A 57,671-nucleotide genomic window follows, 5' to 3' on the forward strand; every position below is an offset into this window, starting at 1 on the left:
GAATGCACCGGTCTTGAAAACCGGCAGGGGTTTGTAGCCCCTCTAGGGTTCAAATCCCTATCTCTCCACCATTATTTAAAAAAACCGCCTACAGGGCGGTTTTTTGCTATCTGGAGATAAATAATGTCAGCAAGCACACCTTCTACACCTATAAGAATGATAAAGCATGTTTTACTTTGGTGTATCTTCTCTTATTTTTATCATAGTGGCATTAATGTACTTGTTGCTATGGCTCATGATGCACAACCAGATTACGGGTTGTTATCCTCAATTGCGTATGGCATTGGTTTCAATGTACTCGTAGGTCATTTAATTGGTAAGTACGATAAACATTGGCCTGTTATTGCGGCAATATTTATCGCTGTAGTTGGGCTTGTTGTAGTGCCTTTAATATTAATGGGGCAGGCGAGTTTAAAAGATACATATTTTATTTTGGCTATGGTGATAAGTTTACCGGTTGCAACATTAGTCATTGAGAAAATAAAGCAACGAATTAGTTTAAACACTGAGCAAACGCAATAAACTAAGCGATATTCGTTGTTTTTTTATGTTAGTATGGGCACGTCTTTTAACTAAATAAACGTGAATTTAAACATGTCAGATAATTTTACAACAGACGCTGAAAAAGCAAGTTACGGTATTGGTTTACAAATGGGTGAGCAATTAAAAGCAAACCCTTTTGAAGGTTTAAACTTAAACTCTGTATTTGAAGGTATGAAAGACGCATACACTGGTAACGATTTCCAAGTTGAAATCCCAGCAATTCAAGCTGCCTTTGAAAAGATCAATGCTGAAATCCAAGCTCGCCGCGAAGAAGAAGCTAAAGTACTTGCTGCTGAAGGTATTGCCTTCTTAGAAGAAAATGCAAAACGTCCTGAAGTAACAGTAACTGAGTCAGGTCTTCAATACGAAGTACTTACTGAAGGCAATGGTGAGAAACCAACTGTAGATTCAACAATTCGTGCGCATTACCATGGTACACTTATCAATGGTACGGTATTTGATAGCTCTTATGAGCGTGGTCAACCAGCCGAATTCCCAGTGGGTGGCGTTATCAAAGGTTGGACTGAAGCAGTACAAATGATGGGTACTGGTTCAAAATGGCGTTTATACGTACCGCATGAGCTTGCTTATGGTGAGCGTGGTGCTGGTGCTGCAATCGCACCTTTCTCAACACTAATCTTTGATGTTGAGCTATTAGAAATCATCTAATTGATTTTAATAGGTATAAAAAAACCTGCTCTAAGCAGGTTTTTTTATGTCTGAAATAAACAGCTAACTAGCTATTTGACTCAGCGTATTCTTTACACTTAACTTTGTCCTCACACTCACCATAAAGGTAAAGAGAGTGGTTAGTTAATTTAATGCCATTTTCTGTAGCAATCTCTTCTTGACGACGTTCGATTAAATCATCTTCAAATTCAACAACCTTGCCGCATTTAAGACAAACGAGGTGGTCATGGTGAGTGCTACCTGATAATTCAAATACTGACTTGCCGCCTTCGAAGTGGTGGCGAGATACAATACCTGCATCATCAAATTGGTTAAGTACACGGTAGACAGTTGCAAGACCAATCTCTTCGCCTTTGTCTAATAGAATTTTATAGACATCTTCAGCGCTGATGTGTTGATTGTCTGGAGATTGTAGAATCTCTAAAATTTTAATACGCGGCAAAGTTACTTTTAACCCTGCTTTTTTTAGTTCCAAGTTGTGATCAGTCATTCAATCTGTCTCAATTTATTTAGTTATACTAGGCATCATTAAGATGCACACGACACATTAGCAACTGTTAGAATAACGTGCCTAGTTACTAAGTGCAAAGAACAATTCGTTTGATTGCTGTTTTTTTAGACGAAAACGAACTGGTTGTGCATCTTTACATCAGCTAGTAAATGCGAGTAGTACTTGTTATTAATCAGCAAGTTCCGCTAAACACATCTCTTCATAAACTTGAGCGCACCAGTCTTTTACACGTTGCTCTGTCAGTTCAGGTTGACGATCTTCGTCAATCCCTAAGCCAACAAACGTTTTGTCATCAATTAATGCTTTTGATGCTTCGAAGTCATAGCCATCAGTTGACCAGTGACCTACTACAATCGCGCCACGCTCAGTAACGATGTCATTGATCATACCCATTGCATCTAAAAAGTATTCAGCATAGTCTTCTTGGTCACCACAACCGAAAATTGCAACCAGTTTACCTTCGAAGTCTACTTCTTCTAATTCAGGGAAAAAATCATCCCAGTCACATTGCGCTTCACCGTAGTACCAAGTTGGAATACCGAATAACAATAAATCGAATTCAGCAATCTCTTCTTTAGAACTTTTTGCAATGTCATGAACCGCGACTAGCTTTTTACCTAATTCTTTTTGAATCATTTTAGCTACGTGTTCAGTATTACCTGTGTCGCTTCCGAAAAAAATACCTACGCTTGACATGGATTTAAAACCTTCTATCTATCAATAGCCAATCTTTCTTGTAAAATTGTTTCAATCAACGCGCTACGGCTAATATTCTGCGCATCTGCCATATCGCTTAATGCCTGATATAACTGTGATGAAACCTTAAATTCTACACGCTTTAAACCACGTGCTTTATCTCGCTTTATTTGATTACGTTTATTTACTTTTAATTGCATGTCGCGAGGTAGGGGATTTGTTTTAGGTCTACCTGGACGTTTCTCGTATTCAAATAAATCGGGTGTTGTTCTATCTGTTTCTGATTTTGCCATATCTAGCCCACACCTGCGCCTTGCCAAAAGACTTGAATAAGACCTTTAGCTATAAACCCAGAACAGCCTAAGAATAGCACTAACCAAACGATGTATCGGCCAAATTTTGGTACATCACCTTTTTTAAGGACGTCTTGAATTGCCATTCCAATAAAAAAGAAAATGCCGGCTAAGCCAAAATACAACCCTAAGGTATCAAATTCGTTAATTAACTGACTGACCATCAACGTATAAACCTTCAAAATAAACGGCGCGTACTATACCACACAAATTCATAATAATTTAGTGCGCACGATCAAAAACAGCGAAATTTATCTGTCTTTTATGTGGCTAAAAAATCGCTAATTGCTTTATTTACGGCAAGCGGTTTTTGTGCGTGTAACCAATGACCAGCGCCATGAATTATTTTTGCTTTAGCATTAGGAAATAACGCCATAATTGCAGGGCGGTGCTCAGCTAAGATGTAGTCTGAATCATTACCTTTGATGAATAAAGTATCACATAAACAAGAATCATTTTCATCAACTTGAGCTAAAATATTTTCATATTGCTGATATATAACCGCTAAATTAAAGCGCCATTGGTAGTGGCCTTGATCGTTCTTAGCAAAGCTCTTTAATAAAAACTGGCGTACACCGACTTCATCTATGTGCTTTGCAAGGACTTCATCAGCGGCTTTCCTGTCAACAACATTCGACTCGGCTACCTCATTCAGGCCTGCAAAAATAGCACTATGACGAGGGTTATTAGCAACAGGAGAGATATCTAACACCACTAGTTTATTGATTAGCGCTGGGTGATTAAGGGCTAATTGCATAGCAACTTTACCGCCCATTGAATGACCAATGATGTGAGCTATATTAATGTTCAAGTGTTCAAGTAACTCACTGACATCTTGAGCCATAGCATGGTAATTCATGGTATCGCTGTGGAATGATTTACCATGATTTCGTAAATCGATATTCGTTACGCGGTAATTTTCAGCTAAGGCTTTTGCGATTACATTGAGGTTTTCTAGCGAGCCAAACAAACCATGGATCAACACAACGTCTGAACCTTGACCCATTTGTTGGTAGTTTAATAGCATTTTCAACTCCTAATTTTAATGGCAGTATTTTGCCTAGCGAAATAACAAATTGCAAAACATAGAGAATTACTGCGAGCTTAGGTATAATCAATGAGAACTTTTAAAATGTGACCCGTAAAGACAGGAATAACATGAAAAAAATCGACATAGACGACGAGTTATATCAATACATTGCAAGCAACACGCAAAGTATTGGTGAAAGTGCATCAACCATTTTGCGTCGTTTATTAAACCTCTCTGATGGCGCCAATGCCCCAGTTGAAACAACTACTAAAACTGAACAAGAAACCCCAGTTGTTGAAGTACAAGAACAAGCAGAAAAAGAAACAAGCCCTGAACCAAGCGACGAAAATGTTGAAGAGGCTGCACAAACTGTCACAACAGCGCAACAAGTCAAAGGTAATGTGTTTAATGTGTTAAACAAAGAAGAACTGGCAATGCAAAAAGGTGTTGTTGGTCGTTTCTTATTTATCTTGGCAGCGCTTTACAGAACACACAAAGCAGATTTTGCGAATGTTCTAGAAATTAAAGGCCGTGACCGCGTCTATTTTGCAACGAGTAAAGAGGCGTTGCTTGAAAGTGGCAGTAGTATGAATCCAAAAAATATCACCGATACAGAGTATTGGGTGATGACTAACTCAAATACAACCAGAAAAAAAATGATGCTTCATGAAGTGGCCTTAAGCCTAGGCTATAGTGCGGACGAAGCAGAAAAAATTCGTGATTACTTATAATAGGTAAGGAAATAATATGGCGATTCATCCAGAGGCAGGGAAACCTGCGCCACAACAGAGCTTAGTAAATGTTCCAAAACTAATCTCTGCTTATTACTTAAATGAACCTGATCTTGAACAAAACCCAGAGCATTGCGTTGCTTTTGGTACGTCTGGTCACCGCGGTTGTTCATTCGATGTAAAGTTTAATGAATCGCATATATTAGCGATCACTCAAGCAATTTGTGATTATCGTAAAGAAAATAACATTTTTGGACCTCTGTTTCTTGGCAAAGATACGCATGCTTTAAGTGAAGCTGCTTTTAATTCAGCAATTGAAGTGTTGGTTGCGAATGAAGTGCAAGTTATTACTCAAGAGAATGACGACTATACGCCAACCCCAGTGATCAGCCACGCAGTTGTTTGTCATAATAAAGAAAATCCAAATGAATTGGCCGATGGTATCGTTGTAACTCCGTCACACAACCCGCCTGAAGATGGTGGTTTTAAATATAATCCACCGAATGGCGGACCTGCTGATACTGACGTTACTAAATGGATCGAAGATAGAGCAAATCAATTACTGCTTGAAGATTTAGTTGCTGTAGAGTTATTTCCGTTTGCTAAAGCATCACGTTCTGGCTTTATCAAATACCAAGATTTAATAACACCTTATGTCGATGACTTAGCAAACATCGTTAATTTAAAAGCTATTAGCGATGCAAAAATCAAAATTGGTGTGGATCCACTCGGTGGCTCTGGTATCAACTTTTGGCCAGTGATTGCCGAAAAATATAATTTAGACTTAACAGTCGTAAATAAGTCTGTTGATCCAACATTCTCGTTCATGCCTTTGGATAAAGACGGTAAAATCCGTATGGACTGCTCATCTCCTTATGCAATGACTAATCTTATTGCTCTAAAAGATGACTACGATATTGGTATCGGTAACGACCCTGATTATGACCGTCATGGTATTGTTACACCTGACGGCTTAATGAACCCAAATCACTTTTTAGCGGTTGCAATTGACTACTTACTAAATAACCGTGAATGGTCAAAAGATGTTGCAATTGGTAAAACGCTCGTATCTAGCGGCATGATTGATAAAGTGGTTGCACGTAATAACCGTGAAGTAAAAGAAGTACCAGTAGGCTTTAAATGGTTTGTTGAAGGCTTGAGCAAGGGGACACTTGCTTTTGGTGGTGAAGAAAGTGCAGGGGCGTCATTCTTGCGTTTCGATGGTACGGTGTGGAACACCGATAAAGACGGTTTTATCTTGGGTTTACTAGCTGCTGAGATATTAGCAGTAACGGGTAAAACACCTTCACAGCTATATAAAGAACTTGAGCAAGAGTTTGGTGCACCTATCTATAAACGTATTGATGCCTCAGCTAATGCACAGCAAAAAGCGCGTCTAAAAGCGTTATCAGCAGATGATGTAACTGCCAGTACCTTAGCGGGTGATGATATTACACAAAAACTAACTCATGCACCTGGCAATAATGCTGCTATTGGTGGTTTAAAGGTTGTTACCGAAAATGGTTGGTTTGCAGCTCGTCCATCAGGCACAGAAGATATCTATAAAATTTACCTAGAATCATTCAAAGGTGAAGAGCATCTAGCATTACTAGAAAAAGAAGCGAAAAAACTGGTTGATTCAGTAATTAGCTAATTTCATTTTTATCTTTTAAAACGGCTGAGATTCTCAGCCGTTTTTGTATTCTACTCTCACGTATTTTTAGGATAGGACAATGAGCTATTCAATTCCTTCATATCTTGACGAATTAAAAAGCAATGGCGACTTTTTAACCTTAACCCGTAACAATGAATTTTCACTTGAGCCTTGTGCATTCACCCTTGAAAATGGCACTGATGTGACAGTTCATGATACGGGCATCATTGAATTTCAACCAAATCAGCAAACAAACAAAGATATTGTTCTTTCAAGTGCGATACATGGTAACGAAACGGCGCCAATTGAAATTTGTGACCAATTAATTAGAGCAATTATTAAAGAAGAACTACCGCTTAAGCAGCGTGTACTGTTTATTTTTGGTAATCCAAAGTCGATTAATATCGGTAAGCGCTTTGTAGATGAAAACCTAAACCGCCTGTTTAACGGTCACCATACCGTAGAAGGTATTGCTTCAAACCCTGAGCGAGTTCGTGCAAAGCAGCTTGAGGATGTTGTTTCTGATTTTTTCCAAAGAGGCAACCACAACAGTGAGCGTTTTCATTATGACCTTCATACTGCAATTCGTGGCTCTAAAAATGAAAAGTTTGCTGTTTACCCATTCTTACATGGAAAACCGTGGAAAAAATCACAGCTGCAATTTTTACTCAGCTGTGGTGTAAACACAGTATTAATGATGAAATCAGCGGCAACAACGTTTAGTTACTACTCGTCGTTTGTACATGGTGCTGATTCATTTACGGTAGAGCTTGGTCAAGTTAAGCCATTTGGTGAAAATGACATGAGCCGCTTCGAGAAAACCAAACAAACTTTAACTGCATTAATTAGTCAAGAAAAGGTAGATTATAAAGAATTTAATGCAGATGATTTTGAGTTGTTTTCAGTTTATAGAACAATAAACCGTACGTGTGAAGACTTTAGCTTCCCATTTGCTGATGATGTAGAAAACTTCACCGGTTTCGCAAAGGGTGAATTATTGGCAATTGATGGTCAGACCAGATATGAAGCGGAGGTAGAGGGTGAAGCTATTATCTTCCCAAACGCTGATGTAGCCTTAGGTCAGCGTGCTTTGCTTACCGTTATCCCAATGCAAGTTGATAGCAACTTTATTTAAAATCTCTGCATTAACACCCATCTATATTAAGTTAACTATATGACTATAAAGAGTTTATTTTGTTGTATAGTTAACTTTCCATGCGTTTTTAGCCATTTCTCATCTATTCGTCTATGATTAGTTGAATAACAACTTACGTTAACGTAAAGTGACGGCAGTTTAATTTAATTAGATTGAATATTGCGCAAACTTTATCCTTACAGCAAATGCTGATAATAAACACAAATAAGGGCAGTGGCGTAGGTTTCTGACAACGAAAGAAGGTAGGTTATGAGTAATCCAAATAACGTATCGCTAAACATTAATCATGATCTGTCATTTATTGATGGTCACGCATTAACGATCCCTACATTAAGTATTCTTAATGAGGAAGGCGACATTCATGAAGGTGCCACCGCACCCGATATCGACAAAGCAACCGCAATCCGTTTATACGAGACAATGCGTTTTATTCGAGCACTTGATGAACGTATGCAAGCAGCACAGCGTCAGGGTCGTGTAAGCTTTTACATGCAATGTTTAGGTGAAGAAGCGGCTGTAACCGCATCGGCAGCAGCGCTTGACCAAAACGATATGATCATGGCCCAATACCGTGAACAAGCCGCTTTGCGATACCGAGGTTTTACACTTGACCAATTCATGAACCAAATGTTTTCAAACGAAAAAGATTTGGGTAAAGGTCGCCAAATGCCAATTCACTATGGCTCACGCGAACTTAACTACATGACAATTTCATCACCACTTGGTACGCAAATTCCGCAAGCAACAGGTTATGCGTATGGTCAAAAAGTTCGCCATATTGACCCACAAACAGGTGAGTTAAACAGCACAATTGATAACATCACCATTTGTTATTTTGGTGAGGGTGCAGCCTCAGAAGGTGATTTTCATGCGGGCTTGAATATGGCTGCTGTTCACCAAGCGCCAGTTATCTTTTTTGCTCGCAATAATGGCTATGCGATTTCAACCCCTGCTGATGAGCAATTTAAAGGGGATGGTATTGCTTCTCGTGGTGTCGGTTATGGTATTAAAACAATCCGTGTTGACGGTGCTGATGCCCTTGCAGTTTATGCTGCAACTAAAAAAGCACGTGAAATTGCCACTAAACATGGTGAGCCAGTTTTGATTGAATCAATCGCTTATCGTTTAGGCGCTCACTCAACCAGTGATGACCCAAGCGGCTACCGCAGCAAAGACGAAGAAGCTAAACACAAAGGCTGTCCAATCGAACGTTTCCGTAACTGGTTACTAAAACAAGGTTGGTTAGACGAAGCGCAAGACGCAAAAGATAAAGAAACAATTCGTGAAGAAATTTTAGCAGCGCTTAAGCGTGCTGAAAAAGTAGCAAAACCAGCATTAGAAGATCTTATTTCTGATGTTTATGATAAGCCAATCCCATCACTGCAAAAACAATACGAACAATTAAAAGAGCACATTTTGCAGCACCCTGATGCTTATCCAACAACTGCTGGGAGATTAAAGTAATGGCTAAAATGAACATGCTTCATGCAATTAACTCTGCCCTTGATATCACCATGGCAGAGCATCCAAATGCATGTATTTTTGGTGAAGACGTTGGTTATTTTGGTGGTGTATTCCGTGCAACATCGGGGTTACAAGAAAAATATGGTAAGCACCGTGTGTTTAATACACCGTTAACTGAGCAAGGTATTTTAGGTTTTGCTAATGGTTTAGCGGCGTTTGGTGCACCTGCTTTAGCTGAAATTCAATTTGCTGATTATATTTTCCCTGCATTTGACCAAATCGTGAATGAATCAGCTAAATTCCGTTACCGCAGTGGTAATGAATTTAATGTAGGCAATCTAACAATTCGTACTCCCTATGGTGGTGGTATCGCAGGTGGTTTATATCACTCACAATCACCAGAAGCCTATTTTGCTCATACACCGGGTTTGAAGTTAGTTGTGCCACGTAATCCTTATCAAGCAAAAGGCTTACTTCGTGCATCAATTAAAGATGATAACCCTGTTATTTTCTTTGAGCCAAAACGTTTATACCGTGCATCAACGGGCGAAGTACCAGAAGAAGATTACAGCATCGAACTTGGCAAAGCTGAAGTTGTGCAAGAAGGCACTGATGTCACTTTGCTTGCTTGGGGCGCACAGATGGAAATCGTTGAAGATGCGGCTAAAAAAGCTGCAGAGCAAGGTATTAGTTGTGAAGTTATCGACTTACGTACTATTTTACCTTGGGATGTTGAGACAATCGCTAAATCAGTGACTAAAACAGGTCGTTTAGTCGTTAGCCACGAGGCACCAATCACGAATGGTTTTGGTGCAGAAATCGTTGCAACAATTCAACAAGAGTGTTTCTTACACCTTGAATCGCCAATTGCTCGCGTGTGTGGCTTAGATACGCCATACCCATTAGCACTTGAAAAAGAATATGTGCCGGATGCACTTAAAGTGCTTGCTGCGATTAAGCAATCAGTTGAGTTTTAGGAGTCAGTATGTCTAAAGATTTTATCTTGCCAGATATCGGCGAAGGCATCGTAGAGTGTGAAATTGTTGAATGGTTAGTTGCAGAGGGCGATGCTGTAAAAGAAGACCAGCCTATTTGTGATGTGATGACCGACAAAGCGCTTGTGCAAATTCCAGCTGTCCATGATGGTGTAATCAGCAAGCTATATTATGCAAAAGGTGATATTGCGAAAGTCCATGCGCCATTATTTGCAATGGATGTTGATGGCGAAGCACCAACACAAAGCGAAGAAGCTCAAGCTCCTGCGGCTACTGAAGCACCATCTGAGACTGGTGAGCACTTAGAAGATTTCATTTTGCCAGATATCGGTGAAGGTATCGTTGAGTGTGAAATTGTTGAGTGGTTAGTGAGTGAAGGCGATGAAATCGTTGAAGACCAAGCTGTGTGTGATGTAATGACAGACAAAGCATTGGTGCAAATTCCGGCTAAATACACAGGTAAAGTGAAAAAGCTTTATTACCAAAAAGGTGATATTGCAGCGGTTCATAGCCCATTATTTCAATTGAGCATTGCGGGCCAAAGTGCAGAACCTGATGTAAGCTCTGCGGTAGTTAAAGCACAAACAAATGCAGTGACTAAATCTGCAGAAAAGTCAGCACCTGCATCTAGCGCAACTAAACAACTTAACAAAAAAGCAGTTGCTTCACCTGCTGTTCGTCGTAAAGCCCGCGAACTAGATGTTGATTTAACGCAAGTACCAGGCTCTGGTAAAAATGGCCGGATTTATAAACAAGATATCGAAGATTTCTTAAACGAAACACCAAGCCAAGAAACACAACAACAAGCTGCGCCAAAAGCGGCAGAACCAGCGGCAACTGTAACAGCAGTGTCTGGTGGTAGTCGTGTTGAGCCAATTAAAGGCATTAAAGCCGCAATGGCTAAGCAAATGGTTGCCTCAGTTTCGACAATTCCTCACTTTACATTCTGTGATGAAATCGACCTGACTAAACTAATTGCAATGCGCAGCGAGTTAAAAGAGCAGTATAAGCAACAGGGCGTTAAGCTCACTATGATGCCGTTCTTTATCAAAGCGCTGTCATTAGCTATTAAGCAATTCCCAGTACTTAACTCACAAGTTAATGATGATTGCAGTGAGCTGACTTACTTTGATGATCATAACATCGGTATGGCGGTTGATTCTAAGATTGGTTTACTCGTGCCAAACATTAAATCATGTCAGTCAAAGAGCATTGTAGATGTTGCAAATGAGGTTACTCGTTTAACTGAAGCGGCACGTGATGGTCGTGTTTCACCAGATGATTTGAAAGGCGGCACTATTAGCATTTCTAACATCGGTGCGATTGGCGGCACAATTGCAACTCCGATCATCAATAAACCTGAAGTAGCGATTGTTGCTTTAGGTAAACTGCAGCATTTACCTCGTTTTGATGCACAAGGTAATGTAATTTCAGCTGCTATTATGCAAGTAAGTTGGTCTGGCGACCACCGCGTGATTGATGGCGGAACGATTGCCCGCTTCAACAATTTGTGGAAGTCATACTTAGAAGATCCTGCAAAAATGATGATGGCGATGAGCTAACATTAACAAGCATTAAAAAACCAGCCACGGCTGGTTTTTTATTATCTAAAGCAAAAATTATATTCCGTAAAAGTACAAGCCATAACCGAATAACAGTGCAGGTATTGTTGAATACACAGTTGCCATTAACGCTGCTTTTGGTGCTAATGCGATTGCTGGGAATAGGGCGTCGCCATCATTCGAAATTGCATTTGCTGCCATAGCACTAAATGGAATAATACCTTGAATATAGAGTGTCATTACGACAATTTGCGGCCCACAACCAGGTAATAAACCAATGGCTACAGCCACCAGCGGTGCTAAATATGCGTAGTCAGAAAACCATGCGCTCAAATTTATACCAGCCAGATTAACTAAAATTTCAAAAAGCATAAAACTGGCGACAACCCAGGCCGTAACAAAGTGGGTGTCCATTAAAACCTTTGTTAGTTTTGAAGGTGGAGTACAAGGAGCCTCTTCACTGGTTACTTGTTTATAACTGCTGCCTTTAGATGAAAGTGCCCATACAACTACAGTGAATAACGCCATAATCGAGCCAAATAGGGTGATACCTTGATTAACGCTATTACCGAATACGCTAAGGTCGGTATTGGTGGCGATAACAAAGGCAACTATCAAGCTTGGTACTAGGGTCAATTTCCAAATAGGGCGGCTAAATTTCAAAGCGCTTGGTTGGCACTGCGGCGGTTCTGTGTATTCGCTTGCCTCATCAGGTTGAAATTTATCAGCTTTATGAAATGTATTAACTAACTGACCGCTAATAACGCCCACAGCAACACCGATTAACATCATTAATATGCCATCAAGTGGGCGAGTGGCTAATAGCAAAAAAGCAGCATCCCCCATGGTTGCGGTTAAGACTGCAACAACAGAACCAAAACTAGCTTGTTTTTTGGTAAATTGGGTTACCACAATAATGGCACCCCCACAGCCAGGTAAAGCACCTAAGATTGAAGCAAAACTCACTTCTAGAATGCCTGATTTAGCACGTAAATAGCTAAGCTGTAACTGAGGAAGGCGATCAATAAGGTAGTAATAGATTAATAAGGTGGCTGCAACAAATACTGATACTTGAAAAAAAGCATCACTTAAAGCTTGAAGGGTAAATTCACGCGTTGTTGGTACTACTAATGCAACAAGCAAAAGAAGGGGTAAAAACAAGCGTTTATTATCCGTAATATAACACCTCACTTTTTTAGGAATGAAACTCGATGTTTGTGATAATGAGAGCATACAGTGCAACCTAAAAATTAATCAGGTTACACTGTAAATTAGATTTTAATGAAAATCAATCTCATTTGCATCTATTGGCGTTGGAACTCTGAAGTAGCATTCCATTTAGGCCATTCTTTACGCTCAGAGATATCAAAACCTACTTGATAGAATAACTGAAGATCCTGAACGGCACCTGATAAATCCCATTCATCACGGTAACGATCACATGGTTGATGGTAACAACCACGAAGCACTAAACTCATACGCTTACGGTAATTTGCTGTTTCTTCATCAAGGGCTTCACTACCGCCACCGGCATACATTGCTGGTACACCCATGTTTGCAAACGCAAAGTGATCAGAGCGATAGTAACCACCTGAAGACGGTTTAGGGTCGCCAGATACTGTACGGCCTTGTGCTTTTGCAGCTGTTTCTAGCAGACTATCCATTTCTGATTTGCCAATACCAACAACACTGATATCTTTCACTTTACCTAATAAGTTCAAGCTATCCATATTGATGTTTGCAACAGTTTGAGAAGCTGGGATCACAGGGTTTGCAGCATAATATTTAGAGCCAAGTAAACCTTGCTCTTCAGCCGTGACAGCTAAGAATGTCATTGAGCGGCTAGGGTGCTCAGGTAAACTTGCAAACGCTTCTGCCACTTCAATTAAACCTGCAGTACCAGTCGCATTATCGTGGGCACCATTATAGATTTGGTCGCCTTTACGGGTTTTATCTGTACCAAGGTGGTCCCAATGAGCAGAATAAATGATGTGCTCATCTGGCTTTTCACTACCCGGTAAAGTCGCGATAAAGTTGTACGAAATTGACTTTTTAATCGTATTGTTTACTTCAACGCTGGCTGTTAGGTCGCCCATATCAACATGGTAAGCACCTTTTGCAGCATTTGCTTTCATGGTGTCGAAATCTAAACCGGCTTTCGAGAACAACTCTTTAGCAACGTCTGTGGTTACCCAGCCTTCAACAGCAACACGATCCATGTTGTTGTTTTCTTTTTGGAAACCAAACTGTTCGCCGCTCCAAGAGTTTTCAACAACAGACCAAGGGTAAGAAGCTGGTGCTGTTTCGTGAATGATAATTGCACCTGCTGCACCTTGACGGCTCGCTTCTTCGTATTTGTATGTCCAACGACCATAGTAGGTCATGGCATCACCGGTGAATAAATCAGGGTTTTTAGTCGCAAAACCAGGATCGTTTACCAGCATGACAACTGTTTTGCCTTTTACGTCCAGGCCTTCGTAGTCGTTCCAGTTGTATTCAGGTGCATTGACACCATAACCAACAAACACAAGTTCTGAGTCTTTAATACTTTCTTTTGCACTTATGCGGCTACTGCCCATAACCATGTCTTTTTTGTATTGGTAATCTTTGCCACCAATAGTCAGTACCATGTTTGAATCTGCTTCAAGTGAAACAAGCGGTACTTCTTGTAAGAAACTATCACCGTTACCCGGCTCAAAACCTAATGCTTTGAATTGTTCAGTTAAATAGGCAAGGGTAAGCTCTTCACCTTTTGATGATGGTGCACGGCCGCCAAACTCATCTGATGCCAACACTTTAATATGCTCAGCTAATTGCTCTGAGTTAATGCTTTGATAGGCTTTTTCTACATCATTTGAAGTGATACTTGTTGAAGCACAGCCTGCAATGATAGCACTTGCAAGGAGTGTCACTGGAAAATAGCGTTTCATAATAGCTCTTTTTTTGTTTTATGGTGGCATTAGTATATGAGGTTCTATTAATGAGAACCAGTTTTTGCGGTAAACTAGTCACAATACATCAAGAAGTTAATATATTACGCAATGAAACGATTTACCGCACCCGAGCAGTGGTCTACACAATACTTAACAACCGGTGCTTTTGCTGATTTAGCAACACTATTTAATATAGATAAGCTATCAGATTGGCCTTCATGTCACTGGTTTAGTCAGTATCTGAATGCACAAACATCACAAGGCACCGCTATTAGTTTTGTTGAAGATGAAAAATTTGCTGACGAAACTCGCTATTACGAACAAATTATCTTTGAAACTGGGCAAGTACCAACAAGACAACAAAATTGGCACGACCTTTTTGGCGGATTTATTTGGTGTTTATTCCCAAAAACCAAAGCGCTGATCAATCATCAACATATAGAAGAAATTAAACTACAGGGTCTAAAAGATCGGAGCAAACATAGAAACGCACTGACTTTATTTGATGAATGTGGTGTCGTGCTTGCAATTACAGAACAAAGTTGGCAACAGCTGTTACGCGACCACCAATGGCAACAGGCGTTTGTTGAGCAGCGACAACAATGGGGGCAAAGTATTAGGCCATATATGTTTGGTCACGCTAATTACGAAATGCTGACTCAGCCTTATATAGGCCTAACAGGTAAGGCTTTGTTTGTTGTTGTTCCTGATGACATATTTTGTAAAGATTTAAGCGAGCAATATGCGTATCTAGATCAACGTCTTTATGAGATGATAAAAAATGATGATTGCTTGCGGGACAATAAAAATTTATCGCCGCTGCCATTGTTAGGTGTGCCGGGTTGGTGGACTGACAATGAAAATCCAGATTTTTATAGTAATACCGATTACTTTAGACCGAAACGAAGGAAACGCACATGATTGAAGTCGCAGGGCTTAAGAAAAAGTTTAAGCTAACGAAAGATCATAAAAAAAATAAAACGGACAATATAGATCCCCGTGAAGATAAAGAGTTTTTTCATTCTGTAAGAGACGTTAGCTTTCAATGTAATAAAGGCGAAGTGTTAGGGTTGTTAGGTCCAAATGGTGCTGGCAAAACGACCACTTTAAGAATGATTTCAACAGCTTTAAAACCAGATGAAGGTAGTATTACTATCTCTGGGCACGATATTGTTAAAAAGCCATTAGTTGGCCGTAAATCAATTGGATTTCTGTCTGGCAGTACTGGCTTATACGGACGTTTGACGGTTAAAGAAAACATAGAATATTTTGCCCGTTTACATGGCATGAGTAAAAAAGCGGTCGCTGCTCGTTGTGATGAGCTATTCACTTTGCTTGATATGCACAACTTTATTGATAAACGCGCCGAAAACCTTTCAACGGGTATGAAACAAAAAGCTAATATTGCTCGCGCTGTTGTTCATCACCCTGACGTGGTTATTCTTGATGAGCCAACGACTGGCTTAGACATTATGACAACGCAAACTGTTATTAACTTTATTCGTGGCCTTAAAGAGCAGGGTACACCGGTTATTTTCTCAACCCACCACTTAGATGAAGTAGCGTTACTTTGCGATCGGGTTGCGGTAATTAATCAAGGTATTAGCTGTTTTGATGGCACCTTAGATGAGTTTAAACAAACGGGTAAAAGCGAAGAGCTAAACCAAGCGTTTATGAATATTTTAACGGAGAGCCGTGATGTTTGAAGTATTTAAAAAGGAATTAAAAGAGCTGCTACGTGACCGTAAAACCTTGATATTCGTCGTTGCTCTTCCGGTTGCTATATTCCCACTGTTATTTGCTGTTATGGCATTTATTAGCTCGCAAGCAGCACTTGAGGCCGAGCAAGAAGTGCACACCTACGCAATTATTAATGGTAACTACGCGCAAGAGTTTACAGATAAGGTGTTTTACCACAAAAGCTTTACTTTATATAAAGGCGACGAAACCTTTAATAGCGTAGAAGACCTCACTAATGCGGTAAAAGCAGGCACCATCGATATGGGTATCTATTTACCGTCAGACGCAAAGCAAACACTAGATGATGCCAAGCAAAGCGAATGGCAAGTTGTATATAACGACGCTAAGGCAATAAACTTTTTGTTTGACCGTGTAAAAGAGCTTGCAAAAGAGTATGGTGATAAACTGCGCACGACAAAACTGTTAAGCTTTGGCGTATCTGAGCAGCAACAAGCTGCCATTATCGAGCCCATCAAAGTTGTAAAGGTTGATACCGCAGATAAACGTGAAAATCTGGGTGAGAAAATAGGTGGGTTTATTCCTTATCTACTTATTCCTCTGGTATTGATGGGCGCAACGTATCCGGCGATTGATCTCGGTGCTGGTGAAAAAGAGAGAGGTACACTCGAAACCCTTCTACTTACACCAATCACACGTACACAACTTGTATTAGGTAAGTTTGTAACTTTACTTGCTTCTTCAATTGCAACAACCACCATTACCGTACTCAGTATGGGGGTGTGGATATCAGTGGCTATTGCATTTGTAGATTTAGCAGTTGTTAAAAACGCATTTAGCTCTTTAACAGTATTAGATTTAGGGCTGATTTTTGTGTTGTTATTGCCTATAGCTGCAATCTTCTCATCATTAGCGCTGGCTATTTCTATTTATGCGCGAACCTTTAAAGAAGCACAAAACTACATGGCACCACTAAGCATGGGTGTCATTTTTCCAATTATGGTTGCTTTAATGCCGAATGTTGAACTGACGAGCAAAACCGCTTTTATTCCTGTTACAAATGTAGCTTTGGCAATTAAAGAAATCATTAAAGGCACAGTTGATTACACATTAGTGGGGTTAATTTTCTTAGCGACAGTCATTGTGGCAGGTGCATTACTCGCGTTTTGTGTTAAATGGTTTAATAAAGAGGATGTACTGTTCCGCTAGTCAAAATTCTGGCTAATAAAAGAGCACCGCAGCGGTGCTTTTTTATTGTCTGTGTGAAAGTAAAAGTACGTCTTAGTGGTTTTGTTTTTTATTTGCGATCAATCTTTATTATTATAATTTTGACCTATACTGAAGGAAGACTCGCATAATAGGCAATTGATTAAATGGACTATGTACAGCCGGGACGTATTTTTAGTCGCCATAAAATCCCCATTATTACCTTGTTTGTATTAGTAATCGCGGCAGGCTTAATCACAGTACAATACGAATACTCGCTGCGTGAACAATTATTTGAACGTACTCAAATAAAGATGCAAAGAGAACTGACTGATAAAGAAGCTGCTTTACGCTCTGTTTTTAGAGAAAATATTTCTGCACTCAACTTTCTAGATGCAACCCCACCTATTATGGCCATTATGCGCGCCACTAATGAGCAACAAATAGATCCTGTACTTGGAACACCTATTTCAGCATGGAAAGACAGGTTAGCTAAAATTTTCAGTGGTTTTATGACTACAGATAAGAATATAGCCCAAGCAAGGTATATTTACATTGCAGATAACGGTAAAGAAGTTGTAAGAGTCGATAATATAGATGGTCAAGTTATTCGTGTGGCAGAGGATAAGCTACAACATAAAGGCAATAGAGAATACATGACCATCACCTCACAATTAGCGAATGGCTTAGTATATATTTCGCCAATTAATTACAACCGAGAAAACGGCCAAATTCAGCGACCCTATGTGACTAGTTACAGGGTTTCTAAACTGGTTCAAGATGCCAATGGAAGCCCATTTGCGGTACTGATCATAAACTACTTTGCAGACAATCTTTTACGAAAGCTTACAGCTGATACTGATAAGCAGTTTAATGTGTATTTGCTTAATGCTAACCAGCAATATTTGTATCACCCAGATGAAACATACCGGTTTAGTTTTGAGTTAGGGAGCGATAAATCATGGTCTAAGGATTTTTCTGAAAATCAAAACATAAACACAGTCGATTTTTTTGATGCTTTTTATCTTCATAAGCAACTTTACTTAAAACAAACTGTGGAATTTAAAAACGGTATAAAAATGGCACCATTAACGATTGCGGTGTCAGTTGATACAGATAACTTATTAAAAAAATTAGAGCAAAAGCGAAACAAATTTATCTTTCTAATCTGTTTAGCACTTATATGCGTTATAGCTGTATTTATTATCTATCAGCGCAACATTAACAGAAAGCTAGAATTAAATTTTTTGAAAGAAAAAAACAGCAAGATTATCGAAAGTTCTTCAGATTCAATTTTCATGATTATGCCAAATGGGATCATTTGCTATGCAAATAAAACAGCAAAAACTTTCTTTGGCATTGAGCAAAACAAAACTGAATTTGAGCAGCTATTCAATTTTAACGATGAAGATTTTTTAGGTGTCAAACATGCTATAAAAACAGATAAGCCTTGTTCATTTGAGGCTATTCATATTGATCAAAATAAAACGCATTATTTTTCTATTACTCTCGCGACGATATATGACGCAGCGAATCAACAAACTCAGTTAGCAGCAATTGCTAGGAATATTGATACGCTAAAAAACGCGCAGCATCAGCTTGAAAAGTTAAATGACACTTTAGAAGAAGAAGTTAAAAAACGTACCGCTGAGCTTGAGTCTGCAACCGAGCAAGCTTTGGCAGCCAGTAAAGCTAAAAGTGAATTTGTCGCTAATATCTCCCATGAAATTCGCACCCCTATGAATGGGGTATTGGGGATGCTAGAAATGCTTGAAGAGCAACCCCTAACAAAGCAACAGTTACAGTATTTACATTATGCAAATGCAAGTGCCAACTCGTTGATGACTTTAATAAACGATATTTTAGATTTTTCTAAGATTGAAGCAGGAAAGTTAGATTTAGATTTTCATGAGTTTGATGTTGTAGCGGTATGTAGTGATTTAATCACCTCAATGGCAATGCAGGGGCATAAAAAGGGCCTCGAAGTGTTACTAGATACTTGTGATGTAAAACATCGAACTGTAATAGGTGATAGTCATCGTTTAAAACAGATATTAAATAACTTATTAAGCAATGCGTTTAAATTTACGCACAAAGGTCATGTGCTTTTATCGGTGGCTGAACAACATATTGATGAACACACTGTACAATTGACGTTTGCAGTAATTGATACAGGAATTGGTATATCAGAGCAAAATCAAAGCAAGCTATTTGAAGTATTTACCCAAGAAGATTCAAGCACAACACGGCATTATGGTGGAAGTGGACTTGGATTATCGATCAGTCGGCGCCTCGCGCAGATGATGGGGGGAGATATAGTTGTTAAAAGTCAAAAAGATGCAGGCAGTTGTTTTACAGCGACAATTTCAGTTGAAATTGTGCAGCAAGAAAAGCCATTAAATAAACCAATGGCATTATTGGCCGAAAAAAGAATTGGTTTAGCAGTAAGTTATGAAGTTTTAGCGCAGAATATTGAGAAAAAGCTGCAAAGTATATGTTTTCCGACTTATAAAAGTTTACAAAAAATAATGTCTTTTAGTAGCAATGAACTTACTAGCTTTGACTTAATCATTATTGATCACAAACATGCAGAAATTGATAGCGTTATCAGCTATGCAAAACATAATACTGATAAATATTTAATGGTTTTGGGGATTTTATCCTCCATGTCTAAACGACAACAATTGCCAGATAATATTATCTTCATTGCTAAACCCGTGACTAAAGATGAGTTAGTTTACCGATTAGCATTACTTTATAAAGATTCAGATCATCTTATTGAACGTAAAAAACACGATGAAAAAGAGCGTATAGAGTTAGATTTATCAAACCGGTCAATTTTAATCGTGGATGACAACTTAATTAATATAGAAGTCAGTAAAGCAATATTACGAGATAGCCATATACATATTGAGTCTGCTAGTGATGGACTGGACGCTCTCGATGTGTTGAAAAATAACAAATCAGTATTTGATTTAATTTTAATGGATTGTCAGATGCCCAATCTCAATGGTTATGACTGTACAAAAGCGATCCGTCAGGGAAAAGCAGGACAGCAATACCAAGATGTTGTCATAATAGCCATGACGGCAAGCGCTATGGCAGGCGATAGAGAAAAGTGTTTAAGTGTTGGTATGAACGACTACATTACCAAGCCTATAAAACAAGCCACATTACGTAAAAAATTAGCAATGTGGCTAAAAAACTAGGCTGCATCTTGGCTATTATTAAGTCCGTGATTAGGTGTCAGTTTACTAATGTCTGCAGAGTGAATCACTTTTTGTGTTTCACTCCAGTGTAGTAACTCAATACGACCTGAACTGTTTTCAACTAATGCAGTGCAACTTTCTATCCAGTCGCCATCATTACAATACAAAATACCATCAACTACTTTAACGGCAGGGTGATGAATATGCCCGCAAATGATGCCATCGACAGCTTGTTTTTTTGCTTCATGGATGGCTGCTTTTTCAAATGCATCGATCGCTTCACGCGCTTTATGTACTCTAGCTTTTATCCAAGACGCTAAAGACCAATAATTACCACCAAATAAACGGCGAATACGATTAGTCCAACGATTTAGAAATAATAACAAGTCGTAGCCAGCATCGCCTGCAATACTGATTAATTTGTTGTATCGGGTTGCTGAATCTAAATCATCACCGTGCAAAAGCAAAAACCGTTTGTTAGCCTTAGTGGTGTGTATATATTGTTTGTGTACTTCGATACCGAACAACGACTCATTGGCATAATGGCGAAAGGTTTCGTCATGATTACCGGGTATATAAATAACTCGGGTGCCTTCTTTCGCTTTTTGTTGAATAAGCGCTAACACATCGTAGTGACTTGGATGCCAGAAAAATTGTCGTTTCATTGACCATAAGTCAACAATATCACCAACCAAATACAGTACGTCGCATTCAATGGCATTTAAAAAGTCGAGTAAGTACTGCGCTTGGCAGTCTTTGTAACCTAAGTGAACGTCGGAGATCCAAACGGCAGGATAGTGGGTTTTACTACTGCAAGTGGTGTTATTCATGGCATTTACTCATGGTGTAATAAAGTAAATGCTAGGCAGAATCAATGACAGTAAAAAGACGCTTTAGCGAAACATCTATGACAATTAATAAAACAAAAAAACCGCCGAAGCGGTTTTTTGTTTATCAATAGCTAGCTAATTAGCCTTTAATTAAAGATGCAATTTCTACAACTGCAGTGTCTAAATCTAGCATTAGCTTTTCACCTGTGCGGCGGTTTTTAAGTTCAACCTTGTTTTCGTCTAGGTTACGCTCGCCAATAACGAGTGTGAAAGGTACGCCTAGAAGTTCCATATCGTTGAACATCACACCAGGGCGCTCTTTACGGTCATCAAACAACACGTCTAAACCCGCTTCTTTTAATCCTTTATAAAGGTTTTCAGCGATATCAGGGATACGGTGAGACTTATGCATGTTCATAGGTACAATCGCTAAATCAAACGGTGCGATTGGCTGTGGCCATTTAATACCGTATTGGTCGTTGTTTTGCTCAATAGCCGCAGCTACGATACGTGAAACACCAATACCATAACAACCCATGGTCATAATTTGGTTTTTGCCAGATTCACTCAGTACGCCAGCTTTCATAGCTTCTGAGTACTTAGTACCTAGCTGGAAGATATGACCTACTTCAATACCACGTTTGATTTGCAGTGAGCCTTGACCACATGGGCTTGGATCGCCTTCCACGATGTTACGAATATCAGCAACTTCGTAGTTTTCTACATCACGATCCCAGTTAATACCGCTGTAGTGTTCGCCGTCTTTGTTTGCACCCGCAACAAAGTCAGCAAGTACATTTGCAGAGCGGTCAACAATAATTGGCATCGTTAGGCCTACAGGGCCTAATGAACCCGGCTTTGCACCAATAGCTGCAACGATGTCTTCTTCTTTCGCCATTTCAAGTGGTGAGTCCACAAGTGGGTGTTTTTCAGCTTTTAATTCGTTTAATTCATGGTCGCCACGTAAAACAAGCGCAACTAAACCACGTTGTTCGTTTTCATCTGGCGCACCATATACGATTAATGTCTTCACGCCGCGATGAGGTTTAACACCGTAATGTTCTTTAAGCTCAGCGATGGTTTTTGCATCAGGCGTTGGGAACACTTTTAACTCTTTGCTTGCTGCTGGACGCTCTTCAGTCGGTGCTAATGCTTCTGCTTTTTCGATGTTTGCAGCGTAATCACTTGCATCACTAAAGGCAATTGCATCTTCACCAGATTCTGCAAGTACGTGGAACTCGTGCGATACGCTACCACCAATAGAACCTGTATCAGCGATAACAGGGCGGTAATCAAGACCAAGACGCTCAAAGATGTTGCAGTATGCTTTGTGCATTACTTGATATGTTTTTTCTAAACACTCATCACTTAAGTGGAAAGAGTAAGCATCTTTCATGGTGAATTCACGAGCACGCATTACACCAAAACGAGGGCGAACTTCGTCACGTACTTTGGTTTGTACTTGATATAAAGTAAGTGGTAATTGCTTATAAGAGCTTACTTCTTTACGCACAAAATCAGTGATCACTTCTTCGTGAGTTGGACCAAGAGCAAATGGGCGGTTGTGGCGGTCATTAATACGCAGTAATTCAGGACCAAATTGCTCCCAACGACCAGACTCTTCCCAAAGATCAGCAGGTTGGATAATTGGCATTAACATTTCGATAGCGCCAGCTTTATCCATTTCTTCACGTACAATGTTTTCTACTTTTTTAAGTACGCGTAAACCAGAGGGCAACCATGTATACAAACCCGACGCAACGCGGCGGATCATGCCTGCTCGTAGCATTAATTGATGAGAAACAATTTCTGCATCAGACGGAGTTTCTTTAAGTGTTGCGAGTATATATTGACTGGTACGCATCTCTATTCCAAGTAGTGTTAAAATTATTATCGTTTACTCAAGACGTTTGAGTAGTAACAAGGCGCTCAGTTTACCAGTGGAATCACTGACACTAAAGCGCTATATGTAAAAAAGCTAGCATTTTTCAATGCTGATCACTGTATTGTGGTTATCTTTAACATGCCAACGAATATTAAAGTCATATAAGGTCATGCCGTAGCTTTGCTCTGAATCACGTTGCTTTTTGTATGCCGGACGAGGATCTTGCTTTAATACATTGCTTATAAACGCTTTTAATTCAGGTTGTTCAGTTTGTTTTTCGATAAAGGCTAGGGCTTCATCGCAAAATTCGACACTCATATCGGTTTCTGGTCGGGTATCGGCAAAGCCTGCCGTAGCATCAGTCATCGAATCTGAGTAAGGTAAATAAGGCTTAATATCTAATATTGGTGTGCCATCGAGCAAATCGATACCAGATAGTAATAAGCTTAGTTGACCATTTTTATATTCGATGCCTTCCAGTTTAACAGCACTCATGCCAATTGCGTTTGGGCGAAAGGTTGCGCGTGTTGCAAATACACCTTTACGCTCATTACCGCCAAGACGCGGGGGTCTTACCATTGCTGAGTAGCCTTTATCAGCGGTTTCGTGAAATCTGAATAATAACCAAATATGGCTGAATTCATCGAGGCCGCGAACAAACTCTTCGCGGTTAAAATCGCTGCTGAATACCAGCTTTGCTTTCGCTTCAGGAACCAAACGAGGTTGGCGCGGTATAGCAAATTTTTGTTTGTAAGGAGATTGAATGTGGCCGACGGCAGTTAATTGGTATTCGCTCATTGTGCATTGTCGTTAAGATAATCTGCCGACATTTTATATATATACCCAAACCATCTCAAGCTGCGAGTTTCAGTTGGAATTAAAAGCGATTTAGGCAAGGCATTGATTGCAAGTAATAGTGGTTCTATTGTTAAAATCAATAACGCAGTATAAATCGCTTTTAAACCAACCCATTGGGCGCTTCACAGGCACTTACTCTCATCGTTGTTACTTCTTAAAAGGGACTGCCATTCTTGCAAAGTAACGCCTTGATATTAAGCACCTGTGAAACGCTGAATTCTGCATCTTGAGGCGGTTTGGGTATAATCGCAAAAAAAGGCAGTCGAGACTGCCTTTTAATAATTAGACCAATAGGTTTAAATTAGAACATGTATTGGAATGATACTGAGGCAACATCCATATCTGGGTCGATATCATCTTCTAATTCATAGCGCTCATATTCTAAACGTACTTGCATATTCGTAGTGAAAGCATACTCAATACCTGCACCATAAAATACATCACCACCATCAGTGTCGGCACTAATACTGCCAAGTTCACCTAAGTCTTGCTCAATTTCAGCATCCCATTCTAGCCAGCCACCTTTGGCATAGACAGAAAAACTTTCTGTAATCGGCGCTGCTAACCGTGCAGCCAGTGAAACACCGTCAATTTCAGCTTTAGAATCGATATCGCTTACTTCATCAAAGTTTTGGTATGCCAGTTCAAGGCTTAGGTATTTATTAAATTGCGTACCAATATATCCTTTTAGCATTTGTGAATCATCATCGAAGTCAGTGTCATTTTCGCTGTCTTCAAACTCAAAAGAATATTGACCGTAGCCGATACCGGTATAAATACGCGGAGAATCCATTTCGGTAATATCTGCATGTGCAGCATTGTTAAAACCTAGTAGTGCTAAAGAAAGTGCAGACATTGAAATTGCTTTAATCATTTAATAGCTCCTTTAAAAAATAAAAAACGAATGTTTCGCGTCATTCACTAGGAGTATTGCAATGGCAATGCCAACGCAAAAACAAAGCCTAAAGTATTGTTTTTAGGCTTTATTAAGCGATTTTATGACCAGGTTGTTGAAACTGTAAACAGGCGTTCAGTTTGGCAGTCGTAACAATTTCAGGGTGCTCTGTAGAAGTTACTAGGTGCAGTTTTTAAATCAGTGTTGTTTTACGCTTTTTGCAAAAGAGTTTCTGTTTCTATTGCGATCTCTTTCATTTTTATCGCATAGTTTTCAATTTTCTTTTCTTCGTCAGTCACAGCGGTATAAGAAGGTACTTCGATTGGGTAACCTGCTTCATCCATCGCAATAAAACTAATAACACAATGATTGGTTTCAACTAGGTTTTGTGTTTTTGGGTCACCGCAGCGGACTTGAATAAAGATTTGCATGCTGGTTTTACCAGTGTGAGCAATACTGGCTTTCACTTCGACAATTTGGCCAACCAAAATAGGGCGCTGAAACTTTACACCCGCTACTGAAACAGTAACGCAGTAATGACCACTCCAACCTGCAGCACAGGCGTATCCTGCTTGGTCAATCCACTTCATTACCACACCACCATGAACCTTACCGCCAAAATTTACATCGGTAGGTTCAGCTAAAAAACGAAAGGTTACACTTGAAGACGGCATATTTTACTCACTTTTAATCACGACTAATATCAGTTCACCTTTAACGTCTTAATCTGTAAAGGTAAACAGACCTTAAGCATAGCCTAAAAAAGGGGCCGAAGCCCCTGCAATTTAGGATGAATTTTAATTAAATGAGTAACGTTAGTTATTACATATTTGGGTAGTTTGGTCCGCCAGCTCCCTCAGGTGTTACCCAAGTAATGTTTTGACTTGGGTCTTTTATGTCACAGGTTTTACAGTGCACACAGTTTTGTGAATTAATCACAAACTGTTTTTCACCTTCGACTTCTTGTATTTCGTATACGCCAGCAGGGCAGTAGCGTTGCGCTGGTTCATCAAATTGCACCAAATTCACTGTAATTGGAATCGAGTTATCTTTTAGCTTTAAATGGCATGGTTGCGATTCTTCATGATTGGTATTTGATAAAAACACCGATGAAAGTTTATCGAAGCTTAGTTTGCCATCTGCTTTTGGGTAGTCGATTTTTTCGGCCTGATCAGCAGTAACTAAGGTGGCATGATCTGGCATGTTATCTTCAAAGTTAAACGGTAAGCTGCCACCAAATAGGTTTTGGTCTAGTGTGTTATAAGCACCCCCTAAGAACTTACCCAATTTGTGCATAACAGGGCCAAAGTTACGCGATTGATAGAGCTCTTTATACGCCCAGCTTTGTTCAAAGGCCGTTTTATATTCTGCTAAATCGGTATTTTCTTTTCCGTCGCTAAGGGCTGCTACAATCACATCAGCAGCGACCATGCCTGATTTCATTGCGGTATGGTTACCTTTGATCTTGGCAAAGTTTAATGTGCCGGCATCACAACCAACAAGTAAACCACCCGGGAAGTGCATTTTTGGTAATGAGCGCAGGCCACCTTTGGCAATGGCTCTTGCCCCATAGGCTATACGCTCACCGCCTTCTAATACATCTTTAAAGACAGGGTGATGCTTCATACGTTGGAATTCATCAAACGGGCTTAAATGTGGGTTTGAGTAGTTAAGGTCAACAATTAAGCCTACGACCACTTGGTTGTTGTCGCTGTGATACATAAACGCACCACCACTGGTATCGCCGGTTAATGGCCAACCTGTGCCATGTACAACGGTGCCTTCTTTATGTTTACTCGGGTCGATTTGCCATATTTCTTTGAATCCTAAACCATAATGCTGTGGAGACGCATCTTTATCAAGGGCAAAGTGTTTGATTAACTCTTTACCTAAATGACCTCGGCAGCCTTCAGCAAATACGGTGTATTTTGCTCTAAGCTCCATACCCGGCATATAACCGTCTTTTTCGTTGCCGTCTTTATCAAGACCCATATCGCCAGTGATAATGCCTTTTACTGTCTCATCTTCAATGATTAAAGAATGCGCACTAAAGCCTGGGAATATTTCGACCCCTAAGTTTTCAGCTTGTTCAGCTAAAAAGCGACATACATTACCCATAGAAACAATGTAATTGCCCTCGTTATGGAATGTTTTAGGGCTCGCAAAGTGGGGGATGCTGGTGGCTTTTTCACTGTTATTAAACCAGTAAATATCATCTTGCGTTACTTTTGTAGTAACCGGAGCGCCTAATGACTGCCAATCGGGTAGTAATTCATCGAGTGCTTTGGTTTCAAAAACGGCACCAGATAAAATGTGCGCGCCCACCTCAGAGCCTTTTTCTACCACACAGATCATTAATTCTTGTTGTTTTTCTTGTGCTTGTTGAGCCAATCTAATCGCAGTTGATAAACCTGCTGGGCCTGCGCCTACGATGACTACATCAAATTCCATGGTTTCGCGTTCGACCATATAAACCTCTTCTCGGTGACGGACCTGCTGTAAAGAACCTTATTTCATACTTGCAAATGAAACGTTACAGGCTGTGAATACTTTAAGGTTATTTTAGGTTGACGTTTACGTCAACAGGAAGTAGTCTGAATTCATAAAATAAATAAGTTGACGCGAAGGTCAACTTTGAGAACACACAATTGATGGAGTCACGATGAAAGTCCTCGTTCCAATTAAAAGAGTAATTGACTACAACGTCAAAGCACGCGTTAAAGCCGATAAAACGGATGTTGATCTAGCTAATGTAAAAATGGCGATGAACCCGTTTTGTGAAATTGCAATTGAAGAAGCTATTCGTTTAAAAGAAGCAGGGACGGCCACTGAGGTTGTTGCTGTGACTATTGGTAATAAATCATCTCAAGAGCAATTACGTACGGCCTTAGCACTCGGTGCCGATAAAGCCATTCATATTGAAACAGAAGAAAAGCTCGAGTCTTTACATGTTGCTAAATTACTGAGCAAGATTGTAGAGCAAGAATCACCTGAGCTAGTTATTTTAGGTAAGCAATCGATTGACTCTGACAACAATCAAACCGGTCAAATGCTTGCTGCTTTAACAGGTCGTGGCCAAGGTACCTTTGCATCTAAAGTAGATGTACAAGCGGGTACAGTTAATGTTACGCGTGAAGTGGACGGTGGTTTACAAACAGTCGCTCTTAAACTACCTGCTATCGTAACGACAGATTTACGTTTAAATGAACCACGTTACGCTTCATTGCCAAATATTATGAAGGCAAAACGTAAACCACTTGATGTAATTGCTGCTGATAGCTTAGGTGTAGACCTTACGCCTCGCGTGCAGCTGGTTGAAGTAAACGAGCCAGAAAAACGCAGTGGTGGCATTATCGTTGAAGATGTTGCGACATTGGTAGAAAAGTTAAAAACAGAAGCGAAGGTGATCTAAATGAAAACATTAGTGATAGCCGAACACGACAAAGGTGTTCTAAAGCCTGAAACCAATAAAACGATTACTGCTGCTGTTAAACTAGGCTTTGATGTAGATTTACTCATTGCAGGCGAAAACTTATCTGCAATGAGTGAGCAAGCAGCATCTATTGCAGGTGTTAGCAGCGTCCTGATTGCTGATGATGCCGCTTACGCACATCAGCTTGCTGAAAACCTAGCGGATCTGGTTTTATCTTTAGCAGATAACTATTCACACATTGTCGCGAGCGCTACAACAACGGGTAAAAACTTTATGCCACGTGTTGCAGCACTTTTAGATGTTGCGCAAATCTCTGAAATCATCGATGTGATTGATGCTGATACATTTAAACGTCCTATTTATGCAGGTAATGCGATTTCCACAGTTAAATCTCTGGATAGCAAAAAAGTAATCACTGTTCGTGCTAGTAGCTTTGATATTGCATCAGAGCAAGCACCGGTAGCTGTAACAAGCGTTACAGGTAAAGGCTCTGTTGGTTTGAGTGAGTTTGTATCAGAAGAACAAACTGAATCAGAACGCCCAGAGCTGACTGCTGCACCTGTGGTTATTTCTGGTGGTCGTGGTATGCAAAATGGTGAAAACTTTGCGTTATTGAATGGTATTGCTGACAAACTAGGCGCAGCAATTGGTGCTTCACGCGCTGCTGTTGATGCGGGTTTTGTGCCAAACGATATGCAGGTTGGTCAAACCGGTAAAATTGTTGCCCCAGACTTATATATTGCTGTAGGTATCAGTGGTGCGATTCAACACTTAGCGGGTATGAAAGACTCTAAAGTGATTGTTGCCATCAACAAAGACCCTGATGCGCCAATTTTCCAAGTCGCTGACTATGGTTTAGTTGCTGATTTATTTGATGTGTTACCTGAGCTTGAAAGCGCTCTGTAATTCATAACGATTCTGGTTGTTAAAAGCTGTTCACCTTTTAGGTGCGCAGCTTTTTTTATGGTAATTTATAAACACGAGCTGGAAAGGACGTTATACATAAACCGTTTTTCAATAAACCGATAGTTTAGAAGTTTTCATGCTTGCTTCATCTAATCTTTCGGATATTGGCTAAAGGGATTTTACATTCTAAAATTAAACTATAACTTCATAATCCAGAATCACATTTCAATGTTATTTTAAGGCAAGAACCATGTTCAAAAACCTTTTATTTTTATGTTTTTTATTCTGTCCTTTACTAGCCTTTGCTGGCAGCAGTTTTAGGTTATCTGATGGAGATCTTGTACTTAAAGACATGAGCAAAATTGAAGTTTTAGATAAATTAGGCACTCCCTTACTCAAAGACGTGCAAAGTTTAGGTATTGATACAGGCGGTAATATAAAGCCAGGTCAAAAGGTAGAAACTTGGTCTTATAAGCTTAAAGGCTCAATTGGCGGTGAGTATTTAGTATCTATCACCTTTGAAGGAGATAGAGTTGTCGATATTACATCTGTACAAAAGAAAAACTAAAAAGCCGCTCGAGAGCGGCTTTTTATTTGCTAGGCGATACTGATTAGTATGTCGCGCTGCCTTTAGTACGAGGGAAGGCGATAACGTCACGAACGTTGCCCATACCTGTTACATAAGCAACTAAACGCTCAAAACCTAGACCAAAACCAGAGTGAGGTACAGTACCGTATTTACGTAGGTCACGGTACCAGCTGTAGTCTTCTTTGTTTAAGCCCATTTCTTCTAAGCGCTTATCTAATACATCTAGTCGTTCTTCACGTTGAGAACCACCGATGATTTCACCAATACCTGGTGCAACTACGTCCATCGCTGCCACTGTTTTACCGTCTTCGTTTTGACGCATGTAGAACGCTTTGATATCACGTGGGTAGTTTTTGATAACTACTGGCGCGTTAAAGTGTTCTTCAGCAAGGTAACGTTCGTGCTCAGATTGTAAATCCACACCCCATTCAACAGGGAACTCAAACTTTTTACCACATGCTTTTAAAATTTCGATAGCATCAGTGTAATCAACTTGTGCGAAATCTTTAGTCACGAATTCTTCTAAACGAGAGATAGCAGTTTTCTCAACACGTTGTGCAAAGAATTCCATATCATCACGACGCTCAGTTAATACTGCTTTGAAAACATATTTAAGCATGTTTTCAGCAAGTTTCGCGATGTCTTCTAAATCTGCGAATGCAACTTCAGGTTCAACCATCCAAAACTCAGCTAAGTGACGAGATGTGTTTGAATTTTCAGCACGGAAAGTAGGGCCAAAAGTATAGATTTTTGACATTGCTGATGCGTATGTCTCACCATTCAACTGACCAGATACAGTTAAGAATGCTTCTTTACCGAAGAAATCTTCACTGTAGTCAATCTCACCTTTATCTGTACGCGGTAAGTTTTCCATATCTAAAGTTGATACACGGAACATCTCACCAGCGCCTTCACAGTCACTTGCAGTGATGATAGGTGTGCTGATCCAGTAGAAACCTTGCTCGTGGTAAAAACGGTGAATCGCTTGAGCTAAACAGTTACGTACACGTGTTACCGCGCCCATGATGTTAGTACGAGGGCGAAGGTGTGCGTGTTCACGTAAATACTCAATGCTGTGACGTTTAGCCGACATAGGGTAGGTGTCTGGATTCTCAACCCAACCTAATACTTCAACAGAGTTAGCTTGAATTTCAAAAGACTGACCTTGACCCGCTGAAGGCACAAGAATACCCGTGACAGATACTGAACAACCAGCAGTTAAACGTGTTACTTCATCATAATTATTGAGTGAATTAGGTACTACCGCTTGAATAGGATCAAAACACGAACCGTCATGAACGGCTAAAAATGAAATTCCTGCTTTTGAATCGCGGCGTGTACGGATCCAGCCTTTTACTGTTACTTGGCTGTCAACCGCAACCTTGCCTTCTAATAGCTCTGAAATCGCTAAATGGCTCATCTTCACTCCAATGATATAAGTTGCCTAATATAATAATGCTGTGCATTGCACTTGAATCGACTATCTTACCTTCGTAAATCAAATAAAAAAACTATTCAGACATACTCTTTACTAGTTTTTCTTCAATTGAACAAAATAACAGCGTTTTTTTGCGTAAAATTCGTGATAATTTAATTTCTCACTGCGCTAATTGGTTATTTTGTGGCATTATTAACAATTCTCAACAGGATAACTGTCCTTTATTTTTTATTTTTTATTGTATTACAGGTGCTATGAAACAAGTTTTTATTCTTCGCGGCTTACCCGGCTCGGGTAAATCATATTATGCGCAAAGCCTAGCTGATGAGTTAGTTGCTGGTAACGAAAGTGAGTATGTCGTTTGCGCAACAGATGATTATTTTTATAACAGCGAAGGTGTGTATCAATTTGATAAATACAAGCTTCCTGAGTATCACAACTTAAACCTTGCGCGGTTTATTAATGCTTTAGCAGAAGAAATCCCATTGGTAATTGTTGATAACACTAATATTAAAAAGTGGGAGTTTATCGCCTACGCGCAAGCAGCTACAGCCCTTGGTTATCAAGTAAAAGAAGTGATTGTTGGTGAAATTAAAGATAAATCATTGCAGCATCTTTATGCTAAACGATGTGAACACAATGTTCCTTTACGAACCATAAGTAAAATGGCGTATATGTTTGAATGGTAAAGTATGAATAAGAAAGGAAGCATTGGCTTCCTTTTTTAATGCTTATCAATACGCCTGTTGATCAATAGCTGCGAATATAGCATCACATAACTTCGTTAGGCATTGCAGATCACTTATATAAGGTGGCATTAGGTAAATAAGTTTACCGAATGGACGGATCCACACACCTTGCTCTATAAAAAAGCGTTGAATTTTTGCTACATCAACATTACGTTTTAGCTCTACAACACCAATTGCACCTAGGGTGCGGACGTCTGCTACGTCATCAAGTTGTTTGCATTTAGCAAGCTGCTCGGTGAGTACATGGTTAATATGTGCTATTTGTTCTTGCCAAGGTTGTTCGAGCAGTAAATCAATACTGGCGCAGGCAGTTGCGCATGCTAATGGATTACCCATAAAAGTAGGGCCATGCATAAGCACTCCGGCTTCACCTTCACTAATACCAATAGCAACTTTGCTGGTGGTTAAGGTTGCAGAAAGTGTCATCATGCCACCCGTTAATGCTTTACCAATACACAAAATGTCTGGTTCTATGTCGGCGTGCTCAACAGCAAACAAGGTACCTGTGCGGCCAAAGCCTGTGGCGATTTCATCACAAATAAGTAAAACATCATACTTATCGCAAAGTATGCGTAGATGTTTTAAGTAATCGTGATGGTAAAAATTCATACCCCCAGCATTTTGCACAATGGGTTCAATTATAAATGCCGCAACGTGTTGGTGGTGAGCTGCAAAGTAGTTTTCTAGGTTTTCAGCCTCTGTAGAACTAAACTCACCGTTAAACTTAGCACTTGGAGCAGGAACAAAAACATGCTCAGGTAAAAAACCAGAGTACATACTGTGCATTGAATTTACAGGGTCGCAGACACTCATGGCAGCAAAGGTGTCACCATGATAGCCCTTAAGCGGCGTCATTAGTTTTTGTTTACCAGTATGTCCTTTACTCAGCCAGTATTGAAGAGCCATTTTTATTGCTACTTCAACACTGACAGAACCGCTGTCGGCTAAGAACACTTTTTCAAGTGAGGGTGGCGTCATACTAACGAGCTTTTTACACAGTTCAACAGCGGGCTGATGTGTTAGGCCACCGAACATAACATGGCTCATTTTGTTAAGTTGTGTGGCTATTGCTTCATTTAAAACCGGATGGCAATAACCATGAATAGCACTCCACCAAGATGCCATTCCGTCAATTAATACTTCACCCGTTTCTAAAAAAATGCGGTTAGCACGAGCATGACTTACCGGATAAACAGGTAAAGGATTAGTCATTGATGTATAAGGGTGCCAAATATGTTCGCGGTCAAAATTTAGATCTATAGATTGTTTTTTGTTCATATGTAAACTTTAATAGCCTCCTATTCGTTGACAATGTTACGTCAACTCGTAGACTTAGCCAATCATACTGTCCCATTAATTTAAAAAAAGAGACTATTATGGAGCACGCTGTTGTCCGTCACGATTGGACCCACCAAGAAGTAAAAGCATTATTCGAAATGCCGTTCAATGATTTATTATTCAAAGCGGCCAGTGTTCATCGTGAAAACTTCAACCCAAATGAAGTACAAATTTCTACTTTATTATCGATTAAAACGGGTGCTTGCCCAGAAGACTGTAAATATTGTCCTCAGTCTGGTCATTATAAAACGGATTTAGAGCGTGAACGCCTAATGGAAGTTGAAAAAGTGGTAGAGCAAGCACGTGCAGCTAAAGAAAAGGGTGCAACGCGCTTTTGTATGGGGGCCGCTTGGTCTGATCCAAAAGATCGTGACATGCCATATATCGAGAAAATGGTAAAAGAAGTCAAAGAGTTAGGGCTTGAAACCTGTATGACTCTTGGCATGCTTGATAACGAAAAAGCTCATGCCTTAAAAGACGCGGGTCTTGATTACTACAACCATAACCTTGATACATCACCAGAATATTACCAACAGATTATTACTACACGTACTTACCAAGACCGATTAAACACCATAGATAACGTGCGTGATGCTGGCATGAAAGTGTGTTCTGGCGGTATTGTTGGTATGGGCGAGCAGGCAGCTGACCGTTTTGGTTTATTAATGCAATTAGCTAATTTGCCGCAGCAGCCAGAGAGTGTGCCAATTAATATGTTGGTTAAGGTAAAAGGCACGCCACTTGAAGATGTTGAAGACTTAGATCATTTTGAGTTTATTCGTACCATTGCTGTTGCACGTATCATGATGCCAAAAAGCTATGTCCGTTTATCTGCTGGTCGCACGGCGATGAATGAACAAATGCAATCACTGTGTTTATTTGCTGGTGCTAATTCAATTTTCTACGGTGATAAATTACTGACTACAGAAAACCCTGAAGCAGATGCTGACATGATGCTGATTAAAAAATTAGGCATGAACCCAGAAAGGCGTGAAGATTATTCTGATGAAGCAGTAGAGGCTTCACTTTCATCAAAAGTTGCTGATAAAGCAACATCAGAACTATTTTACGAAGCGTAATATTTAAATGGCTTTTGATTTTATTGCCGAGCATCTTCTTAAGCGAGAAGCTGATGCATTACTGAGAAATCGTCAGCTTGTTGAGCAAGCAAGTGGGCGCTTTATTCAGGTTGCAGGTAAAAAGTATTTAAATTTTGCCAGTAATGACTACCTTGGCTTTGCTGATGATTTTATTGAAATACAAGCGCAGCAGCTAGGTAGCCACAGTTCAGCGCTAGTGAATGGTTATAATAAACCACAGCAACAGCTTGAACAGCGTTTATGCGAGTTATTAGGCTATGAAAGCGCCATGTTATTTAATAGCGGATTTAGTGCTAATAGCAGTGTATTAAAAGCGTTGGTTCAAGATAAAAGCGTGGCGCAATCATCGGCAATCTTCCAAGATAAGCTTAATCATGCCAGCTTAATTGATGGCGGCCTTCATTCTTGTGCTGCCATGGTGCGGTTTAATCATAACGACCTTAAGCATTTAGAATCTCGATTACAAAAATCAAAGGCAAAGCATAAGCTCATAGTAAGCGAGGGGGTATTTTCGATGGATGGCGATCAAGCCCCCATTGAAGCACTCTGTAAACTCGCTAAACAATACAATGCCTGGCTGATGATTGACGACGCCCATGGCTTTGGCGTATTGGGTGAGCAAGGTTTAGGGAGTTGTGAGTCAATCAAGCCTGATTTACTGATCATCACTTTTGGAAAGGCACTGGCAAGTAGTGGTGCTTGCCTGCTTGCATCAAAGCAAATGATTGATTACATGCTGCAGTTTAATCGTGAATACATTTATTCAACAGCAATGTCTCCTCTGATGGCTAGTTGTACTCTTGAACGGCTCGAAAAGTTATTAAAAGCGGATAATAGACGCGCTCAGCTTACAGATAATATTGCCTACTTTAGAGCGCTTGCTAAAGAGCATAACTTAGCATTAATGGAATCTAAAACAGCTATACAACCTCTGGTATTAGGCGATGCAGAACACACGCTTGCTGTTGCTAATAAGCTTAAAGAAAAAGGCATATGGTTAACCGCTATTCGACCGCCCACGGTACCTTTTAATACCGCACGGCTTCGGATCACCATAAGTAGCGCACATCTTCCAGATGATATAAAACAGCTGGTTGATTCGCTAGTGGAGTGTTTATGAGTGTTCAACTGCAAGTACCTTTAAGCTTTCAAGACAGTAATAAGCTAACAACACAAACTAAGTTCTCAAAAGCGGCTGCAAATTACGCGAGCCATGCTAATGTTCAAAAACAAGCGGCTGCGCACTTATTTAAAATGATGGCAAATAAACATCAGCAGGGTACTTGCCTTGATTTAGGGGCTGGGCCATTAGTTAATACGGCAATGCTTAAAACACATTTTGATACTGTATTGGCAATGGACTTAAGTCACTCCATGCTAAGCACTGATCAAAACTCAAGTTGTTTAAAAGTGTGTGCTGATATGGATAACCTACCATTACAGCAAAACTCCCTTGATTGTGTGTTTAGTAATTTTGCAATGCAATGGTCTGCTGATATCGAAGCATTGCTCAACAACCTTTTTTGTGCATTAAAACTAGGCGGAAAGCTTTATTTAAGCTGTGTAGTAGATGGATCGCTCAAAGAGATCAAACAGGCTTTTGCTTGTTTAGATGAGCAAAACCATATTAATCAGTTTCATAGTGCTAGTCACATTATTGAATATGCACAAATGGCCGGATTTAAACTCAATTTTGCAGCCGACAGATGTTATATAGATGCCTATAAATCGCCCTTAGAAGCACTGCGCTCGATAAAAGCGATTGGTGCTACCTCATTGCAAACTAAGCAAAAGCGCCATGGGTTATTAACAAGGCAGGCACTTAATAGTGTTTGTAAGGCATACCCTCTGGTTGATGGGCATGCTAGAGTGAGCTATCAAGTTGTCCTTTTAGAACTAGAAAAATAGAATTAACTCAAAAATGAAAGAATTTTTTATTACAGGTACAGACACCGATGCCGGAAAAACCCATGTCACCAGTTTATTACTAAACTTACTAGCGCAACATAAACAGCGTGCGGTTGGTTTTAAACCTATTGCAGCAGGTGCAGAAGAAGCATTTGGTCAACTAGTGAATGATGATGCATTAACCTTAATGGAAAGCTCATCAATTGGGGTTAAATATAACATAGTTAATCCCTTTACCTATGAGCCACCCATTGCACCACATATTGCTGCAGCCCAAGTAGGGGACAGGCTGACATTTGATAAGCTTGATGCTGCTTATGCGAACTTAAAAGAACTCAATACCGATTATATTCTTACAGAAGGTGCAGGTGGTTGGTGTTTACCTATCAACGAAACCGATTTACTCTGCGATTGGGTTAAATCACAAAACCTTGATGTTGTTCTAGTAGTAGGCATGAAGCTTGGTTGCCTTAATCACGCACTATTGACAGCTTCTCACTTTAAAGCGCTCGGTGTAAATTGTGTGGGTTGGATAGCAAATCATGTAGACCCAAACATGCGTGAACAAGAGGCCAATTTAGAAACACTAAAATCAGCATTACCTTTCCCGCTTTTAGCGATTAGTCCGTATACAGACGGCACCCCTAAATTAAAAATTTACAAAACCTTACTTGAAATTTTATCTATCAACCCATAATAATTGAGTTGTTACTTTTGACATACTCTGTCACAATTGGTTGCAATTAGTTCCTTGCAACCAATTGCATTAGCCCTAAACTAAGTTGGTAGTACGCCCAGATAATTTTATTAACTAACGATTTTTAACCATGTCGTTAGTTAATACAATTGGTATGTTTATTCTGAGGTTTTTATGAAGCGTGTATTTTTGTTTCTACTGACTAACTTAGCGGTAATGCTAGTGTTAGGTATTGTGTTGTCTATTGTGATGAGCGTACTGGGTATTAGCCATCGCAGTTTAGGCGGCATTTTAGTTATTTCAACCGTATTTGGTTTTGGTGGCTCGTTTATTTCGTTATTTATGTCGAAATGGATGGCAAAAAAATCAACCGGTGCACATGTTATTGAACAGCCTCGTTCTGAAACAGAGCAATGGTTAGTTTCTACGGTAGCAGCGCAAGCGAAAAAAGCAGGTATCGCGATGCCAGAAGTGGCTATTTACGATAGCCCTGAAATGAACGCATTTGCAACCGGCCCAAGTAAGAACAACTCGCTGGTGGCTGTGAGCACAGGTTTATTACACAACATGAACCAAGATCAAGCCGAGGCGGTATTGGCTCATGAGGTGTCACACATTGCAAATGGTGACATGGTAACGCTTACCCTTATTCAGGGTGTAGTGAATACATTTGTTATCTTTATGGCGAAAGTATTGGCAGGTATTGTTGATAACTTCCTTAATAGTGATGAAGAAGAGGGCGGTAGTAGCTGGACATACTTCTTGTTCGATATGATTTTCCAAATGCTATTTGGTGTTCTAGCAAGTATGATAGTTGCTTACTATAGCCGTAAACGCGAGTTCTCTGCGGATGCTGGTGCGGCTAAGCTAGTAGGTGCAGATAAAATGCGAAGCGCCCTTGAGCGTTTAAAACAAAACCACCCATCACAACTAGAAGGTTCAATGATGGCGTTTGGTATTGCAAGCGGTAAAGGTGTTGCCGAGTTATTCTCATCACACCCACCACTTGATGAGCGTATTAACGCATTACGTTAATTTTAAACACGAAAAAGCCAGCTGATGCTGGCTTTTTTTATTGTTGGTTTTTCTCTCGCTCGAGCTGTTGCGGTAATAATACCTCAACAATTTCACGGGCTGGTAAGGTATACCTTACGCCATCGAACATCACAGAAGTATGCTCATCAATGCTGGTGATCCCTGTTAAAGTCCAGCCTTCGCCGCGCTCTTTACAATACACTGTAGTGGTAGGTTGAATTACTTTAAACTCTTCACTCATCGAACTTAACCTAATTGCTTGTATTTGCCCTTATAGTAAGACAATAATGTCAGCTCATAAAGAAAAAGAAGTAATTACCGTGTCAAGCCACAATGACTTAGCCTTTGACTTACGCCCAATTCGACACAAAGATTGCCAAGCAATTTGGGATATTTTAAAAGATCCTCATGTTCAATCTTTTAATGATTACAGCGCTGACATAACCAAAGGTGACGTTTACGACTTTATTCAAGGCGACATTGAGAGTTTTTATAATCAACAAGGTATTCGGTTGGTTATTGTTTTGCGAAGTACTGGCCAAGTTATTGGTAGTATTGGCATATTTAACATAATTAACGGGCAGGGTATTTTAGGATTTGAATTGTCGTCGCAATACTTTGGCAAGGGGATAATGCAAAAGGTATTAGCCATGTTATTTGAAAAATTAACAACCTTTGTCCCGGCCCCGCTAAACACTATTGTAGCTTTAGTTAACCCAAATAATAGTTCATGTATTAAGCTTTTAACAAAATGCGGCTTTCAACAGCATGACACTCACTGGATAAAATACGTTAGCTAATTACTATAATAGTACAATCTTGTTCTGCTAGAGTTGCTACTATAAAATAGCGCCTCATTTTTAAAAAGGAGCGCTTGCAACTATGGCAAAAGCCAAACCAATTACCAGTATTGAAAGTTACGGCATTTACAGTCACTGGGATGCAAAAGAGAAAGACCTGCCTCAAATCACCGAATTTACAACAGACGTTCCTGCACAGTTAGATATTGAATTTGGCTTTATTGTTAACATTAAAAAGGCCAAAGGACAAAAAATTAAGTTTTGCGTTTACCACCCAGATATCCCCGATGAGGATGGCGATATTATGCCGCCGTTTGAGGGTGAACAGTACGTTAAAACAAACGATTGGCAGTTTTACTTAGGTGATACTATATGGGCACCTGTTGATAATAAAGTAGGTATTTGGCGCATGACTATTGAGTTAAATGGCCATATAATTGCCGATAAATCCTTTAACTTATTAAAGGAAGCCGAAGGCACTGCCACTGATTTTTGGAAGCATCGCGGCTATTAAGCTTTAACCTTGTGAGGGACTATGTATAAAGGAAGTTGTTTGTGCGGCAAAGTAAAAGTAACGATTGTTGGTGGTATAGACTCAATTATTCATTGTCATTGCTCGTTGTGTCGTAAAAACTCTGGCACAGCTTACGCAACCAACGGCTTTATTCAACGAGATGGTTTTAACCTAACAGAAGGCAGGCAGCATCTAAGTGCGTTTGAATTTAAACCCGGTAGAATTCGCTATTTTTGTAGCAGCTGTGGCTCCCCAGTTTATAGCGAAAATAAAGATGACCCAAGCCGCTTACGTATTCGCCTAGGTTTATTAGATAGCGATATAAACGAGCGTCCGCTAAGTCATAACTTTGTAAGCTCTAAAGCAAACTGGGATACGTTTAACACAGAAATTCCATGTTATGATGGTTTTGAACCAAGTAGGGGCAAGTAATAGCCATGATAGCGAATACACCAAAACCGCCATATTACGCCGTGATTTTTACGAATATCTTATCTGACTATACCGCTGGTTATGAAGAGGTGGCGAATAGAATGGTGGAGCTCGCTGAGCAACAACCTGGGTATTTAGGCATGGAGTCTGCTCGTGATGGTTTGGGTATTACGGTGTCGTATTGGCAAAGCTTAGATGCAATAAAAGCCTGGAAACAAAACCTAGAGCACTTAAACGCCCAGCAGCTCGGCAGAGATAAATGGTACAGCGCTTTTACAACGCGCATTGCAAAAGTAGAACGTGATTATTCATTGTAGTAATAATTCTCTGTATGGGAACACATCATACTGTATTTGGCCTTATTATAACCTCAGCATAACCAATAATTTGAGCTTTCTAATATACAAAGTGGGTGCGTAAAGGGGGATAATTTACTCATGTAATAAATTGAAATAATCAAAATATTTGTTTATTCAGAATAATGTAAATCTTCTTTTCCTATCTAGAATTCAAATATCAATGGCTTGCAAATTTATTGTTATCTTTTGTAGTGCCGAAAAAAGATGGCCAAACAAGGGTAAACGTTTGTTTTCAAAAAACGCTCAATGCTTGTTAAATTTAAATGTTCTCAATGTCACTAGCATCATACTGATAGCAAAGCCCATTACTAAACCAGCAAATAAATCAGAGCTAATACCTAATACGATATACGATGCTCTTACATGAGTTAGCCAGTAAAAGAGCATAAACGAAACGCTAGAAATTGATGAAAGTAGAATTAGCTTGAGCTTTTTAGACATAACAACCACGAATTTTGATGTCTTTTAGTTTGATGATTGTTAAGTATTAGCACTTATTTGTTGTTATTGCGACAAAAGGGAAATGTGTATGCATTACATTAATTAGAATATATAAAAGCCCACTAAGGTGGGCTTTATTTAAATGCAATTACAATGTGTAATTAAATCCGATGGCAATACCATCATCTTCGGTTTGTGACATCTGTGCTTCTTGCTCAGCATCATTACTTGAAAAGTCACTAAAATCTTTACGTGCTTCGATGTATAAAATAGTGTCATCGCCCAAAAAGTAGTGCAAACCTAAAACAGCAAATTGTCGTTTAAATACATCATTAGGATCAGCGTTAAAGTTTGGTTGAATCACGTAATCGTCACCAGCATCAAATATGTTGTAGGCTAAGAAAGTGCGGATATCGTTATCGAAACGGTAACTGACTAACGATTCAGAACCCACAGCTTCTTTAATTAACCGTCCTAAATTATCAGTATCATGGTTTTCATTTTTATTGATATTCGCTGATGCATACCAACCAGGTTTATTAAAATCACCATAGGTCATACCCACACCATAAATTAGATCTGTTACTGATTGTTTTCGCCCGCCAGCATACAGAATCTCGAATTGGCCTCGGTTTACACCTGCTGTAAATTTAAGTTCATCAGTTACATAGTAGGAGAGGGCAGCACCATAAGTTGAATTAAACTCAACTTTCTGAGCAGCATTATTACCTTGATCCCATAATGCCTGACATGATGCACGCGAAATATCGGCGATATCGCAGGTATAAAAGTCATCTGATTTTAATTGCGTTTGCAATGCTATATGGAAATTTCCCCAGTTGTTACGATACTGCAGTACTTTATCGCCTCGACCAGTACCATTTACTGCTCCATCGTCTTTATTGTAGGTGTAGACCCCAGCAGCATTGCCATCCCATACTAGGCTGTAGTTTGTGTTATAAACCACGTCATACCAAGCACCCCATTGCTTACCTACAGTAATTCGTCCATATTTTTCGTGTTTTACACCAACATAACCTAAACGGTTGTATAAAAACTCGTCTTGCACAGTTTCAAAGCGATTATTGTAAACAATGTCACTATTACCTACTGGGTTTACTCCCCATTCTAGGAATGCCAAGGCTTGCCATTCATTTTTTAGCTGGCGTTTAAAATCCAAATTTATACGGGATACACCATTTACAATTTCAGTCTCACCTTGAGTGCTGATCACTCTTGCATCAATAAAGCCACCAACAGTGACACTGTTTTTATCATCTTTATATATCTCAATAGCATGACTGTTAATTGTGACCATGCTCATACTTGCGATTAATGTTGCTATGTAAGTTCTTTTCATAGAAATCCTTGTTTATACATCGTCCCTAATAAGTGTTATTTTGCAAAAGTAGGAGATTATCAGAGCTAAAATAGGGTAAAAAGTGAAAAAAAATCAACAAAGATATAGGTTTTGAGGAATATTTATTCATTTTGAGTTCACTATACTGAATTATCAATAAGTTAGTGTAGCTAAAAAATGGACACCTTTTGACTTAATGTTTTTAGCATATCTTTTGTATTGGGTTTGTCTGAGCATAAACCGTGCAATAAGGTCATAAAATAGCAGTCTAGTAGAATGGCCGCTTTAACTTTATTAAAATGCGGTTGATCGGCAAAGATTAATGATTCCATCAATCTTATGTGCTGCTCCTGAAACGACTCACTAAACAAACGATCGCTGAAAAGAGGTTTGTAAAACTGATGGTGTGTACAATAGAATTGATAAAAATACTGTGCATAGTGGCTTATTTTTAAACGGGCAGGGCGGTGGATGTCTGTTTCTTTAGCATGCTCCAACACTTCTGCAAATCTGTTTTCTAAGCAGCCCTCTAAAATAGCAACTTTATCTGGAAAATAATTAAATAAAGTACCCACAGCAATATTACTGGCCGCCGAAATTTGTCTAGTAGAGGTGTCGGAAAACCCTTCTTTTTCGAATAATGACCAAGCAGCATCTAAAATTCGCTGTTCTGTGTTATTATTTCTCATGCTAACAAACTCCTTGTTTTATAATGATTATTTGAAAAGTGAGCGCGCTCACATTCGTTTGTGAGCGTGCTCATTTTATGTGCAGTTCAGCATAGGTGCTGTATGTCATTTTGTAAAACTACTGAGTTGATTTATTTAAACTATCATGGCGTGCAAAGCGGCTTTAGTTTAAAATTGCATGCAGATTTGTTTTTACTTTTTACCCGCTGGAGGGTACCGCTATCATTAGTACAGCTAATATCACCATGCAATTTGGTGCTAAACCTTTATTCGAAAATATTTCAGCAAAATTTGGCGATGGAAACCGTTATGGTTTAATCGGTGCGAATGGCTGTGGTAAATCAACCTTCATGAAAATCCTAAGTGGTGAACTTGAGCCATCTTCAGGTAATGTCAGTACAGATCCAAACGAGCGTATTGCTAAACTAAATCAAGATCAGTTTGCTTATGAAGAGTTTTCTGTGATCGATACAGTTATCATGGGTCATAAAGAGCTGTGGGAAGTAAAAAAAGAACGTGATCGTATTTATAGCTTACCAGAGATGAGCGAAGAAGACGGTATGCGTGTAGCTGATCTTGAAACTGAGTTTGCAGAGATGGATGGTTACTCAGCAGAAGCTAAAGCCGGTGAGCTACTGATTGGTGTAGGTATCGGTACAGAGCAACACTACGGTCCTATGTCTGAAATCGCACCGGGTTTTAAACTGCGTGTGTTACTTGCACAAGTGCTGTTTTCTGATCCAGATATCATGCTACTAGATGAGCCTACCAATAACTTGGATATTTACACCATCAAGTGGTTAGAAGACGTGTTAAACCAACGCGACTGCACCATGATCATCATTTCGCACGACCGTCACTTTTTAAACTCAGTATGTACACACATGGCTGACATCGATTATGGCGAACTTCGTATTTACCCAGGTAATTACGATGAATATATGTTTGCAGCAACACAAGCCCGCGAGCGTTTACTGAGCGAAAATGCGAAGAAGAAAAGCCAAATTGCAGAACTACAGCAGTTCGTATCTCGTTTCTCTGCAAATGCTTCAAAAGCAAAACAAGCAACATCACGTGCTAAACAAATCGATAAAATTCAGCTTGAAGAAGTTAAAGCGTCTTCTCGTCAAAGCCCATTTATTCGTTTTGAACAAGAAAAACAGTTATTCCGTAATGCCTTAGAGCTAACTAACTTAGCGCAAGGTTTTGATGACATGCTTTTCAGTGGCCTTGAAGGTTTAGTTGAAGTAGGTGAGCGTATTGCGATTATCGGTGAGAACGGTGTTGGTAAAACAACATTATTAAATACCCTTGCAGGTCGCTTAGCACCGAAGCAAGGTGAATTTAAATGGTCTGATAATGCTAATATTGGTTATTACGCGCAAGACCATGCTGATGAGTTCGAACAAGACATGAACTTATTCCAGTGGATGGAACAATGGCAACAAGAAGGTGACGACGAGCAAGTTGTTCGTAGTTTCTTAGGTCGTATGCTGTTTTCACAAAACGACATTAAAAAGTCAGTAAAAGTGATTTCAGGTGGTGAGCAAGGCCGTATGTTGTTTGGCAAAATTATGATGCATAAACCAAACATCTTATTAATGGATGAGCCAACCAACCACATGGATATGGAATCTATCGAAGCGCTTAACTTAGCACTTGAAGCATACGAAGGAACTTTATTATTCGTATCACACGATAGACAATTCGTATCATCACTTGCTAACCGCATTTGGGAAATCAAAGACGGCAAAGTTATCGACTTTAAAGGTACATACACTGAGTACCTAGCAAGTAAAGAAGCTTAATTAGCTTATGAGTGATTAAAAGCCATGCATGTCATGGCTTTTTTGTGCTTCTAGAGTCGCATCTTGAGATGGTTTAAAGCGATTTATACTGCGTTTTTGATTTTAACAATAGAGCCACTATTATTTGCAGTCAATGCCATGCCTAAATCGTTTTAATTCCAACTGAAACTCGCATCTTGATGTGAGTTAGGTATATAATACCCGCCACAAAATAAGGACAAAAGTCCGCTTTTTAGAAAACAATTTACTGAGGTGTATTTATGACTGTTGGCATTATTATGGGTTCCAAATCAGACTGGCCAACGATGGAACATGCGGCGTTAATGCTAGAAAAATTCGGCATTGAATACGAGACTAAAGTTGTTTCTGCTCACCGTACCCCTCAATTACTTGCTGACTATGCAAGCACTGCAGCTGAGCGCGGCATTAAAATTATTATTGCAGGTGCCGGTGGTGCTGCGCACTTACCAGGTATGGCAGCGGCCTTTACATCACTACCAGTTTTAGGTGTACCCGTTAAATCTAAAACTCTTAATGGTGTAGATTCGTTATTATCTATTTGCCAAATGCCTAAAGGTGTTGCGGTAGGTACTCTTGCTATTGGTGAAGCGGGCGCAGCAAATGCAGGCCTTTTAGCTGCACAAATTTTAGGTTGCCAACAGCCAGAAATTTTCGCAAAAGTTGAAGCATTCCGTAAAGAACAAACAGACACTATCTTAGCTAACCCTAATCCTGCAGAGTAATATGAATATTCTAATTTTAGGTGCGGGTCAGTTAGCTCGAATGATGAGCTTAGCGGGCGCACCCCTTGATTTAAATGTTGTTGCCTACGATGTGGGTAGTGAAAAAATCATTCACCCATTAACCGGTGAAGTTCATAACAGTACATTACAACAAGCTATTGATAGCGCAGACGCAATTACAGCAGAGTTTGAACACATTCCTGATGATGTACTAACACTGTGCTGTCAAAGCAACAAGTTTTACCCGGGTAAAGCGGCGATTAAAACAGGTGGCGATCGTGCACTTGAAAAAGCATTACTTGATAAAACAAATGTTGAGTGCGCGCCTTATCAGCTAATTACCGAAAAAGCACACCTTATTGCTGCGGTAGAGCGTTTAGGTAAGCCACTTGTGATCAAAACTTGCCAAGCGGGTTACGACGGTAAAGGCCAGTGGCGCTTAAAATCAGATGATCAAATTGACCAAATTTGGTCAGAAATGGCAGATTTCATTGCATCTGGTACCGACAGTGCACCGCATTCTATTATTGCTGAGAAGATGATCCCATTTGACCGCGAAGTATCTATCATTGGTGCACGCGACAAAGCAGGTAACACAGTAATTTACCCATTAACTGAAAACCAACACACTAACGGTGTGCTTACACTTTCAGTTGCAGGTAAAGAAAAAGCAGCAATTCAAGAACAAGCTGAGCTGGCGTTTAACAAACTAGCAAAAGAACTTGATTATGTGGGTGTATTAGCAATTGAGTTTTTTGATGTTCAAGGTACGTTATTAGTAAACGAAATTGCACCGCGAGTTCATAACTCTGGTCACTGGACACAGCAGGGCACGCATTGCTCTCAGTTCGAAAACCACATGCGCGCTGTTGCAGGTTTACCATTAGGCAGTACAGAATTGCTTCGTCCTACTGCTATGATCAACGTGTTAGGACAGCCTTCAATTCCACACTCAGTACTTGCCACTCAAGATGTTACAAGCCACTGGTATGGTAAAACGGCTAAACCAGGCCGTAAAATGGGACACATCAACGTATCTGCTAATAATCTTCACCAATTAGGTGAGCGATTAGCAGCACTTGCTGAAATATTGCCTGAGCAAGATTACCCAGGTGTAGCTGCTACCAGCACCCAACTTATTTTAAACTAATCAGTTTAAATTCTTAAAAGCCGAGTTTATCTCGGCTTTTTAATTTTTGGCCTTACGCGCAAACTACGCTAATTTTGTACCTCTTGTCTCAAAGCACTTGCGTCAGGTTTTTCTTCCTATAGACTAATATTTTTATATTAATATTAGCTTGTTATGTTACATCCTCGATTTAGAACAGTCGTGTTTGCCTTTTTTATGGCGCTGTTTATGTCTGGATTTATGTCTTTAGTGATCAGCATTTTTAACGTTGGTTTAATCGATAACATTACAACCATTTGGTTTAAAGCTTGGGCTTTTGCTTTTTGTGTGGCATTTCCTACCGTTATTGTTGTCGCACCTCTGGTACATAAATTAACCAACAAACTAATCAGAGTGCCGTTGTGATAGCTGAACGCCCAAAACAATTTCTTTTTATTACGCTTTTTTTAGCATCTGCTTTGCCATTTGTCGGTTCTGCTACGGCACTTATAGTCGGTGCACTATTTGCCATGACTTTAGGCAATCCATTTGTAGCTCAGTCACAAAAATTTAGTAAATGGATGCTAAAGTTAGCGGTTATTGGCTTAGGCTTTGCTGTTGATTTTAATCAAGTAATAGAAGTAGGGCGCAGTTCTATTGTGCTTACAATTGTCAGTATTACTGCGATTATTGGTCTTGGCGAAATTTTATCTCAGTTATTTAAGTTAAATAAAAACACCGGTGTACTTATTTCATTTGGTACAGCCATTTGTGGTGGTAGCGCCATTGCAGCAATGGCGCCGGTTATAAAGGCCAAAGATCACGAAGTAGCTATATCACTCGCTGTGGTGTTTTTATTAAACGCCCTTGGCTTAGTGTTATTCCCAATGATTGGTCATTACTTTGACCTAACTGAACAGCAATTTGGTGTTTGGGCGGCACTTGCGATTCACGATACCAGTAGTGTAGTGGGGGCTTCCGCTGCTTATGGCGCATCAGCACTTGCTATTGCAACAACCATTAAACTAACCAGAGCAATGTGGATCATACCTTATACAAGCATCGCGGGTGTGTTTTGGAAATCAGATGAAAAAGCCAGTATCCCATTGTTTATATTTGGTTTTTTAGCAGCTGCACTGATTAATTCAAGCTTTCCTGAGTATCAAACACTTTGGCATGCACTCAATGTTGGTGCTAAACAAATTTTGGTAATGACCTTATTTTTGATTGGTAGTGGCTTATCTATTTCAGTCTTAAAACAAGCAGGCATTAAACCTTTTATCATGGCGATGATCTTATGGATCATTGTCAGCAGTATTATTTTACTACTTATAGTAGACGGATTTATTTCATGAAAAACGCTTTATTAACTTCCTCTTTAGCCCTGGCTGTAGGTGTATTTGCTAACAATGCAGTGGCTGCAGATTTACGTGTTGCTACCTTTAACGTAAGTATGGATGCAACCAACTATGCTAAAAAAGGCGAAGCTATTGATAAAAATGCTTTAAGCAAAGCATTAGCGAGCAACCACCAGCAAATTCGCAACATTGCCGAAATAATTCAGCGAGTAAGACCTGATGTTATTTTACTTAATGAGTTTGACTATATTGATGCTGATAAAGGGATTAACGTATTTCGTAAAAACTACCTGCAGGTATCGCAAAATAAGCAGGTTGCCATCGATTACCCATATTACTTTATCGCACCAGTCAACACCGGTTTACCTACCGAATTTGACTTAGATAACGATGGTGTAAAGGGGCATTACAAAGGTGACGCACACGGCTTTGGCTTCTTTGAAGGGCATTATGCAATGGCTGTACTTTCTCGCTACCCAATTGATTTAGATAAAGCGCGAACATTACAAACATTTAAATACAAAGATATGCCAAATGCACAAATGCCTATTGACCCCAAAACAGGTAATGATTGGTATTCTCCTGAAGAATGGCAAGCGATTCACCTAAGCTCTAAATCATTTTGGGACTTACCTATTGATATAAAAGGTAAAACGTTTCACTTGCTTGCATCGCACCCTACACCGCCAGTATTCGATGGCCCAGAAGACCGCAACGGTAAGCGTAACCACGATGAAGTGCGCTTAATTGCTGATTACATCAACAATGCTAACTACATTTACGATGATAAAGGCCAAAAAGGAGGCTTAAAAGCGAACAGCCGCTTTGTAATTGTTGGTGATTTAAATGCTGCGCCAGAAGGGGGCAAGGCACGTCCAAGTACTACAGACCAGATTTTAAAAAACCCATTAGTGAATACCTCTTTTACGCCAACAAGCAAAGGCGCTAAAGAATCTTATAAAGAAGATTATGCTAAAAACTATACCGCTTATTGGCAAGCCAGAGCCGATTACGTACTGCCATCTAATTATGGTATTGAAATAAATGACGGCGGAGTATTTTGGCCAACAGAAAACTCTGAGTTATTCAGATTAATTGAGGATCGCAATGCCTCTTCTGATCATCGTATGGTATGGCTTGATATCACATTGAAATAAGCTGTTATTAAACGGAAAAGTTTGGCTGTTTATCCTATAAAAATTGCTATTTCATCAGTGCTTCTGCTTAAATAAGGCGAATTATAATTACCCTAAAGAAGCACTATGAATTTCAAAACCACTGCTAATAAAACGTTAGTGGCTCTCGCAGTCGCATCTAGCTTTATGCTAGCTGGTTGTCAATCAACCGCCTCAACGCCTTCTGAAGAACAAGTTACCAATGTAGCACCCGTTGTTGTTACTCCTGCTGACACAGGTTCCGCTGAAATCACGTTAGAGCAAGCAATGGCTCACCCTGATTGGTTAGGTCGTCAGCCTGAGCGTGCTTTCTGGAACGGTGATTCTAACAGCATCGTTTATGCACAAAAGCAACAGGGCAATGAGTTACGTGATTTATACGTTCAAGCAATTAACAGCCAATCTGCATCACAATTAGCGTTAAATAAACTACACACTGTAGGCGCTAAAAATGCTGTTTATTCAGCAGATAAAAAGCAACAGGCTTATGCATTTGAAGGTAATATCTTCGTTAAAAACTTAAGCACTGGGCAAATTACTCAAATTACTCACGATAGCGCACAGCAATCAAAACCACAGTTTTTAACTGATGGTAGCCTTGCTTTTCGTCAAGGTAATGCATTTTATAAAGTTGATTTAGCAACGGGTCGTCAAGTTGAATTAGTTAACTTACACCTAGACGATGCACCTAAAGGTGTACAAGAGCCTGACACTTACATTGCAAAAGAACAGCACAAACTAATTGATTACATTGCGCTGACTCACAAAAACAAAAAAGATCGTGAAGAGCGTAAAGCACAAATCAACGAACAAAACGACAGCATCGCTAACGCGCAGTTTTACTTAGGTAAAGGCAAACGTTTAGCAGATGTTCAGCTTTCACCAAATGGCCAAGCACTCGTTGCAGTAACCACTGAGAACCGTTCATGGCGTGACGAAGGCGATATCATGCCTAATTACATTGCCGATGATGCACGTGTAAAGGCTGAGAAAGTACGTCGTCGTGTTGCTGATGAAAAACCAATCAGCTCAGATGTTATCTACATCGACCTTAAATCAGGCGAGCAAACAACCCTTGCATTCGATACCTTACCTGGCTTTGATGAAGACGTACTTGCAGCTGTTAAAAAAGAAAACTACGCCCGTGAAGGCAAAACTTACAAGTCTGAAAAAGCACCGCGCGCCATCAATCTAATGATGGATTGGGGTTGGGACCAAAGTGCAATCCAATGGAACACAGATGGTTCACAAGTGGCACTTATGCTTGAAGCATGGGACAACAAAGATCGTTGGTTAGCCACAGTTGATACACAAAACAACAAACTTGTTTCACAGCACCGCTTACACGACGATGCATGGGTTAACTATGCATACAACGATTTTGGTTGGTTAAACAATTCAGATACGCTTTACTACTTATCTGAAGAGTCTGGTTACAGCCATATTTACAAAAAGCCACTTAACGGTAAGGCAACACAGCTAACTAAAGGCCAATTTGTTGTTTCAAACTTAACGTTAACAGCTGATAACTCAGCGATTTACTACAAAGCTAACGTTGAGCATCCAGGTCTTTACGAAATCTATCGTGTAAACCCTGCAAACGGTGAATCTGAGCAAGTAACCAACCTTGATGGTATGACTGATTACCAGTTAAGCCCAGATGAAAGCAAACTATTGCTAACTCATTCAAAAATTATGTCACCGCCTGAGCTTTACGTTGCTGATGCAAAAGCAAATACCCAAGCAACGCAGTTAACGCACACGGTATCTGATGAGTTTTTAGCGAAGAAACTAATCGCACCTAAGATTGTTGCTGTGCCTTCAAGCCACACTGATCAGCCAATTTACGCAAAAGTATATTACCCAGCTGATTATAAAGAAGGCGAAACAGGTAAAAACCGTAAAGCGGTTATCTTTAACCACGGTGCTGGTTACCTACAAAACTCACACATGGGTTGGTCTGGTTACTTCCGTGAGTTTATGTTCCACTCACTACTTGCTTCAGAAGGCTTCGTAGTAATGGACATGGACTACCGTGCATCTAAAGGTTACGGCCGTGATTGGCGTACAGCTATTTACCGTCAAATGGGTACACCTGAGATCCAAGATTTAGCAGACGGCGTAAGCTGGATGGCAGATAACGCAAACGTTGATACACAAGCTGTAGGCACCTATGGTGGCTCTTACGGTGGTTTCATGACGTTTATGGCGTTATTCACACAACCTGATTTATTCAAAGCAGGTGCTGCACTTCGTCCGGTAACTGATTGGGCTCACTACAATGGTCCTTATACGTCGAATATCTTAAATCATCCAGATGTTGACCCAATTGCCTATGAAAAGAGCTCACCAATTTACTTTGCTGAAGGTCTTAAGAGCCATTTATTAATTAATGCGCCTATGGTTGATGACAATGTATTCTTCCAAGATTCAGTTCGCTTAGTACAACGTTTAATTGAGCTTGAAAAAGAAAACTTTGAAACCGCTATATTCCCAGTTGAGCCGCATGGTTTTGTACAACCATCAAGCTGGTTAGATGAATACCGTCGTATTTATAAGCTATTTAAAGAAACGCTTTAATCAATAGCGTAAATGAAAAACAGCCACTTTAAGTGGCTGTTTTTGTATGTATTAAGAGTTTAAGTTACTCGCGATTTTTTATTATTTTTATAAAGACAGGTAAAGCCAACAGTGTGCCGCCAATTGCGCCGATAAAGTGGGCGTCAATGGCAACATTAGAGGCGATGAACTGACTAACCGATTCACTCGGGCCTGCTATTTGCTCCCAAATCACTTTTGCCCACGTACCCGCAAACAATAACCAGCCTGAAAACATGCCTGCTTGTACGTCTTTAATTGCCCCCCAAATGATCACACCGTGCAGTAACGCGCTTAATCCGGTGTAAATTTGGATATCAGGGCAAAATAGCCACACACCTAAACCACACCACAATGCAAGAATAGCAATATTAAACGCATAGCGAGCAGGGCTTGTATGCTCAGCATGTAGAGCCCAAATTAATAAAATTCCGGCACAATTTAAGCCTAAGTGGGGCCAATTTGCGTGTACGAATTGACTGGTGAAAATACGCCAAAACTCACCATTTGCGACTAACTCACGGTTAAATTCGAGATATTCATTTAAGTTGAAAAGTGCAAACAAGGAACTTAGTAGTATTAAACACAATGGGGGCAGAATATATTCTAGTTTCAGGGGCAGGTTTATCATGTTATTTTTGTTGTATCTGAGATTGTGACACTATTGTGCACGTTTAATTTTAAGATGCCAAATACACTACGGGATTAAGTATATTTATGTTATTCAAAACCAAAGCTTTGTTAGCTATTTCCACTTCATTTATCTATTCAACGGCTCTTTTAGCGACTCCTGCAAAAGTTGAAACACGCGAACCCGAAGCTGCAACCGGCTTTGCCCATAAACAGGTTGTTGAAGGCGATAAGTACATGGTCGCAGCGGCAAACCCTTATGCTGTAAAAGCAGGTCAAAAAATGCTTGAGCTAGGTGGCTCTGCGGTTGATGCTGCTATTGCTACACAATTAGTACTCACACTGGTAGAACCGCAATCGTCGGGTATCGGCGGTGGTACATTTATGATGTACTTCGACAACAAAACCAAAAGCCTAACCAGTTTTGATGGCCGCGAAACCGCACCAAGTAACGCTGATGAAACACTGTTTTTAGATAAACACGGTAAAGCCGTTAAGTGGATTGAAGCCGTGGTAGGTGGTCGCTCTGTTGGTGTACCGGGTATTTTAGATGCCTTTGCTTCAGCACATAAGCGTTATGGTAAGTTAGAGTGGCAAACCTTATTTGGCCCTGCCATTGAATTGGCTGAGCAGGGCTTTATTGTGTCACCACGTTTGCATCAATTACTTGCCAAAGAGTTAAACCCAGGGGTTACAAAGCTTCCTGTTATTCGTGATTACTTTTTCCCTGATGGTAAACCGCTTGCTGTTGGTACGGTGAAAAAGAACCCTGAACTTGCCGCGCTTTATAAAGATATTGCGAAACAAGGCATTGATGCTTTCTATAAAGGTGAAAACGCCAAAGAACTTGTGCATGCAGTGCAAAACTCAGCGGTAGCACCGGGTACTTTATCTGTTGAAGACTTAGCGAATTATAAAAGCAAAGAGCGTGCTCCAGTATGTGTTGATTATCGCCAATACGAGGTTTGTTCAATGGCTCCGCCAAGTAGTGGTGGTGTTGCTGTATTACAGATTTTAGCCTTACTCGAACATAAAGATATGGCTAAGCTAAAACCAAATTCAGTACAAGCGTTGCATTACTTTACCCAAGCATCACGTTTAGCTTTTGCTGATCGTAACGTGTATATGGGCGACCCTGATTTTATGCCAATTCCGACACAAGGATTACTTGATAAAGACTACCTTGCAGGTCGTGCAAAGCTTATCTCTGAAAAAGATGCTCACGCAGAAGCAGGTACTCCGCCAAACTCACTTGCTTATGCACAAGATGATGCTTACGAGCTACCTTCAACAACCCATGTATCGATTGTCGATAGCCAAGGTAATGCGGTTTCGATGACCAGCTCTATTGAAATGGCGTTTGGTTCAACAGTAATGGTGAACGGGTATATTTTAAACAATCAGCTTACAGACTTTGCTTTATCACCAACAAAAGATGGCAAACCTTTAGCTAACCGCGTTGAAGCAGGTAAACGTCCGCGTAGTTCAATGTCGCCAGTGATGGTGTTTAACAAAGACGGCAGTTTACGTTTAGTGGTCGGTTCACCGGGTGGTAGTCGTATCATTGATTACGTTGCTCAAGTGGTAGTAGGTGTGCTTGATTGGAACTTAGATGCGCAAACTGCCATTAATTTACCGCGTATTACTAATCGCAACAATTATACAAGCCTTGAAAAGGGCACTGAACTTGCAAACTTTGAAGCTGATTTTGTTAACCGCGGGCACACAGTTCGTATCCTAGATTTAAACTCTGGTTTACATGCTGTTGAAGTAAAAGACGGTAAACTTTATGGCGCAGCCGATCCGCGCCGCGAAGGTATCGCTTTAAGTGATAAAAGCCACTAAAAACAAGCTCAGCAGCCTTAAAGCTGCTGAGTTTTCATGTATACTATTCGTTGTGCCGTTTAGGGCATAAAATTCATTTTCTTCAATGGTCTGACAAGGTGAATTGTCATTGCAATTTCGCCTTTAAGAGTAATAATGTCAGGTCATAATTATGACGCATCAAAGCTTGGAAATATGACTACAAATACCGATCCAAATTATCTTTATATTCCTTATTCAGGCCCAGGTCTGATCGAAACGCCACTATTAAACAAAGGCAGTGCTTTTTCACAAAAAGAAAGGGAAAGTTTCAACTTAGCCGGTTTACTGCCACCGCGTTATGAAACAATTGAAGAACAAGTTGAGCGTTGTTACCAACAGTATTCAAGCTTTAGCGATAATTTAAACAAGCACATTTACCTTCGTGCAATTCAAGATAACAACGAAACACTTTACTACCGTTTAGTACGTGATCATCTTGAAGAAATGATGCCAATTATCTACACACCAACAGTAGGTGATGCCTGTGAAAAGTTTTCAGACATTTACCGCAGTGCCCGTGGTCTATTTATTTCTTACGAAGATCGTTTCCAAATTGATGATATTTTACGTAACGCTACTAAAGGCAAAGTAAAAGTTATCGTTGTGACTGACGGTGAGCGTATTCTTGGTCTTGGTGACCAAGGTATTGGTGGTATGGGTATTCCAATTGGTAAATTGTCACTTTACACAGCGTGTGGTGGTATTAGCCCAGCTTATACATTACCAGTGATGATTGATGTTGGTACTAATAACGAAAAACTGCTAAACGACCCTATGTATATGGGTGCTCGTCATAAGCGTATTTCGCAAGAAGAGTATGACGAATTCTTAGACCTATTCATCAAGGCTGTTAAACGTCGCTGGCCAAGTGTTTTACTTCAGTTCGAAGACTTTGCACAACCAAATGCAATGCCATTATTAAAACGCTACCGTGATGAAATTTGTAGCTTTAACGATGATATTCAAGGTACTGCTGCGGTAACTGTGGGGTCTTTATTGGCTGCTTGTCGTGTTAAAGATGCGAAACTTTCAGAGCAAAAAGTGGTATTTGTTGGTGCAGGTTCAGCAGGCTGCGGTATTGCTGAGCAAATTATCAGTACTATGGTTGCTGAAGGCATTAGCGATGAGCAAGCTCGCTCACAAATCTTCATGGTTGACCGTTTTGGTCTACTAACTGATGGTATGGAAGGTTTACGTGATTTCCAACAAGCGCTTTGCCAATCTAAAGAAGGTTTAAGTGAATGGACGTATAGCGGTGAGTACGCATCACTATTAGATGTAATGCACTGTGCACAACCAGATATCTTAATTGGTGTATCTGGCCAACCTGGTTTATTCACAGAGCAAGTTATTCGTGCAATGCACGCATCTTGCCCACAACCGATTATCTTCCCGTTAAGTAATCCGTCTAAGCAAGTTGAAGCACTTCCATCAGATGTTATCGAGTGGACAGAGGGTCAAGCGATTGTAGCTTCGGGTAGCCCATTTGATCCGGTTGAGTATAACGGCCAAATTTTCCCAATCCCACAATGTAACAATAGCTACATTTTCCCGGGTATTGGTTTAGGCGTTATCGCAGCTAAAGCTACTCGTATCACTGATGCAATGCTGATTGTATCAAGTGAAACATTGGCAGAGTCTTCACCTCGAGCAAACACTGGTAAAGGCAGCTTGCTACCAGCATTAACCGAAATCCAAGCGTTAAGTAAACGTATTGCCTTTGCAGTAGCGAAAAAAGCGATGGAAGAAGGTGTGGCACTTGAGTTAAGTGATGAGGCTTTATGGGCTGCAATCGAGAAAAACTACTGGCTTCCAGAATACCGTAACTATAAGCGCCGTAGTATCTAAACTATATCGCTTTGAGTGGTTAAAAAAACAGGCTTTTAATGCCTGTTTTTTTATATCTGAATAATAGGGGTTGTTCATATTGAATTAACCCTTTAAGGTGATAATGAACGGAGTTTTTAATTAAGGAACAGTATTATGCGTAAGTTAGTTTTTACCGCTATGGCCGCCGCACTTAGTTTTAATGTGTTAGCACAAGCAACACCAGATGCGCCGCATATTTATATCCAAGGTAATGCAACGGTTAAAGCAATCCCTGATAACGTTAAGTTGACTGTAGGTATTGTTGAAGTAGATAAAGATTTAATTGCCGCTAAAAACAAAGCTGATGCAACCATGGCCAAAGCCATTAAGCTTGCTAAAAGCCAAGGCGTAGAAGAAAAGGGCGTTTATGCGTCTAATATCTCAATTCAACGCCAAACAGAATACAACCGTGAAACAGGCAAACAGGAATTTATAGGGTACAGAGTATCGCGTAGTCTGTCTGTTACTCTAACAGATATTAAAAAGTACCCAGTTATGCTTCAGCAACTAGTGAATGCGGGTATCAACGAAATTAATCAAACGCAATTTGTATCGAGTCGCTATGAAGAGCTACAAAAGCAAGCGCAAAAGCTAGCCATTAAAGATGCGCGTGCTGCTGCGAAAGAGTTTGCCAGTGATTATGGGGTTGAACTCAAAGGCCTTTATACTGCATCAAGCAGCCCACTCGATACAGGAAGCCAACCTTACATGCGCGCTAGCAAAATGGTAATGGCAGATGCTGCACCAGAAAACTATGTACCTGATGCATACAATGGTGGTGAGCTTACTATTAGCGCAAGCAGTTATGCAGTTTATTTTATCGAAAATTAGTCTATTGATTGTTGCTGGTAAAGCGCGCCAGCAACTTTTCACCCTGTTGCTCTGAAATACGGGCAATCGCTTTTAGCATATTAGTAATTTGTTCACGGTCGTACTCATTACTAATATGCGTATCTATATCTTCAATAATCGCCCCTAAGTAAATAAACAAACTCTTAGTCGCTTTTTCGTTATCAGATGCTCTAAACAATATGTTTTTAAACGCCTCAAGTACGTTAACCATTACATAGGCGTCATTTTTTGCATAATTGCGAATAGGTGTGAAGTTATCATGCAGCAGCTCATCGAATGATGTTTCATGTAAAAACAACTTAGGATGGTTATCATCGCATTGTTTAAGCGAATAATTCACATCATAAATGTCTAATCGCAAAATGAGTAAAATACTCAGCATATCAATAGCTTTTACTGCAGTACCTGGATCATTAATGCCCGGACTCATTGCCTTAACAGCAATCTCAGATATTTGCGTCATTCCATATCGGTAATGATCGCTAACATATTCTTCAATGTAAAAAATAAAGCATGCAAGTAGCTCATCAATGAGCTCTGGTTTGTCAGTTAAATCAGTATCGCACTTTAAAAATGGGTAACCTTTTACAGTAAAAAAACCTTGTTTAACAGAGATATAAATTTTAATGTCGTGCTCTTTACAGATAGCGCACAATTTATCGCTATGAGCGCCTTTAAAATAACCTTCCGTTTTACTTTTTATGCTGTACCAGTCGTCAAAGGTCGGAAAATCATCAACAGGATGTTCATGCTGCATAGCTTTAATACTGTTAAGTTCACTTTTAGTATTTTTGAATAAGTCATTCAGTACATTATCTACTTGGATAGCTCTGGATATAGAGTGAATAAAATAAACAAAGAAACCCAGTGAAATTAAGCCAAGTACCAGTGATATAAATATACCCAGTGAAGGGATGCCCATATTACCATTTCCTATGGTACGAATATTGATGAGCATTAGAATGGTGTAAATTATA

56 protein-coding genes (1 of these 56 running past the window's edge) are annotated in these 57,671 nt (G+C 39.9%); 35 read left to right on the top strand and 21 right to left on the bottom strand.

Translation table 11 applies throughout. The annotated features are described in order from the left end of the window. Nucleotides 1-123: 123 nt before the first annotated feature. Nucleotides 124-522, top strand: a complete 399-nt coding sequence (locus QL229_RS09910) for a hypothetical protein (protein WP_135924402.1) — start codon at nt 124-126, stop codon at nt 520-522. Between the two features lie 72 nt (nt 523-594). After that, nucleotides 595-1,212 (top strand): FKBP-type peptidyl-prolyl cis-trans isomerase, encoded by a 618-nt coding sequence (locus QL229_RS09915; protein WP_135924403.1) that lies wholly within the window; start codon nt 595-597, stop codon nt 1,210-1,212. 67 nt (nt 1,213-1,279) lie between these two features. On the opposite strand, the gene fur is transcribed toward QL229_RS09915, so the two are convergent. The 5 genes from fur to QL229_RS09940 form a co-directional block, all read right to left on the bottom strand. After that, nucleotides 1,280-1,723 (bottom strand): ferric iron uptake transcriptional regulator, encoded by a 444-nt coding sequence (gene fur / locus QL229_RS09920; protein ID WP_135924404.1) that lies wholly within the window; start codon nt 1,721-1,723, stop codon nt 1,280-1,282. A gap of 189 nt (nt 1,724-1,912) precedes the next feature. Beyond that, the gene (fldA, locus tag QL229_RS09925) at nt 1,913-2,440 is read right to left on the bottom strand and encodes a flavodoxin FldA (RefSeq protein WP_135924405.1); all 528 of its coding nucleotides are present in this window, start codon (nt 2,438-2,440) and stop codon (nt 1,913-1,915) included. Nucleotides 2,441-2,454: 14 nt separating this feature from the next. Further along, nucleotides 2,455-2,733 carry a LexA regulated protein gene (gene ybfE / locus QL229_RS09930; protein ID WP_004586673.1) on the bottom strand — a complete coding sequence of 93 codons (279 nt, stop codon included), beginning with the start codon at nt 2,731-2,733 and terminating at the stop codon, nt 2,455-2,457. Nucleotides 2,734-2,735: 2 nt separating this feature from the next. Beyond that, complete coding sequence (locus QL229_RS09935; protein ID WP_062569139.1) at nt 2,736-2,957, bottom strand: DUF2788 domain-containing protein; 222 nt, start codon at nt 2,955-2,957, stop codon at nt 2,736-2,738. A gap of 98 nt (nt 2,958-3,055) precedes the next feature. Continuing rightward, the gene (locus QL229_RS09940; RefSeq protein ID WP_138556901.1) at nt 3,056-3,820 is read right to left on the bottom strand and encodes an alpha/beta fold hydrolase; all 765 of its coding nucleotides are present in this window, start codon (nt 3,818-3,820) and stop codon (nt 3,056-3,058) included. Between the two features lie 131 nt (nt 3,821-3,951). On the opposite strand from QL229_RS09940, the gene seqA reads away from it, so the two are divergent. The 6 genes from seqA (at nt 3,952) to QL229_RS09970 (ending at nt 11,385) form a co-directional block, all read left to right on the top strand. After that, a complete protein-coding gene (gene seqA, locus QL229_RS09945; protein WP_138556903.1) occupies nt 3,952-4,554 on the top strand; it encodes a replication initiation negative regulator SeqA in 603 nt (200 codons plus the stop codon). 16 nt (nt 4,555-4,570) lie between these two features. Further along, complete coding sequence (gene pgm, locus QL229_RS09950; RefSeq protein WP_138556904.1) at nt 4,571-6,208, top strand: phosphoglucomutase (alpha-D-glucose-1,6-bisphosphate-dependent); 1,638 nt, start codon at nt 4,571-4,573, stop codon at nt 6,206-6,208. A gap of 79 nt (nt 6,209-6,287) precedes the next feature. Beyond that, entirely contained in the window at nt 6,288-7,343 is a 1,056-nt protein-coding gene (astE, locus tag QL229_RS09955) for a succinylglutamate desuccinylase (RefSeq protein WP_281546823.1), read from the top strand. A 270-nt stretch (nt 7,344-7,613) separates the two neighbouring features. Next, nucleotides 7,614-8,828 carry a thiamine pyrophosphate-dependent dehydrogenase E1 component subunit alpha gene (locus tag QL229_RS09960; protein ID WP_135924410.1) on the top strand — a complete coding sequence of 405 codons (1,215 nt, stop codon included), beginning with the start codon at nt 7,614-7,616 and terminating at the stop codon, nt 8,826-8,828. Continuing rightward, nucleotides 8,828-9,805 carry an alpha-ketoacid dehydrogenase subunit beta gene (locus tag QL229_RS09965; protein ID WP_135924411.1) on the top strand — a complete coding sequence of 326 codons (978 nt, stop codon included), beginning with the start codon at nt 8,828-8,830 and terminating at the stop codon, nt 9,803-9,805. The genes QL229_RS09960 and QL229_RS09965 overlap by 1 nt, the downstream gene beginning before the upstream one ends. Nucleotides 9,806-9,813: 8 nt before the next feature. After that, the gene (locus QL229_RS09970; protein ID WP_281546824.1) at nt 9,814-11,385 is read left to right on the top strand and encodes a dihydrolipoyllysine-residue acetyltransferase; all 1,572 of its coding nucleotides are present in this window, start codon (nt 9,814-9,816) and stop codon (nt 11,383-11,385) included. Between the two features lie 57 nt (nt 11,386-11,442). Here the strand turns inward: QL229_RS09970 and QL229_RS09975 are convergent, their stop codons facing one another. Next, nucleotides 11,443-12,618 (bottom strand): putative manganese transporter, encoded by a 1,176-nt coding sequence (locus QL229_RS09975; protein WP_138556909.1) that lies wholly within the window; start codon nt 12,616-12,618, stop codon nt 11,443-11,445. A 71-nt stretch (nt 12,619-12,689) separates the two neighbouring features. Beyond that, nucleotides 12,690-14,315, bottom strand: coding sequence for a M28 family metallopeptidase (locus QL229_RS09980; RefSeq protein WP_135924414.1), 1,626 nt, complete (start codon nt 14,313-14,315; stop codon nt 12,690-12,692). A gap of 111 nt (nt 14,316-14,426) precedes the next feature. Here QL229_RS09980 and QL229_RS09985 point away from each other — a divergent pair, with 111 nt between their 5' ends. From QL229_RS09985 to QL229_RS10000, 4 genes are all read left to right on the top strand, one after another. Further along, on the top strand, nt 14,427-15,239 hold the full coding sequence (locus QL229_RS09985; RefSeq protein WP_138556910.1) for a DUF3025 domain-containing protein: 813 nt from the start codon (nt 14,427-14,429) through the stop codon (nt 15,237-15,239). Further along, entirely contained in the window at nt 15,236-16,024 is a 789-nt protein-coding gene (locus QL229_RS09990) for an ATP-binding cassette domain-containing protein (protein ID WP_135924416.1), read from the top strand. Before QL229_RS09985 ends, QL229_RS09990 begins: the two co-directional genes overlap by 4 nt. Beyond that, nucleotides 16,017-17,225, top strand: coding sequence for an ABC transporter permease (locus tag QL229_RS09995; RefSeq protein WP_138556911.1), 1,209 nt, complete (start codon nt 16,017-16,019; stop codon nt 17,223-17,225). The genes QL229_RS09990 and QL229_RS09995 overlap by 8 nt, the downstream gene beginning before the upstream one ends. Nucleotides 17,226-17,536: 311 nt before the next feature. Continuing rightward, nucleotides 17,537-20,431 (top strand): ATP-binding protein, encoded by a 2,895-nt coding sequence (locus tag QL229_RS10000; RefSeq protein WP_281546825.1) that lies wholly within the window; start codon nt 17,537-17,539, stop codon nt 20,429-20,431. Here the strand turns inward: QL229_RS10000 and QL229_RS10005 are convergent. The 6 genes from QL229_RS10005 to QL229_RS10030 all read right to left on the bottom strand — a co-directional run bounded on the left by QL229_RS10005 (nt 20,428) and on the right by QL229_RS10030 (nt 27,368). Beyond that, nucleotides 20,428-21,261, bottom strand: a complete 834-nt coding sequence (locus tag QL229_RS10005) for a UDP-2,3-diacylglucosamine diphosphatase (RefSeq protein WP_138556913.1) — start codon at nt 21,259-21,261, stop codon at nt 20,428-20,430. The genes QL229_RS10000 and QL229_RS10005 overlap by 4 nt on opposite strands. A 139-nt stretch (nt 21,262-21,400) precedes the next feature. Continuing rightward, the gene (locus QL229_RS10010) at nt 21,401-23,125 is read right to left on the bottom strand and encodes a proline--tRNA ligase (RefSeq protein ID WP_138556914.1); all 1,725 of its coding nucleotides are present in this window, start codon (nt 23,123-23,125) and stop codon (nt 21,401-21,403) included. Between the two features lie 114 nt (nt 23,126-23,239). Next, on the bottom strand, nt 23,240-23,944 hold the full coding sequence (gene tsaA / locus QL229_RS10015; RefSeq protein WP_138556915.1) for a tRNA (N6-threonylcarbamoyladenosine(37)-N6)-methyltransferase TrmO: 705 nt from the start codon (nt 23,942-23,944) through the stop codon (nt 23,240-23,242). 361 nt (nt 23,945-24,305) lie between these two features. Next, the gene (locus QL229_RS10020; RefSeq protein WP_138556916.1) at nt 24,306-24,878 is read right to left on the bottom strand and encodes an outer membrane beta-barrel protein; all 573 of its coding nucleotides are present in this window, start codon (nt 24,876-24,878) and stop codon (nt 24,306-24,308) included. 230 nt (nt 24,879-25,108) lie between these two features. Next, nucleotides 25,109-25,573, bottom strand: a complete 465-nt coding sequence (locus QL229_RS10025; protein ID WP_054561436.1) for an acyl-CoA thioesterase — start codon at nt 25,571-25,573, stop codon at nt 25,109-25,111. A 148-nt stretch (nt 25,574-25,721) separates the two neighbouring features. Then, the gene (locus QL229_RS10030) at nt 25,722-27,368 is read right to left on the bottom strand and encodes an electron transfer flavoprotein-ubiquinone oxidoreductase (RefSeq protein ID WP_138556917.1); all 1,647 of its coding nucleotides are present in this window, start codon (nt 27,366-27,368) and stop codon (nt 25,722-25,724) included. Nucleotides 27,369-27,561: 193 nt separating this feature from the next. On the opposite strand from QL229_RS10030, the gene QL229_RS10035 reads away from it, so the two are divergent. The 3 genes from QL229_RS10035 (at nt 27,562) to QL229_RS10045 (ending at nt 29,806) form a co-directional block, all read left to right on the top strand. After that, nucleotides 27,562-28,311 carry an electron transfer flavoprotein subunit beta/FixA family protein gene (locus QL229_RS10035; RefSeq protein ID WP_119851781.1) on the top strand — a complete coding sequence of 250 codons (750 nt, stop codon included), beginning with the start codon at nt 27,562-27,564 and terminating at the stop codon, nt 28,309-28,311. Beyond that, nucleotides 28,312-29,238, top strand: a complete 927-nt coding sequence (locus QL229_RS10040) for an FAD-binding protein (RefSeq protein ID WP_281546826.1) — start codon at nt 28,312-28,314, stop codon at nt 29,236-29,238. A 250-nt stretch (nt 29,239-29,488) separates the two neighbouring features. After that, entirely contained in the window at nt 29,489-29,806 is a 318-nt protein-coding gene (locus tag QL229_RS10045) for a DUF2845 domain-containing protein (protein ID WP_138556921.1), read from the top strand. A 43-nt stretch (nt 29,807-29,849) separates the two neighbouring features. On the opposite strand, the gene asnS is transcribed toward QL229_RS10045, so the two are convergent. Continuing rightward, entirely contained in the window at nt 29,850-31,247 is a 1,398-nt protein-coding gene (asnS, locus tag QL229_RS10050) for an asparagine--tRNA ligase (protein ID WP_135924437.1), read from the bottom strand. Nucleotides 31,248-31,519: 272 nt separating this feature from the next. Between asnS and QL229_RS10055 the strand changes: the two genes are divergently transcribed. Continuing rightward, nucleotides 31,520-31,954 (top strand): ATP-binding protein, encoded by a 435-nt coding sequence (locus tag QL229_RS10055; RefSeq protein ID WP_135924440.1) that lies wholly within the window; start codon nt 31,520-31,522, stop codon nt 31,952-31,954. 45 nt (nt 31,955-31,999) lie between these two features. Here the strand turns inward: QL229_RS10055 and bioA are convergent, their stop codons facing one another. Next, nucleotides 32,000-33,292: an adenosylmethionine--8-amino-7-oxononanoate transaminase gene (gene bioA, locus QL229_RS10060; RefSeq protein ID WP_138556922.1), complete on the bottom strand. Its 1,293-nt coding sequence runs from the start codon at nt 33,290-33,292 to the stop codon at nt 32,000-32,002. Nucleotides 33,293-33,390: 98 nt separating this feature from the next. Between bioA and bioB the strand changes: the two genes are divergently transcribed. From bioB to htpX, 5 genes are all read left to right on the top strand, one after another. Continuing rightward, on the top strand, nt 33,391-34,431 hold the full coding sequence (gene bioB / locus QL229_RS10065) for a biotin synthase BioB (RefSeq protein WP_281546827.1): 1,041 nt from the start codon (nt 33,391-33,393) through the stop codon (nt 34,429-34,431). Nucleotides 34,432-34,438: 7 nt separating this feature from the next. Continuing rightward, nucleotides 34,439-35,572 carry an 8-amino-7-oxononanoate synthase gene (locus tag QL229_RS10070; protein ID WP_138556924.1) on the top strand — a complete coding sequence of 378 codons (1,134 nt, stop codon included), beginning with the start codon at nt 34,439-34,441 and terminating at the stop codon, nt 35,570-35,572. Continuing rightward, nucleotides 35,569-36,360 (top strand): methyltransferase domain-containing protein, encoded by a 792-nt coding sequence (locus QL229_RS10075; protein ID WP_138556925.1) that lies wholly within the window; start codon nt 35,569-35,571, stop codon nt 36,358-36,360. Before QL229_RS10070 ends, QL229_RS10075 begins: the two co-directional genes overlap by 4 nt. A 13-nt stretch (nt 36,361-36,373) precedes the next feature. Beyond that, nucleotides 36,374-37,057, top strand: coding sequence for a dethiobiotin synthase (gene bioD / locus QL229_RS10080; protein ID WP_281546828.1), 684 nt, complete (start codon nt 36,374-36,376; stop codon nt 37,055-37,057). Nucleotides 37,058-37,231: 174 nt separating this feature from the next. Then, nucleotides 37,232-38,092 carry a protease HtpX gene (gene htpX / locus QL229_RS10085; protein ID WP_138556927.1) on the top strand — a complete coding sequence of 287 codons (861 nt, stop codon included), beginning with the start codon at nt 37,232-37,234 and terminating at the stop codon, nt 38,090-38,092. 37 nt (nt 38,093-38,129) lie between these two features. Here the strand turns inward: htpX and QL229_RS10090 are convergent, their stop codons facing one another. After that, entirely contained in the window at nt 38,130-38,333 is a 204-nt protein-coding gene (locus tag QL229_RS10090) for a hypothetical protein (protein ID WP_054561447.1), read from the bottom strand. Nucleotides 38,334-38,379: 46 nt separating this feature from the next. On the opposite strand from QL229_RS10090, the gene QL229_RS10095 reads away from it, so the two are divergent. The 4 genes from QL229_RS10095 to QL229_RS10110 all read left to right on the top strand — a co-directional run bounded on the left by QL229_RS10095 (nt 38,380) and on the right by QL229_RS10110 (nt 40,155). Beyond that, on the top strand, nt 38,380-38,892 hold the full coding sequence (locus QL229_RS10095) for a GNAT family N-acetyltransferase (protein WP_138556928.1): 513 nt from the start codon (nt 38,380-38,382) through the stop codon (nt 38,890-38,892). Between the two features lie 82 nt (nt 38,893-38,974). Next, complete coding sequence (locus QL229_RS10100) at nt 38,975-39,406, top strand: DUF3859 domain-containing protein (protein ID WP_135924463.1); 432 nt, start codon at nt 38,975-38,977, stop codon at nt 39,404-39,406. A gap of 21 nt (nt 39,407-39,427) precedes the next feature. After that, nucleotides 39,428-39,838: a GFA family protein gene (locus tag QL229_RS10105; RefSeq protein ID WP_138556929.1), complete on the top strand. Its 411-nt coding sequence runs from the start codon at nt 39,428-39,430 to the stop codon at nt 39,836-39,838. Between the two features lie 5 nt (nt 39,839-39,843). Then, a complete protein-coding gene (locus QL229_RS10110; RefSeq protein ID WP_212748189.1) occupies nt 39,844-40,155 on the top strand; it encodes an antibiotic biosynthesis monooxygenase in 312 nt (103 codons plus the stop codon). 285 nt (nt 40,156-40,440) lie between these two features. On the opposite strand, the gene QL229_RS10115 is transcribed toward QL229_RS10110, so the two are convergent. The 3 genes from QL229_RS10115 to QL229_RS10125 all read right to left on the bottom strand — a co-directional run bounded on the left by QL229_RS10115 (nt 40,441) and on the right by QL229_RS10125 (nt 42,687). Further along, the gene (locus QL229_RS10115; protein ID WP_138556931.1) at nt 40,441-40,638 is read right to left on the bottom strand and encodes a hypothetical protein; all 198 of its coding nucleotides are present in this window, start codon (nt 40,636-40,638) and stop codon (nt 40,441-40,443) included. Nucleotides 40,639-40,786: 148 nt separating this feature from the next. After that, nucleotides 40,787-41,998 (bottom strand): porin, encoded by a 1,212-nt coding sequence (locus tag QL229_RS10120; protein ID WP_138556932.1) that lies wholly within the window; start codon nt 41,996-41,998, stop codon nt 40,787-40,789. A 170-nt stretch (nt 41,999-42,168) separates the two neighbouring features. Continuing rightward, nucleotides 42,169-42,687 carry a TetR/AcrR family transcriptional regulator gene (locus tag QL229_RS10125; RefSeq protein ID WP_138556933.1) on the bottom strand — a complete coding sequence of 173 codons (519 nt, stop codon included), beginning with the start codon at nt 42,685-42,687 and terminating at the stop codon, nt 42,169-42,171. Nucleotides 42,688-42,908: 221 nt separating this feature from the next. Here QL229_RS10125 and QL229_RS10130 point away from each other — a divergent pair, with 221 nt between their 5' ends. The 7 genes from QL229_RS10130 to QL229_RS10160 all read left to right on the top strand — a co-directional run bounded on the left by QL229_RS10130 (nt 42,909) and on the right by QL229_RS10160 (nt 51,459). Further along, on the top strand, nt 42,909-44,495 hold the full coding sequence (locus tag QL229_RS10130; protein WP_135924478.1) for an ABC-F family ATPase: 1,587 nt from the start codon (nt 42,909-42,911) through the stop codon (nt 44,493-44,495). 260 nt (nt 44,496-44,755) lie between these two features. Next, a complete protein-coding gene (gene purE / locus QL229_RS10135; protein WP_138556934.1) occupies nt 44,756-45,238 on the top strand; it encodes a 5-(carboxyamino)imidazole ribonucleotide mutase in 483 nt (160 codons plus the stop codon). 1 nt (nt 45,239) lies between these two features. Beyond that, a complete protein-coding gene (locus tag QL229_RS10140) occupies nt 45,240-46,388 on the top strand; it encodes a 5-(carboxyamino)imidazole ribonucleotide synthase (RefSeq protein WP_138556935.1) in 1,149 nt (382 codons plus the stop codon). Between the two features lie 153 nt (nt 46,389-46,541). After that, nucleotides 46,542-46,772, top strand: coding sequence for a DUF2798 domain-containing protein (locus QL229_RS10145; RefSeq protein WP_138556936.1), 231 nt, complete (start codon nt 46,542-46,544; stop codon nt 46,770-46,772). Beyond that, nucleotides 46,769-47,701, top strand: a complete 933-nt coding sequence (locus QL229_RS10150; RefSeq protein ID WP_281546829.1) for a putative sulfate exporter family transporter — start codon at nt 46,769-46,771, stop codon at nt 47,699-47,701. The genes QL229_RS10145 and QL229_RS10150 overlap by 4 nt, the downstream gene beginning before the upstream one ends. Continuing rightward, the gene (locus tag QL229_RS10155) at nt 47,698-48,861 is read left to right on the top strand and encodes an endonuclease/exonuclease/phosphatase family protein (protein WP_281546830.1); all 1,164 of its coding nucleotides are present in this window, start codon (nt 47,698-47,700) and stop codon (nt 48,859-48,861) included. Before QL229_RS10150 ends, QL229_RS10155 begins: the two co-directional genes overlap by 4 nt. A 105-nt stretch (nt 48,862-48,966) precedes the next feature. Beyond that, nucleotides 48,967-51,459 (top strand): prolyl oligopeptidase family serine peptidase, encoded by a 2,493-nt coding sequence (locus QL229_RS10160; protein ID WP_138556939.1) that lies wholly within the window; start codon nt 48,967-48,969, stop codon nt 51,457-51,459. A 64-nt stretch (nt 51,460-51,523) separates the two neighbouring features. Here the strand turns inward: QL229_RS10160 and rrtA are convergent, their stop codons facing one another. Beyond that, nucleotides 51,524-52,108, bottom strand: coding sequence for a rhombosortase (gene rrtA / locus QL229_RS10165; RefSeq protein ID WP_138556940.1), 585 nt, complete (start codon nt 52,106-52,108; stop codon nt 51,524-51,526). 86 nt (nt 52,109-52,194) lie between these two features. Between rrtA and ggt the strand changes: the two genes are divergently transcribed. From ggt to QL229_RS10180, 3 genes are all read left to right on the top strand, one after another. After that, on the top strand, nt 52,195-53,952 hold the full coding sequence (gene ggt, locus QL229_RS10170) for a gamma-glutamyltransferase (RefSeq protein WP_138556941.1): 1,758 nt from the start codon (nt 52,195-52,197) through the stop codon (nt 53,950-53,952). A gap of 174 nt (nt 53,953-54,126) precedes the next feature. Beyond that, nucleotides 54,127-55,821: an NAD-dependent malic enzyme gene (locus tag QL229_RS10175; protein WP_138556951.1), complete on the top strand. Its 1,695-nt coding sequence runs from the start codon at nt 54,127-54,129 to the stop codon at nt 55,819-55,821. 135 nt (nt 55,822-55,956) lie between these two features. After that, nucleotides 55,957-56,673 (top strand): SIMPL domain-containing protein, encoded by a 717-nt coding sequence (locus tag QL229_RS10180; RefSeq protein ID WP_138556942.1) that lies wholly within the window; start codon nt 55,957-55,959, stop codon nt 56,671-56,673. A 1-nt stretch (nt 56,674) separates the two neighbouring features. On the opposite strand, the gene QL229_RS10185 is transcribed toward QL229_RS10180, so the two are convergent. Further along, nucleotides 56,675-57,671 carry the 3' portion of a DUF2254 domain-containing protein gene (locus QL229_RS10185; protein ID WP_138556943.1) on the bottom strand. The gene runs 359 nt beyond the window's last position, so 997 of the gene's 1,356 nt are visible here — the last part of the coding sequence; its start codon lies beyond the right edge, outside the window; it ends in the stop codon at nt 56,675-56,677.

The sequence above is a fragment of the Pseudoalteromonas sp. PAR1 genome (assembly GCF_947311895.1).
Classification (GTDB): Bacteria; Pseudomonadota; Gammaproteobacteria; order Enterobacterales; family Alteromonadaceae; genus Pseudoalteromonas; species Pseudoalteromonas lipolytica_C.

Bases quoted from the DNA above. Each gene is read 5' to 3' on its own strand.
- QL229_RS09910 (WP_135924402.1), top strand. From the start codon at position 124: ATGTCAGCAAGCACACCTTCTACACCTATAAGAATGATAAAGCATGTT.
- QL229_RS09915 (WP_135924403.1), top strand. From the start codon at position 595: ATGTCAGATAATTTTACAACAGACGCTGAAAAAGCAAGTTACGGTATT.
- fur (WP_135924404.1), bottom strand. From the start codon at position 1,723: ATGACTGATCACAACTTGGAACTAAAAAAAGCAGGGTTAAAAGTAACT.
- fldA (WP_135924405.1), bottom strand. From the start codon at position 2,440: ATGTCAAGCGTAGGTATTTTTTTCGGAAGCGACACAGGTAATACTGAA.
- ybfE (WP_004586673.1), bottom strand. From the start codon at position 2,733: ATGGCAAAATCAGAAACAGATAGAACAACACCCGATTTATTTGAATAC.
- QL229_RS09935 (WP_062569139.1), bottom strand. From the start codon at position 2,957: ATGGTCAGTCAGTTAATTAACGAATTTGATACCTTAGGGTTGTATTTT.
- QL229_RS09940 (WP_138556901.1), bottom strand. From the start codon at position 3,820: ATGCTATTAAACTACCAACAAATGGGTCAAGGTTCAGACGTTGTGTTG.
- seqA (WP_138556903.1), top strand. From the start codon at position 3,952: ATGAAAAAAATCGACATAGACGACGAGTTATATCAATACATTGCAAGC.
- pgm (WP_138556904.1), top strand. From the start codon at position 4,571: ATGGCGATTCATCCAGAGGCAGGGAAACCTGCGCCACAACAGAGCTTA.
- astE (WP_281546823.1), top strand. From the start codon at position 6,288: ATGAGCTATTCAATTCCTTCATATCTTGACGAATTAAAAAGCAATGGC.
- QL229_RS09960 (WP_135924410.1), top strand. From the start codon at position 7,614: ATGAGTAATCCAAATAACGTATCGCTAAACATTAATCATGATCTGTCA.
- QL229_RS09965 (WP_135924411.1), top strand. From the start codon at position 8,828: ATGGCTAAAATGAACATGCTTCATGCAATTAACTCTGCCCTTGATATC.
- QL229_RS09970 (WP_281546824.1), top strand. From the start codon at position 9,814: ATGTCTAAAGATTTTATCTTGCCAGATATCGGCGAAGGCATCGTAGAG.
- QL229_RS09975 (WP_138556909.1), bottom strand. From the start codon at position 12,618: ATGCTCTCATTATCACAAACATCGAGTTTCATTCCTAAAAAAGTGAGG.
- QL229_RS09980 (WP_135924414.1), bottom strand. From the start codon at position 14,315: ATGAAACGCTATTTTCCAGTGACACTCCTTGCAAGTGCTATCATTGCA.
- QL229_RS09985 (WP_138556910.1), top strand. From the start codon at position 14,427: ATGAAACGATTTACCGCACCCGAGCAGTGGTCTACACAATACTTAACA.
- QL229_RS09990 (WP_135924416.1), top strand. From the start codon at position 15,236: ATGATTGAAGTCGCAGGGCTTAAGAAAAAGTTTAAGCTAACGAAAGAT.
- QL229_RS09995 (WP_138556911.1), top strand. From the start codon at position 16,017: ATGTTTGAAGTATTTAAAAAGGAATTAAAAGAGCTGCTACGTGACCGT.
- QL229_RS10000 (WP_281546825.1), top strand. From the start codon at position 17,537: ATGCAAAGAGAACTGACTGATAAAGAAGCTGCTTTACGCTCTGTTTTT.
- QL229_RS10005 (WP_138556913.1), bottom strand. From the start codon at position 21,261: ATGAATAACACCACTTGCAGTAGTAAAACCCACTATCCTGCCGTTTGG.
- QL229_RS10010 (WP_138556914.1), bottom strand. From the start codon at position 23,125: ATGCGTACCAGTCAATATATACTCGCAACACTTAAAGAAACTCCGTCT.
- tsaA (WP_138556915.1), bottom strand. From the start codon at position 23,944: ATGAGCGAATACCAATTAACTGCCGTCGGCCACATTCAATCTCCTTAC.
- QL229_RS10020 (WP_138556916.1), bottom strand. From the start codon at position 24,878: ATGATTAAAGCAATTTCAATGTCTGCACTTTCTTTAGCACTACTAGGT.
- QL229_RS10025 (WP_054561436.1), bottom strand. From the start codon at position 25,573: ATGCCGTCTTCAAGTGTAACCTTTCGTTTTTTAGCTGAACCTACCGAT.
- QL229_RS10030 (WP_138556917.1), bottom strand. From the start codon at position 27,368: ATGGTCGAACGCGAAACCATGGAATTTGATGTAGTCATCGTAGGCGCA.
- QL229_RS10035 (WP_119851781.1), top strand. From the start codon at position 27,562: ATGAAAGTCCTCGTTCCAATTAAAAGAGTAATTGACTACAACGTCAAA.
- QL229_RS10040 (WP_281546826.1), top strand. From the start codon at position 28,312: ATGAAAACATTAGTGATAGCCGAACACGACAAAGGTGTTCTAAAGCCT.
- QL229_RS10045 (WP_138556921.1), top strand. From the start codon at position 29,489: ATGTTCAAAAACCTTTTATTTTTATGTTTTTTATTCTGTCCTTTACTA.
- asnS (WP_135924437.1), bottom strand. From the start codon at position 31,247: ATGAGCCATTTAGCGATTTCAGAGCTATTAGAAGGCAAGGTTGCGGTT.
- QL229_RS10055 (WP_135924440.1), top strand. From the start codon at position 31,520: ATGAAACAAGTTTTTATTCTTCGCGGCTTACCCGGCTCGGGTAAATCA.
- bioA (WP_138556922.1), bottom strand. From the start codon at position 33,292: ATGAACAAAAAACAATCTATAGATCTAAATTTTGACCGCGAACATATT.
- bioB (WP_281546827.1), top strand. From the start codon at position 33,391: ATGGAGCACGCTGTTGTCCGTCACGATTGGACCCACCAAGAAGTAAAA.
- QL229_RS10070 (WP_138556924.1), top strand. From the start codon at position 34,439: ATGGCTTTTGATTTTATTGCCGAGCATCTTCTTAAGCGAGAAGCTGAT.
- QL229_RS10075 (WP_138556925.1), top strand. From the start codon at position 35,569: ATGAGTGTTCAACTGCAAGTACCTTTAAGCTTTCAAGACAGTAATAAG.
- bioD (WP_281546828.1), top strand. From the start codon at position 36,374: ATGAAAGAATTTTTTATTACAGGTACAGACACCGATGCCGGAAAAACC.
- htpX (WP_138556927.1), top strand. From the start codon at position 37,232: ATGAAGCGTGTATTTTTGTTTCTACTGACTAACTTAGCGGTAATGCTA.
- QL229_RS10090 (WP_054561447.1), bottom strand. From the start codon at position 38,333: ATGAGTGAAGAGTTTAAAGTAATTCAACCTACCACTACAGTGTATTGT.
- QL229_RS10095 (WP_138556928.1), top strand. From the start codon at position 38,380: ATGTCAGCTCATAAAGAAAAAGAAGTAATTACCGTGTCAAGCCACAAT.
- QL229_RS10100 (WP_135924463.1), top strand. From the start codon at position 38,975: ATGGCAAAAGCCAAACCAATTACCAGTATTGAAAGTTACGGCATTTAC.
- QL229_RS10105 (WP_138556929.1), top strand. From the start codon at position 39,428: ATGTATAAAGGAAGTTGTTTGTGCGGCAAAGTAAAAGTAACGATTGTT.
- QL229_RS10110 (WP_212748189.1), top strand. From the start codon at position 39,844: ATGATAGCGAATACACCAAAACCGCCATATTACGCCGTGATTTTTACG.
- QL229_RS10115 (WP_138556931.1), bottom strand. From the start codon at position 40,638: ATGTCTAAAAAGCTCAAGCTAATTCTACTTTCATCAATTTCTAGCGTT.
- QL229_RS10120 (WP_138556932.1), bottom strand. From the start codon at position 41,998: ATGAAAAGAACTTACATAGCAACATTAATCGCAAGTATGAGCATGGTC.
- QL229_RS10125 (WP_138556933.1), bottom strand. From the start codon at position 42,687: ATGAGAAATAATAACACAGAACAGCGAATTTTAGATGCTGCTTGGTCA.
- purE (WP_138556934.1), top strand. From the start codon at position 44,756: ATGACTGTTGGCATTATTATGGGTTCCAAATCAGACTGGCCAACGATG.
- QL229_RS10140 (WP_138556935.1), top strand. From the start codon at position 45,240: ATGAATATTCTAATTTTAGGTGCGGGTCAGTTAGCTCGAATGATGAGC.
- QL229_RS10145 (WP_138556936.1), top strand. From the start codon at position 46,542: ATGTTACATCCTCGATTTAGAACAGTCGTGTTTGCCTTTTTTATGGCG.
- QL229_RS10155 (WP_281546830.1), top strand. From the start codon at position 47,698: ATGAAAAACGCTTTATTAACTTCCTCTTTAGCCCTGGCTGTAGGTGTA.
- QL229_RS10160 (WP_138556939.1), top strand. From the start codon at position 48,967: ATGAATTTCAAAACCACTGCTAATAAAACGTTAGTGGCTCTCGCAGTC.
- rrtA (WP_138556940.1), bottom strand. From the start codon at position 52,108: ATGATAAACCTGCCCCTGAAACTAGAATATATTCTGCCCCCATTGTGT.
- ggt (WP_138556941.1), top strand. From the start codon at position 52,195: ATGTTATTCAAAACCAAAGCTTTGTTAGCTATTTCCACTTCATTTATC.
- QL229_RS10175 (WP_138556951.1), top strand. From the start codon at position 54,127: ATGACTACAAATACCGATCCAAATTATCTTTATATTCCTTATTCAGGC.
- QL229_RS10180 (WP_138556942.1), top strand. From the start codon at position 55,957: ATGCGTAAGTTAGTTTTTACCGCTATGGCCGCCGCACTTAGTTTTAAT.